Origin of the sequence: Clostridium cibarium, from assembly GCF_014836335.1 — a bacterium.
Taxonomy (GTDB): Bacteria; Bacillota; Clostridia; order Clostridiales; family Clostridiaceae; genus Clostridium; species Clostridium cibarium.
This window is the reverse complement of the sequence record NZ_JACSRA010000001.1, coordinates 1-57,671: the sequence shown is the minus strand read 5'-3', so window position 1 is coordinate 57,671 and position 57,671 is coordinate 1. Positions and strand designations below refer to the sequence as shown.

General features: G+C 30.2%; 55 protein-coding genes, 1 other RNA gene and 1 other annotated feature (1 of these 57 running past the window's edge). Of the genes, 41 read left to right on the top strand and 15 right to left on the bottom strand.

All coding sequences use genetic code 11. The annotated features are described in order from the left end of the window. The 4 genes from recO to ppdK all read left to right on the top strand — a co-directional run. On the top strand, positions 1–721 hold the 3' portion of the coding sequence (gene recO, locus H9661_RS00280; RefSeq protein WP_191767432.1) for a DNA repair protein RecO. 29 nt of this gene lie to the left of the window's left edge; only the last 721 of its 750 coding nucleotides appear in the window; its start codon lies off the left edge, out of view; the stop codon is at positions 719–721. A gap of 5 nt (positions 722–726) precedes the next feature. Then, positions 727–1,353: a DUF4342 domain-containing protein gene (locus tag H9661_RS00275; protein ID WP_143314679.1), complete on the top strand. Its 627-nt coding sequence runs from the start codon at positions 727–729 to the stop codon at positions 1,351–1,353. Positions 1,354–1,524: 171 nt separating this feature from the next. Next, complete coding sequence (gene ccpN / locus H9661_RS00270) at positions 1,525–2,160, top strand: transcriptional regulator CcpN (protein WP_143314678.1); 636 nt, start codon at positions 1,525–1,527, stop codon at positions 2,158–2,160. Between the two features lie 75 nt (positions 2,161–2,235). Further along, positions 2,236–4,863, top strand: coding sequence for a pyruvate, phosphate dikinase (ppdK, locus tag H9661_RS00265; RefSeq protein ID WP_191767430.1), 2,628 nt, complete (start codon positions 2,236–2,238; stop codon positions 4,861–4,863). Between the two features lie 44 nt (positions 4,864–4,907). Here the strand turns inward: ppdK and H9661_RS00260 are convergent, their stop codons facing one another. Next, positions 4,908–5,975 carry a CotS family spore coat protein gene (locus H9661_RS00260; protein WP_191767428.1) on the bottom strand — a complete coding sequence of 356 codons (1,068 nt, stop codon included), beginning with the start codon at positions 5,973–5,975 and terminating at the stop codon, positions 4,908–4,910. 184 nt (positions 5,976–6,159) lie between these two features. On the opposite strand from H9661_RS00260, the gene H9661_RS00255 reads away from it, so the two are divergent. The 5 genes from H9661_RS00255 to H9661_RS00235 all read left to right on the top strand — a co-directional run bounded on the left by H9661_RS00255 (position 6,160) and on the right by H9661_RS00235 (position 11,803). Next, entirely contained in the window at positions 6,160–7,188 is a 1,029-nt protein-coding gene (locus H9661_RS00255) for a deoxyguanosinetriphosphate triphosphohydrolase (protein ID WP_143314675.1), read from the top strand. 142 nt (positions 7,189–7,330) lie between these two features. Further along, positions 7,331–9,127 (top strand): DNA primase, encoded by a 1,797-nt coding sequence (gene dnaG, locus H9661_RS00250; protein WP_191767427.1) that lies wholly within the window; start codon positions 7,331–7,333, stop codon positions 9,125–9,127. 7 nt (positions 9,128–9,134) lie between these two features. Next, positions 9,135–10,247, top strand: coding sequence for an RNA polymerase sigma factor RpoD (rpoD, locus tag H9661_RS00245; protein WP_143314673.1), 1,113 nt, complete (start codon positions 9,135–9,137; stop codon positions 10,245–10,247). Between the two features lie 60 nt (positions 10,248–10,307). Next, on the top strand, positions 10,308–11,009 hold the full coding sequence (locus H9661_RS00240) for a tRNA (adenine(22)-N(1))-methyltransferase (protein WP_143314672.1): 702 nt from the start codon (positions 10,308–10,310) through the stop codon (positions 11,007–11,009). Further along, positions 11,009–11,803 carry a Nif3-like dinuclear metal center hexameric protein gene (locus H9661_RS00235; RefSeq protein WP_143314671.1) on the top strand — a complete coding sequence of 265 codons (795 nt, stop codon included), beginning with the start codon at positions 11,009–11,011 and terminating at the stop codon, positions 11,801–11,803. Before H9661_RS00240 ends, H9661_RS00235 begins: the two co-directional genes overlap by 1 nt. Positions 11,804–11,845: 42 nt before the next feature. Here the strand turns inward: H9661_RS00235 and H9661_RS00230 are convergent, their stop codons facing one another. Next, on the bottom strand, positions 11,846–13,186 hold the full coding sequence (locus H9661_RS00230) for a DUF2334 domain-containing protein (protein ID WP_191767425.1): 1,341 nt from the start codon (positions 13,184–13,186) through the stop codon (positions 11,846–11,848). Between the two features lie 432 nt (positions 13,187–13,618). On the opposite strand from H9661_RS00230, the gene rnpB reads away from it, so the two are divergent. Continuing rightward, positions 13,619–13,964: RNase P RNA component class A (gene rnpB, locus H9661_RS00225), an RNA gene on the top strand. Between the two features lie 130 nt (positions 13,965–14,094). Continuing rightward, on the top strand, positions 14,095–14,442 hold the full coding sequence (locus tag H9661_RS00220) for a hypothetical protein (RefSeq protein WP_191767424.1): 348 nt from the start codon (positions 14,095–14,097) through the stop codon (positions 14,440–14,442). Positions 14,443–14,520: 78 nt separating this feature from the next. Here the strand turns inward: H9661_RS00220 and H9661_RS00215 are convergent, their stop codons facing one another. After that, entirely contained in the window at positions 14,521–15,390 is an 870-nt protein-coding gene (locus H9661_RS00215) for a 50S ribosomal protein L11 methyltransferase (protein ID WP_191767422.1), read from the bottom strand. A gap of 137 nt (positions 15,391–15,527) precedes the next feature. Here H9661_RS00215 and H9661_RS00210 point away from each other — a divergent pair, with 137 nt between their 5' ends. Continuing rightward, positions 15,528–16,487 carry a D-2-hydroxyacid dehydrogenase gene (locus H9661_RS00210; protein WP_143314667.1) on the top strand — a complete coding sequence of 320 codons (960 nt, stop codon included), beginning with the start codon at positions 15,528–15,530 and terminating at the stop codon, positions 16,485–16,487. A gap of 42 nt (positions 16,488–16,529) precedes the next feature. On the opposite strand, the gene H9661_RS00205 is transcribed toward H9661_RS00210, so the two are convergent. After that, positions 16,530–17,321 (bottom strand): HAD family hydrolase, encoded by a 792-nt coding sequence (locus tag H9661_RS00205; RefSeq protein WP_143314666.1) that lies wholly within the window; start codon positions 17,319–17,321, stop codon positions 16,530–16,532. A 177-nt stretch (positions 17,322–17,498) separates the two neighbouring features. Between H9661_RS00205 and H9661_RS00200 the strand changes: the two genes are divergently transcribed. Then, a complete protein-coding gene (locus H9661_RS00200) occupies positions 17,499–17,816 on the top strand; it encodes a nucleotide pyrophosphohydrolase (RefSeq protein WP_143314665.1) in 318 nt (105 codons plus the stop codon). A gap of 102 nt (positions 17,817–17,918) precedes the next feature. Further along, positions 17,919–18,113: a binding site (T-box leader), on the top strand. Between the two features lie 171 nt (positions 18,114–18,284). Next, the gene (gene leuA, locus H9661_RS00195) at positions 18,285–19,955 is read left to right on the top strand and encodes a 2-isopropylmalate synthase (RefSeq protein ID WP_191767420.1); all 1,671 of its coding nucleotides are present in this window, start codon (positions 18,285–18,287) and stop codon (positions 19,953–19,955) included. A gap of 91 nt (positions 19,956–20,046) precedes the next feature. Here the strand turns inward: leuA and H9661_RS00190 are convergent, their stop codons facing one another. From H9661_RS00190 to H9661_RS00180, 3 genes are all read right to left on the bottom strand, one after another. Further along, the gene (locus tag H9661_RS00190) at positions 20,047–20,835 is read right to left on the bottom strand and encodes a TPM domain-containing protein (RefSeq protein WP_143314663.1); all 789 of its coding nucleotides are present in this window, start codon (positions 20,833–20,835) and stop codon (positions 20,047–20,049) included. Further along, positions 20,832–21,407: a LemA family protein gene (locus tag H9661_RS00185; RefSeq protein ID WP_143314662.1), complete on the bottom strand. Its 576-nt coding sequence runs from the start codon at positions 21,405–21,407 to the stop codon at positions 20,832–20,834. The genes H9661_RS00190 and H9661_RS00185 overlap by 4 nt, the downstream gene beginning before the upstream one ends. Before the next feature lie 150 nt (positions 21,408–21,557). Continuing rightward, entirely contained in the window at positions 21,558–21,830 is a 273-nt protein-coding gene (locus tag H9661_RS00180) for an acylphosphatase (protein WP_143314661.1), read from the bottom strand. Between the two features lie 117 nt (positions 21,831–21,947). Here H9661_RS00180 and ndk point away from each other — a divergent pair, with 117 nt between their 5' ends. Continuing rightward, positions 21,948–22,349, top strand: a complete 402-nt coding sequence (ndk, locus tag H9661_RS00175; RefSeq protein WP_143314660.1) for a nucleoside-diphosphate kinase — start codon at positions 21,948–21,950, stop codon at positions 22,347–22,349. 84 nt (positions 22,350–22,433) lie between these two features. Here the strand turns inward: ndk and H9661_RS00170 are convergent, their stop codons facing one another. From H9661_RS00170 to H9661_RS00150, 5 genes are read right to left on the bottom strand one after another with little or no spacing between them, the layout of a single operon-like run. Beyond that, positions 22,434–23,480 (bottom strand): ABC transporter substrate-binding protein, encoded by a 1,047-nt coding sequence (locus H9661_RS00170; RefSeq protein WP_207729600.1) that lies wholly within the window; start codon positions 23,478–23,480, stop codon positions 22,434–22,436. Continuing rightward, positions 23,467–24,267, bottom strand: coding sequence for an ABC transporter permease (locus tag H9661_RS00165; protein WP_191767418.1), 801 nt, complete (start codon positions 24,265–24,267; stop codon positions 23,467–23,469). The genes H9661_RS00170 and H9661_RS00165 overlap by 14 nt, the downstream gene beginning before the upstream one ends. After that, positions 24,261–25,100, bottom strand: coding sequence for an ABC transporter permease (locus tag H9661_RS00160; protein ID WP_191767417.1), 840 nt, complete (start codon positions 25,098–25,100; stop codon positions 24,261–24,263). Before H9661_RS00160 ends, H9661_RS00165 begins: the two co-directional genes overlap by 7 nt. Next, entirely contained in the window at positions 25,093–26,142 is a 1,050-nt protein-coding gene (gene potA, locus H9661_RS00155; protein ID WP_191767503.1) for a spermidine/putrescine ABC transporter ATP-binding protein, read from the bottom strand. The genes H9661_RS00160 and potA overlap by 8 nt, the downstream gene beginning before the upstream one ends. A gap of 24 nt (positions 26,143–26,166) precedes the next feature. Then, on the bottom strand, positions 26,167–26,706 hold the full coding sequence (locus H9661_RS00150; RefSeq protein ID WP_143314655.1) for a helix-turn-helix domain-containing protein: 540 nt from the start codon (positions 26,704–26,706) through the stop codon (positions 26,167–26,169). A gap of 347 nt (positions 26,707–27,053) precedes the next feature. On the opposite strand from H9661_RS00150, the gene H9661_RS00145 reads away from it, so the two are divergent. Both H9661_RS00145 and H9661_RS00140 read left to right on the top strand, forming a co-directional pair. After that, positions 27,054–28,157: a GNAT family N-acetyltransferase gene (locus H9661_RS00145; RefSeq protein WP_143314654.1), complete on the top strand. Its 1,104-nt coding sequence runs from the start codon at positions 27,054–27,056 to the stop codon at positions 28,155–28,157. Between the two features lie 68 nt (positions 28,158–28,225). Continuing rightward, the gene (locus H9661_RS00140) at positions 28,226–29,059 is read left to right on the top strand and encodes a hypothetical protein (protein ID WP_143314653.1); all 834 of its coding nucleotides are present in this window, start codon (positions 28,226–28,228) and stop codon (positions 29,057–29,059) included. Between the two features lie 32 nt (positions 29,060–29,091). Here the strand turns inward: H9661_RS00140 and H9661_RS00135 are convergent, their stop codons facing one another. Next, positions 29,092–31,635, bottom strand: coding sequence for a transglycosylase domain-containing protein (locus tag H9661_RS00135; protein ID WP_143314652.1), 2,544 nt, complete (start codon positions 31,633–31,635; stop codon positions 29,092–29,094). Positions 31,636–31,731: 96 nt separating this feature from the next. On the opposite strand from H9661_RS00135, the gene yunB reads away from it, so the two are divergent. After that, complete coding sequence (gene yunB, locus H9661_RS00130; protein ID WP_143314651.1) at positions 31,732–32,379, top strand: sporulation protein YunB; 648 nt, start codon at positions 31,732–31,734, stop codon at positions 32,377–32,379. Between the two features lie 69 nt (positions 32,380–32,448). On the opposite strand, the gene hpt is transcribed toward yunB, so the two are convergent. Next, entirely contained in the window at positions 32,449–32,973 is a 525-nt protein-coding gene (hpt, locus tag H9661_RS00125) for a hypoxanthine phosphoribosyltransferase (RefSeq protein ID WP_143314650.1), read from the bottom strand. Between the two features lie 199 nt (positions 32,974–33,172). Here hpt and hflX point away from each other — a divergent pair, with 199 nt between their 5' ends. From hflX to H9661_RS00015, 22 genes are all read left to right on the top strand, one after another. After that, entirely contained in the window at positions 33,173–34,960 is a 1,788-nt protein-coding gene (gene hflX, locus H9661_RS00120; RefSeq protein WP_143314649.1) for a GTPase HflX, read from the top strand. A gap of 64 nt (positions 34,961–35,024) precedes the next feature. Next, positions 35,025–35,933, top strand: coding sequence for a nucleotidyltransferase domain-containing protein (locus H9661_RS00115; RefSeq protein ID WP_143314648.1), 909 nt, complete (start codon positions 35,025–35,027; stop codon positions 35,931–35,933). Positions 35,934–35,949: 16 nt separating this feature from the next. Then, entirely contained in the window at positions 35,950–37,365 is a 1,416-nt protein-coding gene (locus H9661_RS00110) for an aminotransferase-like domain-containing protein (protein ID WP_143314647.1), read from the top strand. Then, a complete protein-coding gene (locus H9661_RS00105; RefSeq protein ID WP_143314646.1) occupies positions 37,353–38,006 on the top strand; it encodes a YigZ family protein in 654 nt (217 codons plus the stop codon). Before H9661_RS00110 ends, H9661_RS00105 begins: the two co-directional genes overlap by 13 nt. A gap of 87 nt (positions 38,007–38,093) precedes the next feature. After that, positions 38,094–38,834 carry a YebC/PmpR family DNA-binding transcriptional regulator gene (locus H9661_RS00100; RefSeq protein ID WP_191767415.1) on the top strand — a complete coding sequence of 247 codons (741 nt, stop codon included), beginning with the start codon at positions 38,094–38,096 and terminating at the stop codon, positions 38,832–38,834. A gap of 112 nt (positions 38,835–38,946) precedes the next feature. Then, positions 38,947–39,894: a tyrosine-type recombinase/integrase gene (locus H9661_RS00095; RefSeq protein ID WP_191767413.1), complete on the top strand. Its 948-nt coding sequence runs from the start codon at positions 38,947–38,949 to the stop codon at positions 39,892–39,894. 2,651 nt (positions 39,895–42,545) lie between these two features. Further along, positions 42,546–43,067 carry a hypothetical protein gene (locus H9661_RS00090; protein ID WP_191767411.1) on the top strand — a complete coding sequence of 174 codons (522 nt, stop codon included), beginning with the start codon at positions 42,546–42,548 and terminating at the stop codon, positions 43,065–43,067. A gap of 74 nt (positions 43,068–43,141) precedes the next feature. Next, on the top strand, positions 43,142–43,978 hold the full coding sequence (locus H9661_RS00085) for a phage major capsid protein (protein WP_191767409.1): 837 nt from the start codon (positions 43,142–43,144) through the stop codon (positions 43,976–43,978). Positions 43,979–44,048: 70 nt separating this feature from the next. Continuing rightward, positions 44,049–44,297 (top strand): helix-turn-helix domain-containing protein, encoded by a 249-nt coding sequence (locus H9661_RS00080; RefSeq protein ID WP_191767405.1) that lies wholly within the window; start codon positions 44,049–44,051, stop codon positions 44,295–44,297. A gap of 226 nt (positions 44,298–44,523) precedes the next feature. Next, complete coding sequence (locus H9661_RS00075) at positions 44,524–45,387, top strand: hypothetical protein (protein ID WP_191767403.1); 864 nt, start codon at positions 44,524–44,526, stop codon at positions 45,385–45,387. 15 nt (positions 45,388–45,402) lie between these two features. Beyond that, complete coding sequence (locus tag H9661_RS00070) at positions 45,403–45,552, top strand: hypothetical protein (RefSeq protein ID WP_191767402.1); 150 nt, start codon at positions 45,403–45,405, stop codon at positions 45,550–45,552. Between the two features lies 1 nt (position 45,553). Beyond that, positions 45,554–45,709, top strand: coding sequence for a hypothetical protein (locus H9661_RS00065; RefSeq protein ID WP_191767400.1), 156 nt, complete (start codon positions 45,554–45,556; stop codon positions 45,707–45,709). A gap of 78 nt (positions 45,710–45,787) precedes the next feature. After that, positions 45,788–46,534 (top strand): hypothetical protein, encoded by a 747-nt coding sequence (locus H9661_RS00060; protein ID WP_191767399.1) that lies wholly within the window; start codon positions 45,788–45,790, stop codon positions 46,532–46,534. 372 nt (positions 46,535–46,906) lie between these two features. Further along, positions 46,907–47,155: a hypothetical protein gene (locus H9661_RS00055; RefSeq protein ID WP_191767397.1), complete on the top strand. Its 249-nt coding sequence runs from the start codon at positions 46,907–46,909 to the stop codon at positions 47,153–47,155. 93 nt (positions 47,156–47,248) lie between these two features. Continuing rightward, positions 47,249–47,641, top strand: a complete 393-nt coding sequence (locus H9661_RS00050) for a hypothetical protein (protein WP_341480390.1) — start codon at positions 47,249–47,251, stop codon at positions 47,639–47,641. Positions 47,642–47,652: 11 nt separating this feature from the next. Beyond that, positions 47,653–49,221 carry a phage terminase large subunit family protein gene (locus H9661_RS00045; protein ID WP_191767395.1) on the top strand — a complete coding sequence of 523 codons (1,569 nt, stop codon included), beginning with the start codon at positions 47,653–47,655 and terminating at the stop codon, positions 49,219–49,221. Between the two features lie 391 nt (positions 49,222–49,612). Next, positions 49,613–50,923: a phage portal protein gene (locus H9661_RS00040; protein WP_191767393.1), complete on the top strand. Its 1,311-nt coding sequence runs from the start codon at positions 49,613–49,615 to the stop codon at positions 50,921–50,923. Between the two features lie 1,858 nt (positions 50,924–52,781). After that, positions 52,782–53,021, top strand: coding sequence for a hypothetical protein (locus tag H9661_RS00035; RefSeq protein WP_191767391.1), 240 nt, complete (start codon positions 52,782–52,784; stop codon positions 53,019–53,021). 50 nt (positions 53,022–53,071) lie between these two features. Next, positions 53,072–53,635: a hypothetical protein gene (locus tag H9661_RS00030; RefSeq protein WP_191767390.1), complete on the top strand. Its 564-nt coding sequence runs from the start codon at positions 53,072–53,074 to the stop codon at positions 53,633–53,635. Positions 53,636–53,796: 161 nt separating this feature from the next. Further along, on the top strand, positions 53,797–54,141 hold the full coding sequence (locus H9661_RS00025; protein WP_191767388.1) for a hypothetical protein: 345 nt from the start codon (positions 53,797–53,799) through the stop codon (positions 54,139–54,141). A 10-nt stretch (positions 54,142–54,151) separates the two neighbouring features. Then, positions 54,152–55,396: an Ig-like domain-containing protein gene (locus tag H9661_RS00020; RefSeq protein WP_191767387.1), complete on the top strand. Its 1,245-nt coding sequence runs from the start codon at positions 54,152–54,154 to the stop codon at positions 55,394–55,396. A gap of 12 nt (positions 55,397–55,408) precedes the next feature. After that, a complete protein-coding gene (locus H9661_RS00015) occupies positions 55,409–55,615 on the top strand; it encodes a BhlA/UviB family holin-like peptide (protein WP_191767385.1) in 207 nt (68 codons plus the stop codon). Between the two features lie 430 nt (positions 55,616–56,045). Here the strand turns inward: H9661_RS00015 and H9661_RS00010 are convergent, their stop codons facing one another. Next, positions 56,046–56,558, bottom strand: coding sequence for a peptidoglycan-binding domain-containing protein (locus H9661_RS00010; RefSeq protein WP_191767383.1), 513 nt, complete (start codon positions 56,556–56,558; stop codon positions 56,046–56,048). Positions 56,559–56,940: 382 nt separating this feature from the next. Here H9661_RS00010 and H9661_RS00005 point away from each other — a divergent pair, with 382 nt between their 5' ends. Next, a complete protein-coding gene (locus H9661_RS00005; RefSeq protein ID WP_185966684.1) occupies positions 56,941–57,111 on the top strand; it encodes a hypothetical protein in 171 nt (56 codons plus the stop codon). Positions 57,112–57,671: the final 560 nt, after the last annotated feature.

Genomic DNA, 57,671 nt, shown 5'->3' with positions numbered 1-57,671 from the left:
AGGTGTTATTATAAAAACACAAGATTATAAGGAAAATGACAAATTAGTTTGGATGTATACCGATACTTTGGGAAAAATAACTATCATAGCAAAAGGAGCAAAAAAAAGTAAGAGCAAGCATTTAGCAGCTACTCTTCCTTTATGCTATGGAGAATATTTGGTTTTTAAGGGTAAAAGTTTGTATAACTTGCAAGAAGGTAAAATAATCAATTCTTTTCAAGGGTTATTAGACAATCTTGATAAACTTACATATTCTTCATATATTTGTGAGTTAATTGATATAGCATTGTTAGAAGGAGAAAGTAGTGGATGGCTTTTTAAAGAGTTTATAACCATATTATATTTATTAAATACAGATGCCATAGATTATGAAATGCTTATAAGATGTTTTGAATTAAAACTGTTAAAAGCTACTGGCTATGGATTAACTTTAGATTATTGTACAATATGTAAAAAGAAAATTTCTTCAACTAATTATATTAGTTTATCCTATTATGGTGGAGTATGTGATGCGTGTAATAAAGAACATGGACTATTTATATCAAAGGGAGCCTATAATGCCTTAAGATTTCTATTGAATACTCCTTCAGATAAGATTTATAAATTGAATCTTTCAAAGGATATAAAAAAAGAAATTGAAAAGGTAACAACTCTTATAATTTCTTCTAATTATTCCAAGAAACCAAAAAGTTTAGAAATGTTAAATTATTTAAAGGAGTGATTTATATGGAAAAAATTACGTTGGAAAATGTTGATAAGGTAAAAGAAAGAACTGGAGTTAGCTATGCTAAGGCTAAAGAAGCGTTAGAGTTTAGTGAGGGCGATGTATTAGATGCAATAATATACATCGAAAATGAAAATAAAGCTGATGGTAGTTTTTCAGAAGAAATGGAAGATGATAACGGACAAAGTATAGAAGAATTTAAAGTATGGTTAAAGGAACTTATCAGAAAAGGTAATGTAGCTAGAATAAAAATCAAAAAAGACGACAATGTTTTAGCAGATGTTCCTGTAAATGCAGGAATTGCTGTAAGTGTAATAGCTATAATTATGCCATCTATATTAGCTTTCGGGGTAATAGCTGCAGTTGCTACAAAAATCACTATAGAAATTACAAAAGTTGATGGATCTGTGGAAGTAGTAAATAAATATGTAACTAAAGCTGCAGATGAAGTGAAGGAAAAGGCAAATGAATTTGCAGATGCTATTAAAAATAAGTTCAATGAAGTAAAGGAAGATGTTTCTGCAAAGAAAAATTCAAACGAGGAAAAGGAATATTACGGAAACGAAACTGTCTATAGTTATACAGTTAATTTTGAAGATGACAAAGATAACGAAAATAAAGAAAAATAGGATAAAATGTTATAAATGTGAGTTAATTTAGGAATATTGAAATAATTTGTTTGATTTTTCTGAAAATTAGGTATAGTCAAAAAGGTATAAAGTGGTATAATTATACTGTAGTGAGAAATTAAAACAATTTGGTTTTTATATTCCCAAATTTTCTCTGAAAAGAGGGATTGTATGAAATTGTCAGATAGGCAAGAAGAGATAATAAAGTTAGTTAAGGAAGGACAGCCTGTCACAAGTGAAGCTTTAGCTGAAAAATTGGGGGTTACTAGAGCTGCGCTAAGAGCAGATTTAGCTATTCTTACTATGATAGGAATATTAGATGCAAGGCCCAAAGTAGGATATGTTTATTCTGACAAGCCTAAAAGCAGCATGCTTTTTGATTATATCAATGATATAAAGGTATCTGAAATAATGTCAAAACCATCTATTATCAGCGAAAACACTATGGTTTATGATGCAATCGTATACTTGTTTTTAAATGATGTCGGGACTGTTTTTGTTGAGAATAATGGTTTTTTAGTAGGAGCTGTATCTAGAAAAGATTTTTTGAAAATTTCAATTGGTGGTACTGATATTCATAAAGTTCCAGTAGGAATAATTATGACAAGAATGCCTAATATAATATGTGGAAATTCAGAAGATAGTGCATATGAGATGGCAAAAAAAATTATAGAACATGAGATTGACAGTATACCAATAGTTGAAACCCTGAAGTTAGATGGGGAAAAGGATCAATATAAAATTATAGGGAAGGTTTCAAAAACCAATATCACAAGGTTATTCGTGAAAATGGGTAAGAGCGAGTAACATAAGGTGCAACTACCGGAGCGCAATAGTTCTGTTAGTATATATCTAATTTGTATTGAACGGAGGAGTATTGAGATGGAGAGAAAGTACGTTTACCTTTTTAGTGAAGGAAATGCAAGCATGAGAAATTTACTAGGAGGTAAGGGAGCAAATTTAGCAGAAATGACTAACCTAGGAATTCCAGTTCCAACAGGATTTACTGTTACTACAGAAGCATGTAATAAGTATTATGAAGATGGTAAAAAGATATCATCTGATGTTATGGAACAAATAACAACAAGTGTTAAAGAACTTGAAAAGTTATCAGGAAAGGAATTTGGTAGTACTACAAACCCTTTACTTGTATCAGTAAGATCAGGAGCAAGAGTATCAATGCCAGGTATGATGGATACAATTTTAAATCTAGGGCTAAATGATGAAGCTGTGGAAGCTATGGCTAAACTTACAAACAACCCAAGATTTGCATATGACTCATACAGAAGATTCATTCAAATGTTTTCAGATGTTGTTATGGGCATTGAAAAGAGGTTGTTTGAAAATAGAATAGATGCGATGAAGGAAAATAAAGGGGTAGAATTTGATACTGAACTTACAGCAGAAGATTTAAAGGTGCTAGTAGGTGAGTTTAAGAAGATTTATAAGAATGAAAAGGGAGAAGAATTTCCACAAGATCCAAAGGTTCAATTAGTTGAATCTATTACAGCTGTATTTAGATCATGGGATAATCCAAGAGCAATAGTGTATAGAAGACTTAATGATATACCAGGAGAATGGGGAACAGCTGTAAATGTACAACAGATGGTATTTGGTAATAAGGGTGAAACATCAGGAACAGGAGTTATATTCTCAAGAAATCCAGCAACTGGAGAAAAGAAAATATATGGAGAATATTTAATGAATGCACAAGGAGAAGATGTTGTTGCAGGTATTAGAACTCCACAACCAATTTCACAATTAGAAGAGCAAGATCCAGTTATATATAAACAATTAACTGATATTATAAATACATTAGAGACTCATTATAAAGATATGCAAGACATGGAAATAACTATAGAAGAAGGTAAGCTATATTTCCTTCAAACTAGAAATGGTAAAAGAACAGCTCAGGCTGCTTTAAAAATAGCTGTAGATTTAGTTGATGAAAAAATGCTTTCTAAGGAAGAAGCAATACTAAAGGTTGAACCTAAGCAATTAGACTCATTATTGCATCCTGCTTTTGATCAAGAAGAACTTAAAAAAGCAGTACCAGCAGCAAAAGGACTTCCTGCATCACCAGGAGCTGCTTGTGGTAAAATAGCATTCACAGCAGAGGAGTCTAAAGAAAGAGCTGAAAAAGGTGAACAGGTAGTTTTAGTAAGGCTTGAAACTTCACCTGAAGACATTGAGGGGATGATAGCCGCAGAAGGTATCTTAACTGTAAGAGGTGGGATGACTTCACATGCTGCTGTTGTTGCTAGAGGAATGGGAACTTGCTGTGTTGCAGGTTGCGGAGACCTTAAAGTAGATGAGGTTAAAAGAACATTAACTGTAGGGGGTAAGACTTACGGAGAAAATGATTATATTTCAATTGATGGTTCAACTGGTAACGTGTATGTAGAAAAAGTTAAAACAGTTTCACCTGAAATATCAGGGCACTTTGCTACATTTATGGGGTGGGCAGATGAAATTAGAAAGTTAAAAGTTAGAACAAATGCAGATACTCCAAGAGATACAAAGCAAGCAGTTGAATTTGGAGCTGAAGGTATAGGATTATGTAGAACAGAGCATATGTTCTTTGCTGAAGATAGAATAATGGCTGTTAGGGAAATGATAGTTTCCAAGAATGAAGAGGAAAGAAGAAAAGCGTTAGATAAAATACTTCCAATGCAAAGACAAGACTTTATAGAAATTTATGAAGCTTTAGAAGGAAAACCAGCAACAATTAGATTTTTAGATCCACCTCTACATGAGTTTGTACCTCATAGTGATGAAGATATAGAAGCTTTAGCTAAGGAGATGGGATTGGAATTTGCTGATTTAAAGGCTACAGTTGAAGGATTGCATGAATTTAATCCTATGATGGGTCATAGAGGATGTAGATTGGCTGTATCTTATCCAGAGATAGCTGAAATGCAAACCAGAGCTGTAATAGAAGCTGCCATAGAAGTTAGAAATTCAAAAGGATATAATGTAATTCCTGAAATAATGATTCCATTAGTAGGCGAGATTAAGGAATTAAAATATGTTAAGGATGTTGTAGTTAAAACTGCTGAAGAAGTAATGAAAGAAAAAGGTGCTAATTTAGAATATCATGTTGGTACTATGATTGAAATACCAAGAGCAGCACTTACAGCAGATGAAATTGCTAAGGAAGCTGAGTTCTTCTCATTTGGAACAAATGACTTAACTCAAATGACTTTTGGCTTCTCAAGAGATGATGCGGCTAAATTCTTAGGAGCATATTATGAAAAGAAAATTTATGAACAAGATCCATTTGCTAAGTTAGATCAAACAGGTGTTGGAGAGTTAGTTAAATTAGCAACTGAAAAAGGAAGAGCAACTAGACCTAATATTCATTTAGGAATATGTGGAGAACATGGAGGGGATCCATCATCAGTTGAATTCTGTCATAATGTTGGACTCGATTATGTATCATGCTCACCATTTAGAGTTCCTTTAGCAAGACTTGCAGCAGCTCAAGCACAAGTAAAAAATAAGAGATAAATAAAAAATTCCTGCAATAAATCATATATTGCAGGAATTTTTATTTAATTTCCTAGAGTCCAATTGTTTTTAGACAATCTATTAGTAATATAATTAATAAAATTAAGTTGATTTTCATTTCTAGCACTTGCTTTATTAATTAAGGTTTGGAAAGATGTTTTGCTACATTTATTTATGTTTTTATAATAATCTCTAGATATTTTCCAATACTTTTGTGGAAATGCAATATAAGATATTATATACTTTATATCCGACTTAGTTAATGGTTTATAAGTGTTATATGCTTTAAGAATTGACATAGCTATGTCGATGTTCCAGTTAGTATTTTCTCTTTTTAAAAGTCTTCTCATAAAGTAAGAAAGATCATGAGCACAATAGTCTAATCTGCATTTGTCAAAATCTATTATCCATAATTTTTTATCAGATGAAAAAATGATATTTTTATTTACATAATCACCGTGACATAAAGATATGGATAAATCTTTTGAATTTATATTTGAAGAGAGTTCTAATGATATCTTACATAATTCTAAGTTAACATCAAAATCATCAATAAATTTTTTTGAAAATGAGTCTTGGATTTTAAAAGCCAAATTTGAGATTTGTAGAAGTTGTTCAAAGTGTTTTGAATTTGAAATATATATATTATCAAATCCAGTTCGGATTATGCTACCGTAAATAGGGGTAAAGTTCTGGGAACATTTATGTAGTTTTGCTAGTTCTATTGAAGAAGAAATTACATCGTTGAATTTATCAAAATTACATTTTATACCCTCAATCCAAGGAGTAAGTATGAAAAGCATATCATTATACTCTACAAATCTACCATTATTAGAAGAGGGCAGAAGTTTAGGAACATTCAAGTCATTTCTATAAAGCCATTCTAATGAAGAATAAACGTATAAAAGTTCTTCCTCTGGAAAGTAAACTTTTTTTAGACAGTATGAATGGGAGTTGAAATCTATTCTATAGACTGCTCTTTGCTTATCAGTATCTTTGAATTTTACCATAGAAACATTTGCTTCGAAGATATTAAAGTATGGTAAAATGTTTTTTAAAATATTTTCTTCATAGAAGACTGATTTGTCTGGGTTACACACTATACTACTCATTTGATTCTCCTTAAAGATTACTCATTACTATGATATTAATTTAATTCCTTAAATATACTATAGAGATTTTCAAAATTTTAATATTTTTAGATATAAAATTAATGTTTATGCAAATAATATTTACATGCAATAAATAAAGGATTTAGGAGATAAGTATAGAATAATAAAAAAGAGGTGATGATATATGAACGTAAGGGAAAAAATTGAAAGCTCTGAGAGGTTGACATTAATAAAAGAGGCTGCTTTTTCATCTCAGACTAATGGTAGAGAGATAGATGAAGAAGTGGATAATTTTAGAACCTGTTATATGATTGATAGAGATAGAATAATTCACTCAAAATCCTTCAGAAGGCTTAAACACAAAACACAAGTTTATATAAAAACCTTTGGAGACCATTATAGAACTAGATTAACTCATACGTTAGAAGTTAGCCAAGTAGCAAGAACTATAGCTGTTGGAATTGGATTAAATGAAACACTTGTAGAAGCTATTTCGTTAGGGCATGATTTGGGGCATGTTGCATTTGCACATAATGGAGAAGAAGTTTTAAATGAATTTTTGCCTCAAGGATTTAGACACAATGAACAAAGTGTAAGAGTTGTAACGAAATTAGAGAAGGAAGGTAATGGTCTTAACCTTACTGAAGAAGTAATAGATGGAATACTTAATCACAGCGGTCTTAGTAGTAACAATAAAGGTGCAAGAACATTAGAGGGAAGAATAGTTCAATATAGTGATAAGATTGCATATATTAATCATGATATAGATGATTCTGTAAGGGCTGGTTTGTTAAGTGAAGAAATTTTGCCTAGGGAACTTTGTAATGTGCTTGGTCATTCTCATTCGGATAGAATAAATACTTTAGTATCGGATTTAATAAAAACATCGAAAAAAAATTTAGATAATGGAATTCGTGAAGTTGGTTTAAGTTCAGAAATTGGGGAAGCAATGAGAGAACTTAGAACTTTTATGTTCAAAAATGTCTATTTAAGTGATGAGTTAAAAGAAGAAAGAAAGAAGGCAAAATTTGTTTTAGAACAATTAATAAAATATTTTATGAAATATCCAGAGCAGATGCCTAAACTTTATTTTGATATTGCTAATGTAGAAAGTAGAGAACGTGGAGTATCAGATTACATAGCAGGAATGAGTGATGATTATTGCTTGAATTTATTCAACAAAGTATATGTACCAAAATTGGTAATATATTAAATTATAGAATAATTTACCCTTGAATGTGAGAAAATAATAGAGTAGAAATAAAAATCATTTAATTTGAAGAAGGATTTTAAACTAGCATGTCGAATAATATAAAATTGGTGAAAAATTTTTTTGTAAGGAGGGAGAATACTCCTTGCGTATTTCAGAAGATATTATTGAAAAAGTTAAACAAGAAAATGATATTGTAGATATAGTTTCTGAATCAGTTAAGCTTAAGAGAACAGGAAGAAATTACATGGGACTTTGTCCGTTTCATAATGATAAGTCTCCTTCATTCTCTGTATCGCAGGATAAGCAGATATATAAATGCTTTTCTTGTGGAGAAGCTGGAAATGTCATTACTTTTGTAATGAAACAAAGAAACTTAAACTTTATTGAAGCAATAAAGCTCTTAGCTGAAAGGGTTAATGTTCCTCTAGATTTAGGTAATGGAGAGCCTAGCAATATTTCAAGAAAAAAAGATTTCCTGTTTAAAGTAAATGTTGAAACAGGTAGGTTTTTCTTTAATAATTTAATGGCTAATAAAAAAGCAAAAGAATATTTTTTAAATAGAGGAATTCAGGAATCTACAATAAGAAAATTTGGATTAGGATACGCTAAGGATAGCTGGAGTAATTTAATCTATCATTTAAAACGAATTGGAATCAAGGATGAGTTAATGCTTGAAGCTGGTTTGGTTATAAGAAATGAAAAAAAGAATACAATTTATGATAGGTTTAGGAATAGAGTCATATTTCCCGTCTTTGATATAAAAGGGAGAGTAATTGGGTTTGGCGGAAGAGTTTTAGATGATTCAAAACCTAAATATTTAAATTCACCAGAAACTTTAGTTTTTCGGAAGGGTACTAATTTATATGGATTAAATCTTGCCATTAAAAGTAAAGTGGAAGATAGATATTTTGTAATTGTAGAAGGATATATGGATTGCATATCCCTTCATCAATATGGAATTACAAACGTAGTTGCATCCTTAGGAACTGCTTTAACGGTAAACCAAGCAAGACTGTTAAAAAGATATGCTGATAAGGTTATTATTTCTTATGACGCAGATGTGGCAGGGCAAACAGCAACTCTTAGAGGACTTGAAATTTTGAGAGACGCTGGGTTTGATGTTAGAGTTCTTATTATTCCTAAAGGAAAAGATCCAGATGAATTTATCAGATCCAATGGTAAAGCTGCATTTTTAAAATTAATTGATAATGCTGTTCCTTTAATAAATTATAGGCTAAAGAGGGCGGAAGAAGGAATTAATTTTAAGGATGAACAATCACTTATTATTTATGGGGAGAGAGTTACTGATATTTTAGCTGACTTGAATCCGGTTGAGAAAGACGTATACATAAAAAAAATATCAGAGGATACAGGATTAAAAGAACAATCTTTGTATGATTTGTTAAGAATGGCTAAAAACATAAAAGAAGAGCCTTTTATGAATAAAAAGGAAGAAATTGGAACAAAATTATATGTAGAGCCAGGTTATATAAAAGCAGAGAAATCTTTGATTAAGTTAATGTTTAAGGATGAATATTATGAGGTTATAATTAAAACTCTATCTATAGAAGATTTTAATTTAGAAGCCCATAAAAAGATATTTTCTTTTTTATGTAGAGGAAGAGAAGAAAAAGTTGAAAATCTTTTATCCTATGTCGAAAATAGTTGTGATGATATTGAATCTTCAAAAGAATGGGTAAAAATTAAAGAAATTGAGGTTTTAGAAGCTCAAGATACAGAAAAATTAATAGAAGATTATATTAATAAAGTGAAATCATTTAAGCTACAAGAGAGGATTGAAAGTCTTAAAAAAGAGCAAAAGAAATTGGAACAAAAGGGTATGATTGAAGAATCAATAAAACTTGCTGTTGAACTTAAAAAGTTAACAGAGGAGTTAAAGGTACGGAGGTGTTCTAATGGTCATAGCGAAAGGAGGTAACAATTAAATGGCAGAAGAAACAAAGACAAAGGCATCAAGTAAAGATAATGGTAATAAAGATAAGAATGCAAAGATGTCCGTAGTAAAAAGTTTAATTGAAAAAGGTAAAAAGAGCGGCACTTTAACATATAAAGAAATAATGGATGAAATAGAGAACATAGAACTAGGTACTGAACAAATTGAAAAAATCTACGAGGTGCTAGAATCAATGGGAATAGAGGTCATCGGAGATTTAAATGGAGCAGAAGAGGAAGAAGAAGAAGAAATAGATTTATCTGTTCCAGAAGGAATTGCTATAGATGATCCTGTAAGAATGTACTTAAAGGAAATAGGGAAGGTTCCACTACTAACATCTGAGGAAGAAATAGAACTTGCTGAAAGAATTGAAGATGGAGATTTGAAGGCTAAGAAGAAGTTGGCAGAAGCGAATCTTAGACTTGTGGTAAGTATAGCAAAGAGATATGTGGGTAGAGGAATGCTGTTCCTAGATTTAATACAAGAAGGAAATTTAGGACTTATAAAAGCAGTAGAGAAGTTTGATTATAGAAAAGGGTTTAAATTTTCAACATATGCTACTTGGTGGATTAGGCAAGCGATAACAAGGGCTATTGCTGACCAAGCGAGAACTATTAGAATTCCAGTTCATATGGTTGAAACAATAAATAAGCTTATTAGAGTGCAAAGACAGTTACTACAGGAGTTAGGAAGAGATCCTTTCCCAGAAGAAATATCAAAGGTTATGGATTTACCAGTTGAAAAGGTTAGAGAAATACAAAAAATTGCTCAAGAGCCTGTATCATTAGAAACTCCAATAGGGGAAGAAGAAGACAGCCATTTAGGAGATTTTATTCCTGATGATGAAGCACCAGCACCAGCTGAAGCAGCGGCCTTTACTATGCTTAAGGAACAATTAATTAATGTATTGGATACATTAACTCCAAGAGAAGAAAAAGTTTTAAGGCTTAGATTTGGGCTTGATGATGGAAGAGCAAGAACTCTAGAAGAAGTAGGTAAAGAGTTTAATGTTACTAGGGAAAGAATAAGACAGATTGAAGCTAAAGCTTTAAGAAAACTTAGACATCCATCAAGAAGTAAAAAACTTAAAGATTATTTAGATTAATATATAAAAACATCTGTTTTATGACAGATGTTTTTTAATACTAAGGGGAGTTATGTGTTTATGGAATTAAGTAAGAGACTTATGTTTATAGCTGATTATATAGATAAGTGCAATAGTATTATAGATGTTGGGACTGATCATGGATATATTCCTATTTATGCAGTTAAAAAGGGGCTATGTGAGAGGGCAATAGCATCAGATATAAATAAGGATCCGGTAAAAAAAGCTAAGCTTAATGTAGTTTTAGAGAATGTAGAAGATAAAGTAGAGGTTAGATTTGGTGGAGGATTAGAGACTGTTAAAAAAGGAGAAGTAGATTCTGTGGTTATTGCAGGAATGGGTGGAAATTTAATTAGAGATATACTTGAAAAAGATAAAAACAAGCTATTATCTTATAAATTTATGATACTTCAACCAGCTCAAAACCCAGAAGTTCTTAGAGAATATTTGTATACTAATGGATATGAAATATTGGCAGAAGATTTGTGCTTAGATGAAGGGATATATTATGAGTTGTTTAAGGTTAAAAAATCTAATTCAGTAGGGCTTACAGAATTAAATCCTATTTTTTATGAGATTTCTCCAATTTTATTAAGGGAGAAACATAAACTAATGAATTCTTATTTAGAGAGTAAGAAAGAAAAGTATGAAAAGATACTAAGATTTATCAAAGATGATAGTGAGTCAGCTAAAAAGAGAAAAGATGAGATAAGTGATAAATTAGATTATATTCAAAGATTTAAGTTGGAGGTTTCAGAATAATGACTACAAAAGTTAGAGATATAATTAAAGAGATGGAAATTATAGCTCCTCCATTTTTAAAAGAAAGTTATGATAATATAGGACTTATGGTTGGGGAAGAAGAAAAATTAGTTAAAAAAGTGCTTTTGGCTTTGGATTGTACAAAAGAAGTCATTAATGAGGCTAAAGAAAATCAGATAGATTTAATCATTACTCACCATCCATTATTCTTTAAGAAACCGAATAGAATTGTGAGGGAAGACCTACAAGGATGGAAGGTAATAGAGTTGATTAAAAGTGATATTTCACTATATTCAAGTCATACAAATTTAGATTCTGCAAAAGGTGGAATAAATGAAAAGATAGTGAAGATGTTAGGGTTTAGCCATAGCACGTTAATTGAAAAGAGTTCAATAAAGGGATATGAGGATTCAGGAATAGGAAGATTTATAGAATTAAATGAAGAGCTTTCAGTAGAAGTTTTTATTAAAAAGATTAAAGAATCCTTAAATATCGAAAATATGAGAGGTGTAATAGCAAATAAAAGTATTAAAAGAATAGCTATAATAAATGGAAGTGGGCAAGATTTCTTTGGTAAAGCTCTAGCGTTGGGAGCTGATTGTATAGTTACAGGAGATACTTCTTATCATTTTGCTTTAGATTACAAAGAACTTGGTGTTACTATATTAGATCCGGGACATTTTTCAACAGAATGGATTGTTTTTTTAGATGTTATGAAAAAGTTAAAAAGTAAATTTAATGATGTTAAATTTATATCTTCTAAAGTTAGTAAAGATCCATATAGTTTTCTATAAAAAATAAGCCATAAAGATATTTTTTATCTTTATGGCTTATTTTTATTTTATATCTGTTACTTTGGACATCTTAAATCCCTTGTTTTCTAAAGCTGTTATAACTCTTTTCAAGACTGAATCATCTTTGTAAGTATAGCTTGGAATTCCATTGTCATTAGATAAAGTTATATATGAAAAATCTAATCGAGGATGGAAGAAAAGGCTTCCCATTTTCTTTATATCTGCATTTTTTATAACATTAATGGAATTTTCAATTTTATTATCATGAATATAATCAAGTGGTGTTGATATATAATATGAAGATTTATTGTAAGGACTTAGTTGTGGTTTAGTAAGATCTATTCCGTTACGGCCTTTATCTTCAAAAGGATAATATAAAATTTTAAAGTACTCTTCAGCTATTTTGTTTTGTTCTGGTGTAATTTGATAGTGTGGTGTCTCAAAGAAATCTATTGGAATATCTAAATGCTTTGCAGTATCTATTGCCTTTTTTATTTTCTCTCTAAAGTTATCTGTTGAAGGTTGTTTGTGGCCAAATTCAACACCTAAGGCAGATTCTTCATTTCCTGCTTGATGAGTATATCCATGCAATCCTATTAATCCATTATGCATTGTAAAATAATCTAAAGTAAATATCATTTCTGCATTTTGAAAGTCATTTCTTGTCATTGGGTCGATATCAATATGGTTAGGAGGAGAAACGAACCTCGGAATCCATGCTATATGATACGGAATATTTTTCTTATAGAGATAGTTTCCTATAATTCTTATTTTATCTAGAAAATCTTTGTCATAAGGAAGAGTTGTTAAATCTATATCTTCTAACCTTAAAAATCCAACTTGGTCTATTTTGCTTTTGTATGGAATTATATTATCTTCAGTATATCCATCAGTTTTGCAGAATATAGTTTTGCTTTGGATATCCCATCTTGTATACATATTTAATATATTTGAGATATCAGAAAAGCAAATGTAATAGAATTTGTCTTGAGAAATTAATTCTTTTTTTAGTTTATAGTTATTTGAATTTAATGAAAGGGTGTTTTGTGACAAGTTTATATTAAAGGATTTATCAAGAAGATTAATTTTTAATTCTTTTTCTTCTCTTTCTAAGCTTCCAGAAAGTTTGTCGACTAAATCATTTAGACAAAAATAATATCTGTTTTTATCTAAATAAATTGGAGTGGATAATTCTATAGTTTTTCCATTAATATTTAATTTGATGTCATCTTTTTGCAAACCTAGATCTTGTAGTTTGCTGAAATCTAGTTTTGCGCTATCATCCACTTGAGGATAAGTTGGTTCCGATTTATTACCAAATAAATTACATCCAAATAATGAAAAGGTTAAAATTAGTGTTAGTAGTAGTAAAATTTTTTTCATGAAAATCCCCCCTGTTTACTGCTGTATAACTATTTTAAGTATATATGTAAAGTAAACATAAAGCAATAATATATGGCAAATATTAGCAATTTTATAAAAGCTATGAATATTATAGTAGTATGAAATTAATAAGCGATATAAATGGGGGGATTAATATTAGTAAGAGGTATAGAAATCCTTTTAGTAATTTAAGAGATAATTGTGAGAATTCATTTAATAAAGGATTTAAAAAATTCTTAAGATGGCCTATTTTTGCCATAATAAGTCCGTTCAAATGTATAATTTTAGCTGCTTTGTTGGCAACATTGCTACTATGTGGGGTGGGTTTATATGGGTTAATTGTTATAGTTTTACTGGTTCTATTATTTATATTTGTACCTTAACAAAATTTGTTGTTGTAATGTATTTGGTTATGTGTTATCATAAGTCTTGCGAGTAAGACAGGCAATCGCTGCTAGCCTTTGAGCTAGGAGAGGAAAGTCGGGGCTCCACAGGGCAGGGTGCTGGATAACGTCCAGTCAAGGCGACTTGAAGGATAGTGCAACAGAGATATACCGCCTACTTAATGTAGGTAAGGGTGGAAAGGCGAGGTAAGAGCTCACCAGCGTGATGGCGACTTCACGGCTATGTAAACCCCACTTGGAGCAAGACCGAATAGAGAGGCATTTAAGGAGTTGCCCGCTCCGCCTCTGGGTGTGTCGCTTGAGTCTATTGGTAACGATAGACCTAGATAGATGATTGCTTAATACAGGACCCCGCTTACGGCTTATCTCGTATAATTTGTTTTGAACACTAGGTTAATTCCTGGTGTTTTTTTATTTGCCAAATGGTATATAAGTAATTGTTGTATTTGGAATAAAATGCTATAATAAATATTATGTATAAGTTTTCAAAGGGGAGAATGGAATATGATTAAATTAATAGATAAGTATATAAATGCCGTTAGGGTGAGTAAATTAAATGGAGTCGTTTTTAGTATTATATTTGCTTTTCTTGTATTTTCAACTTCACATACTTACAATGTAACATATAAAGGCATTCCTAATAAAGAAAGTTTTATAACTTCAGCTGTAGCTGCTGTCATATTAGGAGTTGTTTGGTTTTTTTCATCTCTTGCTCTTGTAAAAATTTCTGATAGGATAGAAAAAAGAAAGTTAGAAGAACGTGAAAGGGAAATAGCAAAAAGAAGGGCAAAGGCTGAGAGTAGAAGTAGTGGGAAAAAAGTTAATAATAAAAAGAAGAAAAGAATGTCTTAGAAATTTTAAGACATTCTTTTATGGAAACATAAGCTACTTAAAAATTAAAGAGTTTTCTTAAATGTGAAACTTCTTTTATTATCTGTTAAATATAGCTGTAATCCACTCATTGCTTTGATGTTTTTCAATCATAGAAAAGCCATAACCTTCAACCATAGATTTTATTTTGTCAAAACTCCATTCAACTAAGCCTGAAACAAGTAGATGTCCATCTTCTTTTAGGTGTTTCTTTATAAAATTCATAAACATATGTGTTTCTTCACCACCTATATTTATATATATCCAATCAAATTCACCGTTTATTTCAACTTCATCAGATAAGGCGTCTCCAATTAAAACCTTTATGTTAGTTAAATTATTTAGAGAGGCATTAAATTCTACTTCTTCTTTGACGTCTCTTATGTCAAGGGCAACTACTTCTGTAGCACTTTTTATAGCAGTAGCTAGTGAAAGTATACCAGACCCTGTTCCTACATCTAAAACTCTCATATTTGAAAAATCCTTTGATAATATTACCTTTAAAAGATCTTGAGTTGTTTCATGAAGTCCTGTTCCAAAGGCACCTTGAGATATAAAATTGATTTTTTTCTTGCCTTCAAATTCTTCATCAGGAGAAGCGATGACATAGGTATCATCAATATGTATTGCTGGCATACTGAAATCATCATAATTTGAAGCTTCCTCAAAGACGTCAAAAGGTTTTTGATTAAGTATTGAGTTAACTTTATTCATAAAGACTTCTAAGTCCTCTAAATCTTCTACATGGCTTTCGAAAGTTACTTTAAGTGTAACTTCTTCTGATTCAACTTCTTCATAACCATAGCCGTTTTCATCAGTAGTTATTTTTAAAAGACTTTCATAGAATACATCGTATATATCATTAATTTGTAAAGCTTCTACAGCTTCATCTACTTTTGAATAAGGCATTTTATAGCAAATAATAAACATGTTAATACTCCTTTCAAAATGAAACTAATACCATATTATTATATATATATATTTATGTAAAGTAACTATAGCTTACATTTACAAAAATATGTCTCTGGGGTATCATATAAATAACAGTTAGGAAAGGATGAGATGTTTTGAAGAATATAGTTGTTTTAGATGGAAAAACACTTGGTGATGTTGATTTTAAAAAGTTAGAAGAGTTTGGGAAAGTTAGTTATTATGATAAAACTGAGCCTAAGGATGTTGTTAGCAGAGTTAAAGATGCAGCAATTATTCTGACAAATAAAGTTGCACTTAATGAAGATAATTTAAAAGAAGCTAAAAATCTTGAACTTATTTGCGAAACTGCAACAGGATTTAATAATATAGATTTGAATTATGCAAAGTCCAGAAAAATAGCAGTAACTAATGTGGCTGGATATTCAACGCCAACAGTAGCACAACATACATTTGCTACACTTTTGCATTTATATGATAAGATAGCTTATTATGATAACTTTGTTAAGAGTGGAAAGTATTCTGAGTCAGATATGTTCACAAATCTAGATATACCTTACAATGACATTGAAGGAAAGATATGGGGAATAGTAGGTTTTGGCGCTATAGGTAAAAAGGTGGCCAAGATAGCAGATGCCTTTGGAGCAAAAGTCGTTTATTATTCTACATCGGGAAAAAATAACAATGCAGATTATAAGAAAGTAGATCTAGAAGAACTTTTAAAAGAAAGTGATATTATATCTATTCATGCTCCTTTAAATGATGCTACGCAAGGGTTATTTAATTATAAAAATTTAAGCCAAATGAAGAAAAATTCAGTTTTGATAAACATGGGAAGAGGTCCAATAGTAGTAGATGAAGACTTAGCTAAGGCTTTAGATGAAGAGCTTATATCAGGAGCTGCTTTAGATGTATTTTCGGTTGAGCCAACTCCATCAAATAATCCATTACTACATATAAAAAATAAAGATAGATTAGTATTAACTCCGCATATTGCATGGGCAAGTGTTGAGGCTAGAAATAGATTATTTGCAGATTTAATTGAGAATATACATGCCTTTTATAGAGGAGAAGAAAGAAATAGAGTAGAACTATAAAAATAAGGTATTGATGAGAATATTCATCGATACCTTGTTTTTTTAATGGTTCAATATGTATTTTTCAATGGTTTTAATAACTCCATTTTCAGTGTTTTTCGGAGCTATAAAGTTCCCGTATTGTTTCATATCATCATTGGCGTTTTCCATTACAAAACTGTAATGTGCCTTTTTCAACATTTCAACATCATTATAGAAGTCTCCAAATACCATAGTTTCATCATAGGATATATTTTGATCTTCTTGAATTTTTCTCAAAGCTGCCCCTTTGTTAACTCCCTCATTCATAATATCAATCCAAACTTCACCAGAAACAACTATCATAAAATCTGAAGAAAATTTATGTTTTATAGTTTCATATGTGTTGTTAGTAGTTGATGTTAAGTTACAAATAGTTATTTTAAATATTTCGTCATTAACTTTAGTGAGATCATCTACTATATGTTTTTTTATGTAGTATTTATCTATTTCAGTAGTAAATTCATCAGAACATGGTCTGTGATAAGCTCCATTCTTACCGCATAATATTATTTCTGCATTTGGAATAAATTCTACACACTTTATTAATTCGTTAACTTTATCTTTATCTATAATGCTTATACTAACAATTTCTCCGTTTTCTACAACAAATGCTCCGTTATCACAAATATAATAAAGCTTATCAGAAAGTGGCGTGAAGTTTTCATAGAGTGTATAGTATGGGCGTCCACTAGCTACTACAAATTTAATATTTCTATTTTCAAGTTTCTCAAGAGTGTTAGCAAATTCCTGTGGAATCTGACCTTTTTCATCTAATAAAGTTCCATCCATATCTGTTGCAATTAATCTTATCATTTTTTCACCTATTTCCCATTTTCATTTGTATAACTTTATTATACATTATAAAATAATTTATTAAAATAAATATATAAGTAATAGGTTAAAAGAGTATTTATAAATATGTATTTAGTGTTATAGTAAATGATGGTAGAATTTTTATTATAGTAAGTTAAAGAATTGGAGGACGAGATAATGAAAGATACAATTGATAGAATAAAAAAATTTAGAGATGATAGGGAGTGGAAGCAATTTCATACTCCTGGTAACTTAGCAAAGGCTATATCAATTGAAGCTAGTGAGTTATTAGAAAATTTTTTGTGGGATGATAAAAGTTATGATCAGGAACATGTTGAAGAGGAGTTAGCTGATGTAATGGTGTATTGTTTACATTTAGCAGATGCATTAGGGGTAGATATAGAAGAAATAATAAATAGAAAAATGGATAAAAACGAAGAAAAGTATCCTGTCGAAAAGGCGAGAGGTAATAGTAAGAAATATACACAATTATAGAAAAGTTAGTAGAGATGCATAAAATTTGATAGATGTTTAAATATGCTGGTGATATGTTGACAAATAATCTAATGTGCGTTAAAATTGTTAATAAGTTAATATTGACAAGCAAAGAATGAGAGTAGTAGAAAGTAGTAAGTTTTTTAGAGAGTGGGGTATGGTGAGAGCCCGCAGATTTTGCCTTTTGAACTCGCTCATGAGCTATAAAGTTGAACTAATAGTAGGCTTTATCGGTTTATAGCCGTTATTACAATTAAGATAAGATTTTTTGGATGGTACCGCGTAATTGCTCCAAGTTGGAGTGGTTACGCTTTTTTTATTAATATTATAGAGAGGTGAAAAAAATGGGGTTAAGGCAGTAGATAAAAAGATAATAGTTATAGTGAAACTCTATGGGGTATTAGAACAATTATGATGTAAAAAAGAGTGATAATATAACTATAAAATATCTAAGGGGGCAGAGATACGATGTTAAATAGTAAAAAATATAAGAGATTTAAAACAATTAATTTTGAAGAAAGAACTTGGCCAAATAAACTAATTAGTAAGGCACCAATTTGGTGCTCTGTAGATTTAAGAGATGGAAATCAAGCTCTCATAAATCCGATGACAGTGGATGAGAAGAAAGAAATGTTTAGGCTTTTAGTTGAACTTGGATTTAAAGAAATAGAAATAGGATTCCCATCAGCATCACAAATAGAATTTGATTTTTTAAGAACATTGGTTAATGAAAATTTGATTCCAGATGATGTTGCAGTACAAGTGTTAACTCAAGCAAGACCACATCTTATTAAAAGGACATTTGAATCGCTAAAAGGTGTTAAAAAAGCAGTGCTTCACATTTATAATTCAACATCTATCCTTCAAAGAGATGTGGTGTTTAATATGAGTAAAAATGAAATAAAAAATATAGCTGTAGAAGGAACTGCACTTGTAAAAGAGTATGCAAAAGATTTTGAGGGAGAACTTTCTCTTGAGTACTCTCCAGAAAGTTTTACGGGGACAGAGGTAGAATATGCACTAGAAATTTGTGAAGCTGTTTTAGATACATGGGGAGCTACAAAAGAGAATAAAGTTATTATAAATCTTCCAGCTACAGTGGAAATGGACACTCCAAATATTTTTGCTGATCAAATTGAATGGATGAGTAGTAAATTTAAGAATAGGGAAAGAATTATTTTAAGTGTGCATCCCCATAACGATAGGGGAACAGGGGTTGCAGCAGCTGAGATGGCTCTTCTTGCAGGGGCTGATAGGGTTGAAGGAACACTATTTGGTAATGGAGAGAGAACTGGTAATGTAGATATATTAAATATTGCTTACAATATGTTTTCACAAGGAGTGAATCCAGAGCTCAATCTTGAAGATATACAAAAAATTATTGATGTTTATGAAAGGTGTTGTAAAATTCCAGTTCATATAAGGCATCCATATGCAGGTAAGTTAGTATTTACGGCTTTCTCTGGTTCGCATCAAGATGCTATTAATAAGGGTATGAGTAAATATAGAGAAAGAGCTGGACAGTATTGGGAAGTTCCATATTTGCCAATAGACCCAAGTGATTTGGGAAGGGAATATGAAGCATTAGTTAGAATTAATAGTCAATCTGGTAAAGGTGGAATAGCTTTTGTGATGGATAGATATTACGGTTATAAGATGCCTAAAGCTATGCATAAGGAATTTGCAGATGTTATTCAAAAGATTTCAGAGGTAAAAGGTGAAGTTGCACCACAAGTTATCATGAATAAATTCGAAGAGGAGTACCTAGCAAAAGAAGAACCTTTTAAGTTAATTAGATTTAGAATCAAAGATTTACATGACGATAATGATTTAGATGTTGATACAGAAGTAGCAGTTAGATTTTCATATAGAGGGGAAGAAAAGGTTATAGAGGGGTATGGAAATGGGCCTATTGATTCTTTGAGAAGGGCTTTACTAGATGCTAAAATAGCCAATATTCATATAATTGATTATGTTGAGCATGCTCTTGGAAAAGGAGCGGAAGCAAAGGCCGCTGCTTATGTAAATATGAATTTAGATAATAGGGAGCCTTCGACTTTTGGAGTTGGTGTAGATAGTAATATAACAGTTGCATCTATTAAAGCTGTATTTAGTGCATTAAATAGATTATATAAGTAGAATAAATTTAAATTAAGAGTATGGTTGAATAGAGTGGACAATTTGCTTGTTTTATTGGATCCATTTTATTCAAGACATACTTTTTTGTTTGTTACCAGTTACCAGAGGAGCCACCACCACTAGAAGAGCCTCCACCAAAGCCACCAAAACCTCCTCCGCCAGAAGAATCACCAGGACCATGTCTATTTGAAAAAGCATTAATAAACAAAAGTTGTAGTAGAAAGTAAGAAATTCTTCCTCTATTAAATAGAAGGTCCATAAAAAATAATCCGAGCATAACTATGAAAGTTATTCCGTAAGTTTTTGTTTTTGATTCTAAATTATTATCAGTAGGTAAAGTTATATTAAGAGATTTATCTAAGGTTACTCCATATTCTTTTGCTATATAATCACAAAGGGTACTATAACTATCAAGAAGACCTTTTCCATAATTACCTTCTATAAATTTAGGTTTAGCCAGAGAATCCATTACTCTGCTGGTAAGCACATCTGGGAGTGCTCCTTCAAGTCCTCTGCCAACTTCAACTCGCCAAGTACGATCCCTTAACGCTACTAGAATTAATAACCCGTTATCCTTTTCTTTTTGACCGATTTGCCAAGTCCTAAAAAGATTATTAGCATAGGATTCTATGGGAATATTATTTGTTGAATCTAATATTACTATAGTTGCTTCAGATCCTGTTTTATCTTCAAGTTCCTTTCCTATGGAAATAATACTTCTTTTTTCTTCATCAGTTATTGTATTAGTATAATCGTTTATATATTTATAACTTGTTGGGATAGGAAAAGAATCAGCAGCAAGGGGGTGATCGTAAAAAAGTGAAGTAATTATTAAAAGAGAAGATATAAATATCTGTATAAATCTATTATTTACATTCATTTTTGACTAGAAAAATCTACAGAAGGAACTTCATTTGCTCCTTCACTAGCCTTATAAAGTGGTTTTTCTTCAAACCCAAATAGTGAAGCTATTATGTTGCTAGGAAATCTTCTTCTCTTAGTGTTATAATTTGTTACGGCAGTATTATAGTCTTGTCTAGATATAGTTATTCTATTTTCTGTTCCTTCTAATTCAACAGTTAAATCTCTAAAGTTTTGGTTAGATTTTAATTCAGGATAATTTTCGACTACAACCAACAATCTAGAGAGGGCTCCTGATAGCTGACTATCAGCATTAGCTTGATCTGAGACATTTGTTGCACCAGCTAATCTACTTCTTGCATTGGCTATATCAGTAAAGATATCTTTTTCCTGTGAAGCATATCCTTTTACTGTATTGACTAGGTTAGGAATTAAATCGGATCTTCTTTGAAGCTGAGTATCTATGTTAGACTCAGATGTAGATACTTGTTGCTCTAATGTGACTAAGCTATTATATGCACTTATAGTAGGAATAACTAATAAAAAAATAATTATAGCAACTATTATTAAAGGTTTTAAATTTTTTTTCATATATAAATACCTCCTTTATAAACTTATATTAGTATACGTAGAAATATAAAGATTATTAGTGAAACTTTACAGCTTTGTATAGAATTTAAATGATTGAAAAAAATGTATGCAACATAAAAAGGTTCTGTCTATCGACAGAACCTCTTTAGTCTAATATATTACTCTAAATTTTTTTTCATCTTGAATTAAAGAAACTTCTTTTTTGGAAAAGTCAGTAACATTAATAAATCTATTTCCTTCTCTAATTACAGATATAAATTTCTGTAAATTATTTTCAGTACCTTGAACTTCTAATTCTACCGTTCCATTTGGCATGTTTCTTACAAAGCCTGTTAGTGAATATTTGAGTGCATTGCTTTGAGCGTAAAATCTAAACCCTACTCCTTGTACTCTACCCTCTAAAATTAAAAAATATCTTACCATTGTATTTTCCTCCGATAAAAATATAACTTTATTATAGCATAAATCAAATAATATTTTAAATATTCAGAATATTGTGATATAATTATATGGAAAAATATGTAATAGGAGGATTGTGATATGGAAAGAACCTTGGTATTAATAAAACCAGATGGTGTTGAACAAAATATAATTGGGAAGATAATTAATTTTTATGAGGAAGCTGGGCTTAAAATAGTAGCTTTAAGAATGGAAAAAGCAAATGAAGAAGTTGCTATGAGGCATTATGAACAACATAATGATAAGTTTTTTTATCAAGATTTGATTAAATATATTACACGAAGTCCTCTATGCTCTCTAATTATAGAAGGTGAAGGAGCTATAGAAAAAGTAAGAAAGATTAATGGATCTACTAATCCAATAAAAGCTGAAAAAGGTACAATAAGAAATTTATTCGCAAAGAGTGTTACAGAAAATTGTGTGCATGCATCAGATTCACTTGAAAGTGCGGAGAGGGAAATTGCAATTTGGTTTCCTAATTAATTGCATTAAAGAGACATCTCAATAGCAGTTGAGATGTCTCTTTATATCATTAAGTGCATTTTTTATTATAGTATTAAGAGTATATTAATAGCTTCCAATTTTAACCCATTCATCATTATAAAGTTTTAGGGCATTATTAGGTAAATTTCTATAAACTTCACAATTGTCTAAAGTTTCATCATCTGGATAAGTTTCCTTAACATCATCATCTAGCATCTTATAAGTTTCGCGGTTAGGAGTGTAGTATTCTATGTAGTCTACATTTTGCTTTGAATTATCTGGGTCTGTTAAGAAGTTTATGAATGCTTCTGCACCTTCCTTATTTCTGCTTCCTTTTGGTATTATCATTCCGTCGAACCATTTATTTGATCCTTCTTTTGGAACAACATATTTGAGTTTTGGGTTTTCACTAATTATTTTATTTGCATCACCAGACCATACGGCAGCTAAAGAAGCTTCATCTTCAATCATGCAATCTTTTACTTGATCAACAAACCAAGCTTTAACGATAGGTTTTTGCTCAATTAGAAGGTTAGCAGCTTCATCTAGTTCTTTTGGATCTGTTGAGTTCATAGAATAACCAAGATGTTTTAAAGCTATGGAAATAGTTTCTCTAACAGAATCAAACATAACTATATCTTTGCTGTATTTTTTGTCCCATAGGATGTCCCAAGAAGTAACAGGTTCTGTAACTACTTCGGGATTATAAATAATACCTATAGTTCCCCACATATAAGGAACAGAGTATTTATTATCAGGATCAAAATCTAAGTTTTTAAATTTATCATCAATATACTGATAGTTTTGGATATTATCAAAATTAAGTTCTTCAACCATATTCTCAGAAATCATTTTTTCAATCATATAATCAGAAGGGAAAACTAAATCGTAACTATTACTACCAGATTTTATTTTAGAATACATTTTTTCGTTAGTATCATAAGTAGAATATTGAATCTTATAACCAGTTTCGTCCTCAAACTTATTTATTAAGTTTTCATCTATATAATCACCACAGTTAAATATATTAATAACTTTATTATCATTATCTTTAACATTACATCCAATAAGTAAGGAGGAAGCTAGAAATATACTAAGTAATAAAGCTATAATTTTATTAAAAATTTTCAATTTTATTACCTCCTGATGATTGTTTCCTATTTACTATAAGTAGCAATATTAATACAACTAAAAACATTATAGTTGAGAGAGCGTTTATTTCAGGTTTTATTCCACGTTTGGCCATTGAATATATCTCAATTGATAAATTAGTTACCCCAGCTCCTGTAGTAAAGAATGATATAACAAAGTCATCTATAGACATGGTAAATGCCATTAAAAATCCAGAGAATATCCCAGATTTTATTTGTGGGATAATAATCTTTCTTAGCGCGTAGAAAGGTGTTGCTCCAAGATCTAATGCTGCCTCAGTAGTGTTTTGAGGAAGCTGTTTAAGCTTAGGCAAAACAGATAATATAACATATGGCAAACTAAAAGTTATATGTGAAAGTAGCATGGTAATAAAGCCGAAATCCATCTTAATAAAAATAAATAATGACATTAGAGCTATACCAGTAACAATATCAGGATTCAAAACTGGTAAATAATTTATATTAAGTAGAAGTTTTTTTTGTGCACCTTTTTTCATATTATGAATTCCTATTGCGGTTATAGTACCGACAATAGTAGATATAATTGAGGCCAAAATAGCAATAAATAGAGTATTGTATAAAGCTCTCATTATGGTATCATCTTGGAATAATTGACCATACCATTTAAAAGTGAATCCATTCCATTTAGCCATAGATTTAGAATCATTAAAAGAAAAAATCATTAGTGTAATTATAGGAGTATATAGGAATATGAAAATAACAATTAGATAAAATCTTTTTATGAAGCTTTCTAATTTATTTACCAAAGGCCAACACTCCCTTCTTTATCAGCATGGTCAAATTTATTCATTAAAGCCATAGATATTAATATTACAATCATCATAAGTATTGATATTGCAGATCCCAAATTCCAATCACTTAAAGTTGTAAATTGTTGTTCAATTAAGTTACCAAGTAACATATATTGTCCGCCTCCAAGTAAGCTTGAAATAACAAATGTAGATACAGCAGGCATAAATACCATTGTAACTCCAGAAATTACCCCAGGAAAACTTAAGGGGAAAATAATTTTTCTAAATATAATATTTTTATTTGCTCCAAGGTCACTTGCAGCATTAATTAAGCTTTGATCCATTTTAATCAATACTGTATATATAGGCAGTATCATAAATGGTATAAAGTTATAAATCATTCCAAGAAGTACAGCTCCATCATTATACAAAAATGTTATAGGAGCAATATTTAAATTTCCTAATATATTATTAATTAATCCGTTTTTACCTAAGATAGGAAGCCAAGCATAAGTTCTTAATAAAAAGTTTATCCACATGGGTACTATAAAAAGCATTATTAAAAGATTTCTTCTTGAGGCTTTCATCTTTGAAATAATATATGCTACAGGATAGCCCAAAATTAGACAAGCTAAAGTTGAAATTAAGGCTAATTTTATTGAGCGATAAAATATTTTTCCATATTGAGGATTTAATAGTCTTGAGTAGTTATCAAGGGAAAATGTATAGCTATCTCCTGATTTTTCAGTTAAGCTAAAAAATAATACAATTAATAAAGGAATAATGATAAATAAAGAACACCAAAACATAAATGGATAAGTAGCTTTTGAGCTATTTTTCCTATTCATAGTATCTAATCTTTCTCATTATATGAATATCTTCAGGATAAATATCTAATCCAATTTCTGAATCTACATCATAAAATTTTGTATTATGAATAATAAATTCTCTTTCACTTTCCTTTACTACCATTTCATAGTGAACTCCTTTAAAGTTAACAGACTTAACTATACCGTTAAGCATTCCGTTGTCCTTTGCAACTATTTTAATGTCCTCAGGTCTAATAACTACATCAATATTTTCATTAGGGTTAAACCCTTTATCTACGCATTCAAATTCTTTATTACAGAAGATAACTTTAAAGTCTTCAACTATAACACCATCTATAATGTTACTTTCGCCTATAAAGTCAGCAACAAATGCATTGGCTGGTTCGTTATATATATCTTCTGGAGATCCTTTTTGTTGAATAACACCTTTATTCATAACCACAATAGTATCAGACATAGTTAAAGCTTCTTCTTGATCATGAGTCACGAAGATAAAAGTAATTCCAAGTCTTTGCTGAATTTTCTTTAGTTCAAGTTGCATTTCTTTTCTTAATTTTAAATCCAAAGCTCCAAGTGGTTCATCTAAAAGAAGAACTTCTGGCTCATTAACTAGTGCTCTAGCTATAGCGACCCTTTGTTGTTGTCCTCCACTTAGAGATTCGATGTTTCTTTTTTCAAAATCAGATAGAGAAACTAGGTTAAGTATTTCTTTTACTTTTTTATCTATATCTTCTTTAGTAAGTTTTTTAATTTTTAGCCCAAAAGCAATATTCTCATAAACATTCATATGAGGAAATAGAGCATACTTCTGGAAAACGGTGTTTACAGGTCGCTTATTAGGGGGCAGATTTGATATACTTTCTCCATGAAATAAGATATCTCCAGAATCAGAATTTTCAAATCCAGCTATTATTCTAAGAGTGGTTGTTTTACCACAACCTGATGGACCTAATAAGGTCAAAAATTCATTACTTTTAATACTTAAAGATAGATTATCAAGTACAGTGTTATCACTATATGCTTTTGTGATATTCTTTAACTCAATTATATTTTTATCCATCATAAACACCTCTTTCTATACTAATTAAAATGATGGGGGAGTACTGATCCAAATTACTTTTGCTAAAGTCTTTCCGGAGTTAGAAATATAGTGACTTTCTCTTGGTTTGAAGTAGAAACTTTCCCCTTTTTTTACTTTATATTTTTTATTACCTAAGTGCAAAAATATACTTCCAGATAGGACATAGCCAAATTCTTCACCCTCATGTGGCTCTTCTAATGTATATCTTCCATCAGGGGCTAAAGTGATCATAATTGGTTCCATTATATTTTTCTGAGCATTTGGAACTAGCCACATAAGATTATATTTTAAATCATTATCTTCAGTTTGAAACATATCTTCGTTACTGAAGGTGACACGTTCTTCCTCGGTTTCGCTAAAGAACTCTTTTAGGTTTGTGCCTAAAATTTCTAATATATCAACTAAGGTTGCAATAGATGGGGATGTTAAATCATTTTCAAGTTGAGATATAAATCCTTTTGAGAGCTCGCATCTATTTGCAAGTTCTTCTTGGGTGAGTTGTATTTCAATTCTTAGTCTACGAATTTTTGCTCCAATTTGCATATTTTCACCTACCAATAAAAATAACTTTTACTAAACTATATGTTTAAAATTACTAAACAAACAAAAATATTATATAAATTTTATTAAATAAAATCAAGATTTTTTTGTAAAAATAAGAAAAAATTTCACTGTAGTTAAAGTAAGGATATGTAAGAAGTTAAATAGAGAAAAGTGGAAATAGGTTTAGTTATTAAAATCAGTATGTTTACTAATACTAAGATGAAAACTATATTCGACTAGAAGATGATTTTTTTGTGAATATTTATATACTTAATTTTCTAAACTATTGATAATACTACATAAATATGAGATATTTAATAATATAAATAAAGAATTAGGTGGTAATTATGGTAGAGAATAAAGATAGTTATAGAAGAAATGGTAAAAAAATATATATTAAACAGCCTGATTTTAAGGAGTTTACTTTTATTTCAAGGTTATGGTCAGATGAAGAAACAATGAAAGAAATAGGAGGCGTATTTAATTTTCCAGAGGATAAATGGGAGATGTTTTATAAGAAGATGGTTTATCCAACTGATGGCAAGAATTTTTATTGTTTAGTTTACACTATTAGAGATAAGGCAATAGGTGAAGTTAGTTTTCATGGATATGATTCTGCTACAAAAATAGCAAGATTTAATTTAAAGATACACCATAGATATAGAAATAAGGGATATGGAGAAGAGGCGCTTAGACTTTTATTTGAATATTATTTTTTAGAATTTGGTGGAGAAATGATAATTGATAGCATTCCAACAGAAACTGGTGTTAGAATAGCTAAAAAATTAGGATTCCAAGAAGTTGGACAATATAAAGATGGAATTAAGATGAAAATAACAAAGGAGGAATTTTTAGATAATAGAATAGATAGCACAAATAGCATAGGCATACTCATGTATGATGGAATGAGTATAATGGATTATGGTATAATTTGTGAAAGTTTAGAGATGGCTAATGAAATTAAAGGAAAAAAGTTATTTAGTATTGTTGATGTAGCATTAAAGAATACCATAAAATTTAGAAATGGTACTACAATTAATGTTGATATAATAGATTTTGAAAATTATAAACCTGATGTGCTAATAATACCAGGAGGAGAATTTGTGGATAGTCATGTTAAAGATAAAGAAATCATAAAGTATATTATGATGAATTTAAATCATTGTGATTATATTTGCACACAGGGGGAGGGGATTAAATTCCTTATAAGATGTAGAGCTTTAGAAGGAATTCGAATTCCAAAGCTTGAAACTGAGCTTGAAGGGCTAGAGGAAGATAGGATAGTCGATAAGAATTTTGTTGACAATGGCAAAGTAATTCTTAGTGCAAATACTATTGGAAGTTTGGAAATGATTTTGTCGCTAGTAGAGAAAATTGGTGGAAGGAAGCTTTCAGAAGAGTTAGAAAGTAGATTAGGGCTAGTAGAAAAAAACTTTATAAAAGAGATGTAATATTGTAAAATATTTATATGGATATAAACTATTAAGTAAAGTTTTATACTATTTTATGGAGGTAACTAATGAATTATAAAAAGACAAGTATAGTAGTATTTACTATACTGGCGATTCTAACACTTTGCGCAGTATTTACAGTATATATGTTTATTGGTTCTGGGGCTAAGGAAAAGAAGTCTGCAAAGGCATTCTTACAATTACTTTCTTCAAATAATATTATCACCATGAATAAAGAGAATGACAAATACAAATCTACTAAAAAGAGTGATCCATCTAAAAATGAAGAATATTATAGTGTGGTTTCAGGTGAATATGCTATTGATGTAGATGCAAAGTATAACGTCATTGGATTTACTAATAAAAATAGCATGGCTGATAAGAGCAAAATTACAGCTGATGAAGCTAAGAGCATTGGTGAGAAATACTTAGGCATTATCTATAAAGGTGAATGCAGGTTTAAAGAGGTTGTAAAGGAAGAAGAAACTCAAGTGATGCCATATTATTCTCTATTGTTTACAAAGTATAAGGATGGATATCCGTTTTATAATTACAATTTATCTTTAAAAGTAAATAAAGAAACAGGAAAACTTGATGGTTTTTCTAATTCATCTATAGATAAAGAGCCTAAAAATGTAAAAATAAATATAGATGAATTAAATGCTTCAGAAATATCCAAAGGTGAGTTCCTAAAATTATATAAATCAGCTGAATTTAATGAGAAAACTTATAAGGCATATAGTGAAAATAAAGATAAAACAGAATTAGAACTATGTTATGTAGTCTCATTAAAGGGGTTAGGTGAAAATAATAAAGAAATAAAAATGAAATATTTTGTATCGACTGAAACTGGTGATATCATAAATTCAGAAAAGAGTAATGTTACAGGCACAAGTGCTTAAAAAAATAGCTGTCTCAATTGAGACAGCTATTTTTAATGTGGATTAATTATTTTTTGTTTAGTTGAATCTGTTGTAGTATCCTTTTTATCGGCATCAGTATCAGCGTTAGTTTTTGTATTGGTATTAGTGTTTGTATTAGTATTAGTGCTATCGTTACTGTTAGTAGATGTTTTTGAATTATCCGTTGTTGTAGATGGAGTTTCTGGAAGAGCTACAGCAGCAGTATCATCTACAACAGTTGGCAATAGGTACGGAAAATCAGCAGTAACTGAGTTTGGATTTATTTTCTTAACGAATATTCTGTCACCTAGAAGCCAAGCTGGTGTATTTGCTGATGCCAATTTGCTATTAGCTGTATTTATTTTTGAAGATACATGTGCATCACAATATGAGGTCGGTTGTGTACCTTCAATAAAATATTCTTCATAAACTCTATCTCTAGGATCACTATGACAAAGTGCAGTTGGCAATTTGCCAGAGTCTTTACATACAGCTACCTTTACTAGTCCGCTTGGAGCATCTATATCTTTAATTTCTTTTCCCTTATGAGCTTTTGCCATTATTTGTCCCCAAAGACTAGCAGAAGTATCAGAATAGGTATTAAGTTTTTTTGGTTTATCATAACCGATCCAAACAGAACCAGAAAGATAAGGAGTAACTCCTGTAAACCAAAGATCTTTACTATCTGTAGTAGTACCAGTTTTTCCTGCGACAGCCATATCGCCCCACTTAGCGGATGGACCAGTAGTTTCGAGGGAACCTTTTAAAATATCATAAAGTATATAAGCTGTTTGTGGTGAAAAAATTTCTTTTGTTTTAATATTTGCTTCAGAATCTAAAAGAGTATTTCCGGAAGCATCTAAAACTTTTGAGTATAATTTTGGTGTTGTATAAACACCTCCATTTCCAAAAACACCGAATGCAGATGCAGTAATAAATGTATTACCTCCATCTTGATTACCGTTAAATTGACCAAGGGCTAAAGTTGCAATAGAGGATTTAGATTCTTGATTATAAACTAATCCAAACTTTTCGCCATATGACAATCCGGTTTTTAAACCAATTGTATTTTCAACTATTACTGAAGCTACGTTTTTAGACTTTGTCAAACCGTCTCTTAAAGTTATGTTACCATCGAATTTAAAATCATCATTTCTTACAGCATATGGTTTTCCATTATCAAGATTTTTTCCGATATTATCTTCAATAGGTGAATCATCTATCGTAGAACCAGCAGTTAATATTTTTTCATTTATAGCTGGACCATATACCGTTAATGGTTTTGTAGTAGATCCAATTGGTCTTAAGTAAGTATAAGCTCTATTGGCAGATTGTGCTCCGTGCTCACCTCTACCACCTATCATAACTAGAACCTTACCAGTCTTATAATCCACTATAGTAGCTGAAGCTTGAAACTCTGGGGTTTTAGTTCCTTCAACATAAGTTTCTTTATAACCAACATTTTGAGCTGTGAAATTATTTAATAAATTTTGAGTATAATCTTGAAGTGCTCTATCCATGTTAGTTGTTATTTTTAAGCCACCATTAGCTAGAAGTCTAGAAACTTCTTCATCCGAATATTTGTATTTAGCCTTTAAATCTTCTTTAACTTGTGATACAGCTGGATTTAGATACCACTCATATTGAAGAGTATAGCTATTTTTCTTAGAAGAAAAAACTAATTTCCCTGCATCTATATCAGCAATAGCTTGATTAAATTCAGCATCTGTTATTTTGCCTAATTCATGCATTTTAGATAACACAGTTTTTGTTCTGTTAATATAAGGACTAGGATTCTTTTTGTTATTTTCATTGTATGCGCTATAATATGTTGGCGCTTGAGCAATTCCACTAATATAAGCACATTCAATAAGATTAAGATCTTTAACAGATTTAGCAAAGTAAAGATTTGCTGCTGCTTCAACACCATAAGCAGTTCCTCCAAGAGGTATTGTGTTTAGATATTGATTCAAAATTTCATCTTTTGATAATTTTTTCTCTAGACTAAGTGCTAGCCAGATTTCTTTTATCTTTCTTTCAACAATAAAATCCTCATCTGTAAGTACAGTGTTTTTTAATAATTGCTGAGTTAAAGTAGAACCTCCATGCATACCACTTTGACGTTTAAAGATTTTAGTAATATCAGTAACAAAAGATCCAGCAATTCTAATAGGGTCAATTCCTTTATGTGATTCAAATCTTTGGTCTTCAATTGAAATAAAACCGTCTTTTAAATGTTGAGGTATTTTATCAAAGGTTACAACCGTTCTATCGACTTCAGAATGTAAGTTATCCATAAATACACCATCTTTATCATATACAGATGTAGGCTGACTTAAGTTAAGGACAGCATCCACATCAAGAGGGGGTGTACTTTTAATAACAGCAAAAATGTAACCAGCACCTATAACCATTACAGTTAACATTAAAAATAGTAATGTAAAGAAAATTCTTCTGAAAATAATTCTTACTCTACTCTTTTTCTTTTTCTTTTTGCGTCCTTTTTGAGGAGCACCTTTTTTTGCTGGAGACTTAGTGGCGTTATTTCTTTTATTTGAATTTTTATCTATAGCCATTTGTTCCTCCCAAATTTTTTATATTTAATTATATTATATTATACTATAGCATAATTATAATATGATTAAATCAATAACTCAACAATAAGGTGTTATATGAAATACTATGTAAAACCAAGAAAGCGGAAAATAAAACCGCATTTTTTGATTACTATTACAATTTTTACCATATTAATTACTCTTTTATATATTTTTGATGTCAGGGTTTTACCGTCAGCGCTAGTCAAATCGGAAAGTGCAGTTAGAGCAAAGACTGTTGATACAATAAGCTCGACTAGTTTAGAGCTGTTTAATGATGAATTTAAGTATGATGAAATGATAATAATTGATAGGGATAAGGATAATAATATTAATCTTATAAGGGCAAATACTGTAAAGTTAAATTACTTAGCTTCAGAGCTTGCCATAAAGTGTAATGAAAGATTGCAGAAGATGGGGGAGGTAGGAGTAAAAGTTCCAATTGGATGGATAACTGAGCAAAGTGCATTTTATAATTTAGGCCCTGAAATTACAGTAAAAATTGAACCTATTGGAAATATGAAGGTAAACTACGAATCAAAATTTGAAAGTGCAGGAATAAATCAAACAAGACATAAAATTTATTTAAATGTAGAGGCAACAGTAAAAATAATTATACCTCTTCATAGTAAGGAAATGGATATAACCTGTGAAATACCTGTAGCAGAAACTATTATAGTAGGAAAGATACCAAATACTGCAATAGATTTTTCTAAGGGACAATAAAATAAAATGTACAATTAATTAAAAACAAATTTAAGTTTATAATTAATTGTACATTTTATTAAAATTCATTTAATCTTGCCAGTTGAATACATAAGGAATATTTCTATAGTAGTTACCATAATCTAAACCATAACCAACAACAAAGACATCATCTATTTCAAAACATCTATAATCAGGGTGAACATTAGTTTTTCTTCTAGATGGCTTATCAAGTAGTACACAGCTCTTTACTGATGCAGCGCCAAGCTTTTTTACATGGTTTATTATAAATTCCATGGTATATCCAGTATCTACTATATCATCAACTATTAAAACATCAAAACCTTCTATATTATCAGGGATATCATTTACTATCTTTACTTCCCCTGAACTAGTCTCACTATGACCATAACTTGAAGTAGTCATAAATCCTACCATTACCTTAGTGTCAAGAGCTCTTACAAGATCAGCAGTAAACATAAAGCTACCTCTTAAAAGAGATAATACATAAAGATTTTTCCCTTCGTAGTCTTTTGTTATCTCAGCTCCAAGTTCTTCTATTCTAGTATCTATAGTCTCTTTTGATAATAGAATATTACGTTTCTTATCTTCCATTGGTATCCTCCGTTTCAAAACAGTTAAAGTATTTATTAAATTTATATTATTTCTCTTAATTCATATTACAGATTTTTAATTAATCTTGCAACTTTATTTTATCTAGTTTTAATCAATTTATGTAATGTTTACAACTGTAAACATATAGTATAAAATTAATTGAAAGTTGCAAACATATGTATATATAAGAGGTGATACTATGATAAATGGAAATATAGATGGAGTCAAGAAAAGTTTTTTAGATCAATTAGAAGATATATATAGAATTAAAATTTTGAAAGATGAAGTTGTTAGTGAGGAAATAATAAATGTAATGAGTAGGGTTTCAACTAACATAGAAAGAGAGATTAGCGTTGCTATAGATAGGAAAGGAAAAGTTCAGTCGGTAGCAATTGGAGATTCTTCATCAGTTGAGCTTCCCCTGCTAGACATAAAGGAAGGAAGACTTTCGGGAGTTAAAGTTATACATACTCATCCAAATGGAATTTCTAATTTATCAGCTTTAGATTTGTCTGCATTAATAAAATTAAAGCTTGATGCAATAGTAGCAGTTGGAATTTATGAAGGAAAGATAATAGATTATTCTATTGGTATGCTTTCGGTATTTAATAATACATTAATGTTTGAAGAAACCAGAAATCTTTCTCTAGAAGAGTTATTATCAATAAATATTTTAGATAAGGCAAGATATATTGAAAGTTTAATTAAAGAAAATGAAGTGGTTGAAAATGATGAAGAAAAAGCAATTTTAGTAGGCTCTGATACTACAGAAAGTTTGGAAGAATTAGTTGAACTTACTGAGGCATGTGATATACCGGTGTTAAAAACTGTATTTCAAAGTAGAAGTAAGATTGATCCAGCTTTTTTTATAGGGAGAGGAAAGGTTTTAGAAATTGCATCATTAAGACAAACTGAAAGGGCAAATTTGATCATATTTGATGATGAATTATCTGGATCTCAAGTTAGAAACTTAGAAAATGCATTAGGTGCAAAGGTAATTGATAGAACTACTCTTATTTTAGAAATATTCGCAAGAAGAGCAAAGAGTAAGGAAGCTAAAATTCAAGTAGAACTTGCACAACTTAAATACAGAAAGAGTAGGCTTCAAGGATTAGGTACAGTTTTATCAAGAACAGGAGGAGGAATAGGTACTAGAGGGCCTGGAGAAAAGAAACTTGAAACTGATAGAAGGCATATTAATGAAAGTATATACGACTTAAATAATGAATTAAAAAAGATAAAGAGAACGAGAGAAATTCAAAGAGAGAAAAGAAATAAGGAAAGTATTCCTAAGGTTTCTCTAGTTGGTTATACTAATGCAGGAAAATCTACCTTAAGAAATGCTCTTTGCGATATAGCTGCAACTAATGAAGGAAAGTCAAAAGAAAAAGTTTTTGAAGCTGATATGTTATTTGCTACACTAGATATAACTACTAGAGCTATAACATTAAAAAATAAGGGGTTAATAACTTTAACTGACACTGTAGGGTTTGTAAGAAAATTACCTCATGAACTTGTTGAAGCATTTAAGTCAACTTTAGAGGAAGTAATTTATTCAGATTTACTTTGTCATGTTGTAGATGCTTCTGTACCTGGAGCATTAGAGCAAATTAGAGCAGTAGAAGAAGTCTTAGGTGAACTTGGAGCTAGAGATAAGGAAACTATTTTAGTTTTAAATAAAGTAGATATGGTAGATGAAGAAAAATTAAATGACTTAAAAAGTCAGTTGAATTATGAGGAAGTAATAGAAGTATCTGCTAAAGAAAATATTAATTTAGAAAGTCTTTTAGAGAAGATAGAAGAAAAATTACCATATAACTTCAAAAAGGTGGAATATCTAATCCCTTATGATAAGGGGGATATGGTATCATTTCTTCATAGAAACGGAAGAATTTTTGAAGAAGAATATAGGGATGAAGGAACTTTTATGGTGGTTGAAGTTGATGATGAAATTTATAATAAAAGTAAGGAATATGCAATAGGATAAATATTAATATATTTTATGTTATAATGTAAAAAAGCAGAAAATACTATAGGAAGGGAGAGGGATGATGGCAAAAACCGTTATTGAGTTACAAAATGCTTTTCAATCTATAGTAAATACATTAAAGAAGAATAAAAAGGTCCTAGCGATTTTTACTTTTGGAAGTATAGTTACAGGTGATGTTTGGGAAGAATCAGATATAGATTTATTTGTTGTGTATTCTAATGAGTACGAAAAAATAAGGGATGTATATTCAGAAATTCTAGGAGTTCCTGTACATACTAAATTACTTCATAGGAAAAGTTTTTTTGAGTTATATGAAAATCAAGGACAAAAAGGCTTTATAAGAAATTTATTAATAGAATCTAGGATTGTGTTTTCCAGAGATGAAGATATAGAAGAAATATATAAAAAGGCTAGATATTCAACTGATGATCAAATAGAAATATGGAATTTAGTTTACCTTGGAAATCTTATTAAAGATTTAGGTGTATGTAGAAAATACTTTTCAAATGGTGGCTTTAGGACTTCTTATGAAATCTTAATAAGGGTATTAGATAGTTTGGCAAGGTTATTTATAAATCTAAATGGATATGTTGTGTCTAAAGATTCGTTAACTATGGCTGCTAATTTGAATAATGAGTTTAAAGAGGTAGTTGATAGATTGTTTTATGTTGAAACTAAAAAAGAATCAATAATTTATATTATCGATTATGTCAATAGGTTTCTTGATGAAAATATAGTGATCTCATGCAAACTATTATTGGATTACTTAGAGGAAAAAAATGATTTTCTAAGCTCAAATGAAATTAAAAAGGATGAGAAGTTTAAAAATTTTGATATAAAAATAGAGAATATATTAAAGGAACTTGAAAAGCGTAAGATAATTGTTAAGAAAAAAAGAGGTTTAAAGGATTCGGAAGAAATAAAGGTTTTGGATGAAATTGTATATGCTATGAAGAATAGAAAAAAGTAGGAATGGAGTTTGTATAGTGAAGGAGTATTTAAAAATTGATTTTAAGGAAGAAATACCTAAATATGTACAAATAGCCGTGCATTTAAAAAAGTTAATAGAAACAAAAGTTATAGAAGATGGAGAGAAACTTCCTACCATTAGAGAATATACTGAGTTTCTAAGGGTAAATAAAGTTACAATAGTAAATGCTTATAAAAAACTCCAAAATGATGGCTTTGCTTATCAAAAAGTTGGCAGTGGCACATATGCTAAGAGAAAAGAAAATGTTTCTATATTTATGAAAGAATATTCTAAAACCTTTAAAAAGCTGATGTCAGAAAATATGGAAGATGCTATAGATTTTGCAGGAGAAACTACAGGTGAAGTATTATTCCCAATAGAAGATTTTAAAGATATTATAAATAGGGTATTAGACAGGGATGGAGTTGAAGCTTTAATTTCGCAGAATGCTCTTGGATATGAGAAGCTTAGAGGAACTATTAATAAAGCCTTTTGGAATAATACTCTTCAAGATGAAGATATACTAATAGTTTCAGGTGCTCAGCAAGGAATCGACATTGCATCAAAAGCCATGTTAAATATTAATGATAATGTTATAGTAGAAAAACCAACTTATGGTGGAGCACTATCTGTATTTAGATGGAGAAGAGCAAATATCTTTGAAGTTGATATGGAAAGTGATGGAGTTGATCTAGATAAGTTTGAAGAGATTCTAAAGAAAAATAAAATAAGATGTTTTTATACTATGAGTTATTTCCAAAATCCTACTGGCATAAGTTATTCTTTGGAAAAAAAGAAGAAGTTAATAGAACTTGCTGAGAAGTATGATTTTTATATTATAGAAGATGATTATCTTTCGGAATTAATTTATGACCAATCTGTAGAATACACACCTTTTAAATGGTTAGATAGAGAAGAAAGAGTGATTTACATAAAAAGCTTTTCTAAGATATTTTTACCGGGAATTAGAATTGGTTACATGGTTATGCCAACTATTTTTAAGGAAAGCATGCAAAATTCTAAATTTAATACTGATATAGCGACCTCGAGTCTTATGCAAAGGGCGTTGGAAATGTATATAGTGGAAAATAAGTGGAAAGAAAATATAGCTTTACTAAATAAAGAATATCAAAAAAGATATAAGTTAATGACGGGGATTTTAGATGAAAAACTAAGTGAATATGTTACTTATAATAAGCCTGGTGGTGGATTAACATTTTATTTAGTTCTTAAGGAATCTTTTGTTACCTCAAGAGAACTGTTTTTAAGGCTTAGAAAAAAAGGAGTATATATAACTCCAGGAGTTTTATTTTTTAGAGATATGAAGGATGGGGATAAAACTTTTAGAATAGGATTTTCTCAAACAAATGAAGAGAAAATATTAAAAGGATTAGAGACTATTAGAGAGGAACTAGACTTATGCCATATATAACTATCAGAAATTTAGGCGAAGATTCATTTGAAGAAAAGAAGTCTGAGTTTATTGGATATTCAAAAAGAGTTGAGTCAGAAGAAGAGGCTAAGAAATTTATTAATGAAATAAAGTCAAAACATAAGCAAGCAAGACATAATTGTTGGGCGTATGTAATAGGAAAGAATATGGGGATTCAGAGGTATTCAGATGATGGAGAACCTCAAGGGACAGCAGGAATTCCAATACTCGAAGTTATGAAAAAAAGCGGAATAACAGATTGTGCTATTGTAGTTACAAGGTATTTTGGAGGCATACTTCTAGGTGCTGGTGGACTTACTAGGGCTTATACTAAAGGTGCATCCATTGCAATTAAGGCAGCTGGTATAGTAGAAAAGGTTAATGGTTTGAAATTTACTATTACCCTGGATTATGATCTTTTAGGAAAGGTTCAATATGTATGTTCTCAAAATCTTTGGCATATTGAGGACACGCTATATGAAGAAAAAGTCAAGTTATATATTCTAGCAGAAATTGAACAAGCAGCTACTATAGAAAAAGAATTAATGAATTCTACAAATGGGAAGGCTTTTATTGAGAAAAGTGAAGAAGGTATATATTTTAAAGAAGAAAATAGACTTTATAAAGATGTGTCTATTTAGGAGCAACAAAGATAGATGTCTTTTATTTCCTTTCAATATATGATATAATTTTATAGGTTTTATGAAATTAAGATAGGAGGAATAAGCATGTCAGGACACTCAAAATGGCATAACATTCAAGCTAAAAAAGGTAAAGTTGATGCTAAAAGAGGAAAGATATTCACTAAAATAGGTAAAGAATTAGCTATAGCTATAAAAAATGGTGGAGCTAATCCAGATATCAATGCAAGGCTTAGAGATGTTATAGCAAAAGCTAAGGCGGCTAATATGCCTAATGATAATATTGCTAGAGCAATTAAAAAAGCTGAAGGAGATATGAATTCAGTAAGTTATGAAACAATTGTATATGAAGGTTATGGACCAAGTGGAGTAGCTGTAATTGTTGAAACTCTTACTGACAATAAAAATAGATCTGCAGGAAATGTTAGAAGTGCCTTCACAAAAGGTGGAGGAAATATGGGATCTACTGGTTGTGTGGGATTCATGTTCCAAGAAAAAGGTGAAATTGTTATAGAAAAAGCTGATAGAGATGAAGATGAAATGATGATGTTAGCTCTTGATGCTGGAGCAGAAGACTTTAATGCTGATGAAGAAGAAGTATTTGTAGTAACTACTACACCTGAAGACTTTAGTGAAGTTAGAGAAGCTTTAGAAGCAAAGGGAATAGAATTCTTAGAAGCAGCAGTTAAGATGATTCCAGATACATATACTGCAATAGATGAAGCTGATGCTAAGAAGTTCCAAAAGATGTTAGATTTACTTGAAGATGATGATGACGTTCAAGAAGTTTACCACAATGCTGAATTCCCTGAAGGATGGGATGAATAGGGGATATAAGGTTTTTGAAGTTCTATATTGAGTGGTAAAAACCATTCGATTATGGTATATCTTTAATTTTGCATACACTTTCTTTGATAAAAAAAAGAGGGTGTATTTTTTTATGAAATTAGAACAATTATTAAAGGAATTTATACTAGAATTACAAATTAAAGACTACTCTAAAAGAACAATAAAAAGTTATAACAATAATAATTTGTTGTTGTTCACATTTCTATTTAAAGAGTTTGACATTACACAAGTAGAAGATGTTAAACCACCTCATATTAAAGCGTATATAAAATACCTACAACACAACAAAAGAAAAACTAGTTATATAAATGGATTAATTAGAGTTTTCAGAGCCTATTTTAAATATGCTACAGAAGAAGAGATAATTAATATAAATCCTATGTTAAGAGTAGGTTGGGTTAAAGGAGAGAAAATTTTAATTAATACATTTACAAATCAAGAAGTATCAAAGATGATGGAAGTATATAAAGGTTCAGACTATATGAATATTAGGAATAAAACCATTATGGCAACTCTATTTGATACAGGTATTAGAAACTTTGAATTGTGCAATATAAAGAATTGTGATGTTAAAAATAATTATATAAATGTAATTCAAGGAAAAGGTAGAAAAGATAGAAGAGTATCATTAAGTCCATATTTAAGAAAGCTATTAATAAGATACGAAAGGTGTAGAGATAGTTATTTTCAAAATAGAATCATTGATACTGATACTTCATATTTTTTAAGTTATAGATTTAAACCACTTACAATAGAAGCTGTGGAAAGAATAGTTAAACTCTGTGGAGAAGGTGCAAAGATCAGAAAGGAAATAAGGTGTAGCCCTCATACATGTAGACATTATTTTGCACAAGCTCAATTAAGGAATGGATTAGATGTTTATTCTTTAAGTAGGCTGTTGGGACATGAGGATATTTCTATAACTAAAAAGTATCTTCAAGGTATTAATGACGAAGATATTATTGAAATGAGTGTAAAAACATCACCATTGATGAATTTGAAGAAAAATATACAAAACTCAAAAACAGAGAGGGTATAGAAATTCTGTCCCCATTCAGAAAATCACCTCAAACACGCATGGTTATCACATTTGTGGGTATTTATATGATATATTCCTTTATATGAATATGCAATTAAGGAAAACGTAAAATTGTGTTTAGCACGCATGGCTATCACGTTAGTAAGGATTTTACTGTTATATTCCCTTATATGAGTAGAAAATTCCACAAACCAAAAACCTATGTAAACACGCATGGTTATCACGTTTATAGTACTTCATACATTAAATAATTTTATAACATATACCTCCTAAACCGTTACTATAACTGGTCTAAGAGGTATTTTTTGATTTTTGTATTTATGATAGGAATTATCAATTTTTTCTTGTCAGCCACGTCTTTTATTACTTAAATTTCCTACTATAATTCTCATGACCTCAATTTGTATTTCTTATTTGAAAAATGAAAGGGCTTTATCACTAGTTTTAGAGCATGTTTTTTACCCGCCTACATGGATGGTAAATAAGATAGGTTACAATGATATTATAAAATGATAAAAGTTGAAAATGGAATAAAACGTAAACCTACTCAAAGCTAGATGTAGTAATGGATATAAGAATCATGAGTTCATCCCAATAGGGAGAACAAACAAATTTATATAAAAGTAAAAAATGTGGACAATTAGAACATGGCTGTAAGCTAGTTATATCAACACTTCCCAAGGTTGGTATTTCGTCCCAATAGGGAGATAGAGGGACGAGTAAAGTCATAAATCTATTTTGATTATCAAATAATTCTCGCAAATAGAAAAATGATTTTTTAAACGTGAAAACCCTTATGAACCCTACGTTTTACTGGGGCTAAAGTAGAAAAAAACAATTTTTAGGTTTATAGTCTACATGGTTCAAACCATTGATATAACTGTGGTTGAAGGTGATTTGTAGTAAAAGCCTTATAGGAAGTAAAACAAATCTATTTTGATTATCAAAGAATGTTAAGTTTCTTCCGTATTTAGAAAAACTACTTCAAACACTTATGAACACTACGTTTGTGGGTGGTCAAAAGTGAATTTTTCAACTAAAATTTTCGCTAAAAAAGCCCTGCAAATGGCTTGGTTACTAGCTTGAGAGATGAAATTCCACTTTTTACTATATGGAAACATAAAAATTTTGAGAGGTGTTTCAATACTATAATAATCAACAGACATTTACATCAAATACTCGAATAAAAATATAAAAATAAAGCTCTATTAGACGTTCTACAGATGAAGTAATATAAGTTGTCATTAAAAAATTGGAAGGCTAGAATGGACGTATTTTAATCTAAAAGTACATATAGACATAGACGACTATAAGTATAAAAAATTCGATTTTGAGGGGGTTGAAGATTTTTTGAAAATCCCAACGAAGATAGATATACCAACGGTTTCATCACATGGTCATAATTAGGGATTATGGTAGAGAACAAAAATTCCACACCTATAACTAAAAATACCTATTAATGTATTGATATAACTAGCTTTCCCCAAATATAAACTTCGGGATTATAGGGAGAAAGAAAGTTGAAAAAAGTGACGGTAGCATACACACTTCAAACATAGATATAGTGCTTGTTGCGAGGTTTAGTATTTCACCCCAATAGGGAGAAGGTGAAAGTGAAATTACTAGAAAAAGTAAATAATTCCATATAACCTAACAAATTTTAACATGCTACAAACGTAGCGTTTTCAATGGTTAGGAGGTATGTGTAACTTTTTGTATTTCGTCCCAATAGGGAGAAGAACAATAGCATATACCAAAATATGTTTGAAAAAGTACACTATTCTAGACTAGTAATTTCAACGTTTCCCAAAGATGTACTTTCCACCAATAGGGAGATAGTGAGTAGAAAACAAAATGTAACGATAGCACAAAAACCCTACACATTTGATGTCTACTGGGTTTAAGTGGTGTAAAAGGACAAAGGTACATTACTCTTAATATGAGAAGAGAATTTAAAAAAATAACAATTTTTCAATATGTCTAGTAACCAAACAATCCCTACACATTAGATACTGTCTAGCTTTGAGGGGTGTTGAGTGCATAATTTGGATTACTCTTAATATGGTATAAGTATTTATATTTTTTAAAAATGGAGAAAAAGCGAACAATCTCTACACATTAGATGCAGTCTACGTTTGAAGGGTATATAATTTAAAAACTCCCTATTTCTAATATGTAGTAGAAAAATACAAAAACTAGGAATTTTTAACGGAAGCATAAAACTCTTGTACATGTTGGTATTACTACGTTACAAGATTCTTGAAAATAAAAAGTCTCTATTTCTATTATATAGTAGAAAAATAACATTTTTTAATTTTGATAATATAGGTATTCGTATTTAGTACGAGTGCCTTTTATTATATATTTTTGTAAACTTGTTTTCATATTATAAGTTGATATTTACTTATCAGTAGCCAATCTGATCTCCTCAAAGGGATAAGCTTAAATATCTGACATCAATCCAATTAAGGTATAAGAATAAACAATATTATTCTGTTGCATATGCAATCGGTGTTCCAATGAGGTTTATGGTTATCCTTGCCCTATAAAACCATATTGAATTGATTATAAGGGTGTGACATTTTGTCATGCTCTTTATATATATCCAAAATAAAGGACTAGCGTGTAAAAACTCAATGAGGGGTTATGTGTTGGGACTAAATGAAAGGAATGGTATAGATATGAATATTGAAGAATTAGGACTTGAAGGCGATGTATTAGAAAATGTTAAAAAGTTATTACAAGGTGAAGGTGACAGGGTTAGAACTGAATACTCTAAGAAAATCAAGGAATTAGAGGGCAAAGTTCCAAAGGAAAAGTCACAAGAAGAATTGACTATTGAAGCTAGATTAAAGGCTATAGAAGACAAAGAAAAGGAATTGACTAAGAGAGAAAGGCTCAATAAGGTATCATCTAAGTTAAAGGAGAAAGGGCTAAATGAAGGACTTTCAAAGTATCTACATATAGGTGATGATATTGATGATGAAGGCTTAAACAATTATTTAGATGGTATTGCAAGTATTTTAGGCTCAAATGAAAATGGTTATAAGGCTAAAGGACATGAAGGAAAAACAAATGCAATAACTAAAGAACAATTCAATCAAATGTCCTATCAAGAAAGAGCTGATTTATATTCAACAAATAAAACTTTATTTGACCAATTAAGTAAATAAGATAATTCAGGGGTTCGACTTTAAGTTGAGCCTTTTTATTATATCAATTTTTAAAAAGAGAAAGGAATGATTTTATGTCAATTATAATTCCAGAGGTTTATACTCAAATGTTAACAGAAAAGGTGAAAGGAAAAATCAAAATAAGTACATATGCAAATGATTTAGGAGACTTAGATAACTTTGCAAGTGAAGGAGATTCAGTTACATTTCCTCAATTTTGTGCTTTAAGTGAAGCTGAATTAGTTCAAAAAGGTGTAGCTATTCCAACTGAAACATTAAATCAAACTAGCACTAAGAAAACTATCGTTCACTATGGTAAAGGTGTTGAAATATTTGATATTGATGCACTTGTTGGTAAAGGTGACTTCATGCAAAATGCTGTAGAACAACAAGCTAGAATATTTGCAAGTGCTATTGATAAAGAAATGGTAAAGGATATTGATACTAATGCTCTATTAAAGAAAGCTACTTTAGGTGCTACTGCAATTACAGAGGACGAATTACATGGAGCATTCGGTTTATTTGGTGATGCTCAAGACACAGATGAATTTGATGCAATAGTAATAAATAGTTTAGTGTTACCTTCATTTTATAAGATGGAAGGCTTCGTAAATGCTGATAAAACTTATACTACTAATGGTAATGGTATCGTTAGAAATGGTGTAGTAGGTTACTTCAGAGGTGTACCAGTAGTTATGGCTGATGTAGGAACTTATGATTCTGTTAAAGCTGAATGTAAGTCTTATATATTAAAGAAAGGTGCTTTAGGTATCAAGAAGAAAAGAGGACTTTTAGTTGAAGTTGAACGACAAGCTAGTCTAAAGAAGAACAATGTTTATGCTGATGAAATATTTGTTGTTGGATTAGTAAACAAAGATTCAGTAGTAATAATGAGAAAAACTATAGCTTAGTTAATCAAGGGTGGTGAAATATCCACTCTTTTTTTATTTGTGCAAAAGGTAATAGAAAGGAGTGTCAACGATGACTTCAAGAGAAAGAATTTTATATTTAAGAGCCTTATATGGACTTAATCAAACTGATGTTGGAGTGGCTTGTGGATTTACAAGAAACTATATATCTCAACTAGAAAATGGACATTTCAATATGTCACAAGAACAGGAAATAAGAATAGTAAACGCCATATACAAGATTGGTGAAGCTAAGAAACAAGGTAGACTTCAAGACGTTTTGAACGACCTGAAAAAACAAAACAAAAAGAATATTGAATAAGAAAGGTAGGTGAAAAGATGATTAATATTTTACTAACTTCTATTTAATATTTAATTAACAGTTTTATTTTAGAAAATTTATTTACGTGATAGATGAGCGATGAGTGAGAGGTAAAAATCAATAAATAAAATTATTTTAGAAAAGGATGATATGAATATGAAAAATTTAATTAAATCAATCAGAAAGTTAATGAAAAATAATAGTGGAATATTAATTATCAACAAGTATGAAAAAAGAAATAAGAGAAATGTTCCCATCGTGGTGTGAGGATAGAGAAACAAAATTTGAATTAGTATTAAGTGACGATATAGATAGTTTAATGTGCTACACATATCAAAGAGAGAAATTTGATAGAGAAGTTAAAAGGTTCTTTGATGCTGGAGCATATACAGATTATCAAATAATGTATAGGCTAGAAGATTATAAGAATGAAAATTCAAGTATAGGGCTTGATATAGCTTTAGAAGGTGAGATTAAATGTTGGGATAATCATGTTGTTAAATATTCAAAAGATGATTATGTTAATCCTAATTCAGCTAATATGAACAAAAACATATGTAATTATAACTATTACAGTAAATACATAGTGAGTAGCTTTATAACAATGTTGAGTTACTATGATGAAGATTTAACTACATGGAGTAAAGACCAATTGGCAGTATTGTGTGCAATAGATGGTTTATATACTCCATTTTTATCTAAGTATGGTGGTAGATTTGTTTCAACTGCAAGAAAGAATTTAGATGACTTAGGTTATGGTTATTTAGCTGATTTTATGATAGAAAACTTGAAATACATAGAACAGATCAAAAGAGAATTAAAACTTGATGCAAAAATCAAGATGGTTAATGGTCATTTAGAAACAGGTATGGATTTAGAAAAACTAAGTGAAATATTCTGTTGCAACATAGAGTTACCAAGTAAGAAATTTAAAAAAATAAAATCAATTAAGAGAGTTGCAAAACCTATAGCATTTTCAAAGGATTCAATAGATAAAGGATTATTCAATTTTTCTTTAACTAATAAGGGTTATTGTTGTTTCTCATATACCGAATATGCTTCTAGCATGTTAAACAGAAATAAAAAATAGGAAGGAATGGTGTTTATGTTATTTAGAAAAAGAAAAGAAAATAAAGTTGAGGTATTATGTAATGATATTATTGCAAATTGTGATGAAATCATGGAGTTATGCAATCACATGAGTAAAATTATTAATGATTATTTAGATAGTGTTGGATATAAGGAGGACAAATAATATGTATGTTTGCAAAACAATAAGATTAATGAATTATTTAGCTAAGAAATATGATGTGTTGAAGGTTGTTCGAGATAAGGACAACCCCAGCTATTCAGTATTTTTGTTCAATGACAATGAAGAATTTAGAAATTATCTAAGTGAATATAGAAAATAATTAGGACTCGGCATTTTTGTCGGGTCTTTTTTAATGCAACAAATAAGAATTTTAAATATGAAATGGAGCGATGTAATTATGAAAATCAATAGAAAAGAATTAATGACAATATTAGGTGTAAAAACTGATGCAATGAAAAAGATAGTTAGGTTAGGACAACTTGAAGAAAGGCTAGAAAATAAAGGATATAAGCTAATATCAAATAAGAAAGAGGGTAGAACAACTATGTATGAAATAGAGCTATTAAATGACAGTAAGGAAATATTATCTAATATATGCCAATATATGTTTGGAACAAAGAAGGTTGAAGAGTTTTCTGAATACTTTTTATATAGAGTGATGAATTTGGACAAACCACTTACAAAAGAATTCATAGCTAAGAAGGTTGGAGTTTATAGAGATACTATATCTAGGTGGGATGAGTATATGCTACAAAACAATATATTATCTAAAGATGGTTATTTTTATGTAGCTATTGATTACATACAAGATAAAAAGGAATTAGCTACACCTGAACATAGCTTAACTTGTATTGATGAATATGAAAGTTACAATAATTGTATTCATCAGATTAAAAGATTTGCAGAGATGAAAAAGAAATACATTGATGGAGAAAATGTATTTGAGGAATGTATTCGTAGAGTTAGTGCTTATATGTATGGACAAATTAAAGAATATAGAAGTATAGCTGAAAGTAAATTCGTATACAAAATGAAGAAATATGATAAAAAATATGGATGTAAATTATATAAGGATATATTCAAATTGATTAAAGAGAATTATCCTGAAAAACAACTAAATGATTATTGGGAAACTTGGTTATAAAAAATAGGGGTACTTCATACCGCCTATATATATATATATAATATAGGCGGTATGAAGTACCCCTATTAAAATTTTAATTATAACATAAATAAAAATAAAAGTAAATAAATAATTTATCCCCTTGAGGGGAAGGCGAATAGTGAGGAACGAACTGTTTGCCCTAGGGGTGAGTGTATCTAACAAGGGAAGGAATTCTCTCGTTAAAGTGTGTTCCTTAAAGCTAACGCCCTATCGGTTGTTCTCGTTCATTGCCACGAGGGGCTAGTCATTTTCTTACTTTTTGATAATGGAAGTTTCGGTAAACCTCAACTAATCCATTCTAAAAAACTAATAAAATGAGAAATGATTTTTATTTTACATAGAGGTGATATGGTGAATAAATTTTTAAATGAATTAGTAAATAGATTAAATAATAAATTATCAGATGCAATAACTAATGGTTGTGAAACTGACCAATGGATTGAAAATCAGTTAAAGTTCAATAAATACATTACTTATAGTGATGGTAAGTTTAGAGTTAAATTAGAATACTATACCAACTCAATAGAAAAACTCTACCAAGTTAATACCAACTCAATACCATTTTGGTATCAAGATAGTGCTAAGGTAGTGTATAGCTAGTGTATAGGTAGTACCAATGTAGTGTATAGATAGTGTTCAGTTAATGTACAAGTAGTGTATGAATAAGGATAAATAGTGAAAGGGTGATGATAAGTGGCAGAGAAAAGAATAACAACTAATGACTTCAATAAGCATATAGAGGATATGTTGCAGAATAAAAAACTAAGGCACTTTGTTAGGTGGTATGCAGATGGTCAAGATGAAGCTGATTATGAACGCATAAGGAGTTACTACAATGATTTTGATATGCAAAAGGCTTTAGATACATACTTGGAGCGTGATGATGTAAAACAGGCTATCCAATACGTTACCAAGAGCCAAAAGGATATGAACTTAATAAAGATATATAACACAATGGTTAAGAAAGCACTAGAAGGAGATACAAATAGTGCTAATTGGGTAGTTAAGTTTAGTGAAAGTGACTTCTTTATTGATAGAAAATCAGCTATAGATGACATTATCAGTGGATTAGATATGAATGAGTAGGGGGTGGCAATATGACTAATGAAGAAAAGTTCATGAAAATGTGGAAAAATCCTATCTTATTTATTAAGAATCTATTGAAAATAACAAATAAAAAAGGTGATGTAGTTCCTTTTGCATTGAATAAACCACAAAAAGCCTTCATTAAGGATATGAAAAGGTTCAATATCATCTTGAAGAGTAGACAAATGGGTTTATCCGTGTCCATATGTGGATTGGCAATCTATTACTGTATTACTGAAAAGAACTGTTCATGTATGTTATTGAGTATGTCAGACGCTTCAACAAGGGCAATATTCAATAAGTTAAAGATTATATATAACTCATTACCAAGTGCTATTAAACCGAAGCTGATAAGAAATAATAGGCAAGAATTACAGTTTGCAAATGGTTCGATTATCTCATGCTCCACAATGGGAAGAAGTGACCAAGGAAGGGGAAGTACGTGTAAGTTAGTGCATTTATCAGAGTTTGCGTTTGTTGATTCTGAAATAGCTAGTAAACAGTTATTGAGCCTTGAACAGACTTTAAGACCAGATGGTGCGTTAATCATAGAAACTACAGCTAATGGACTTAATTTCTTTCACAATATGTATCAGAAATCTAAAAAAAAGGAGAATAGCTATAAACCATTTTTCTTCAATTACTTAGATGGTAAAGAAATGTTCCTTGATGAATACAAAGAAATGCAAGAAAGTTTCAAGAGCATTAATGGTCATAGCTTTGGAATAGATGATTTGACAGAGGAAGAGAGCGTTTTGTTTAAAGAATACGCTCAATATGGTATGGACTTAGATGTTTTGTGTTGGAGGAGAATGAAGATAGGTAATAGTGATATAGACCAGTTCAATCAAGAATATCCAATTACAGATGAATTAGCCTTTATCAGCACAGGTGCGTCTGTATTTGATAATCAACGTGTATCAGATGTAATTAAGGCTCTAAGCCTACAGAAAACTAAATATCTACCTAAAAGTAAAGTCGGTGATTTACCAAGTGAGTTGATGAAATTCTATGGTAAGTCATTTTTTATGTATTCAAAGCCTGGTACTGGTGCTAGATACTTCATAGGAGTAGATTCAAGTGAAGGTGTAGGAAAAGACTACAGTACGTGTGTAGTGCTTAATAAAGATGGTGAAGAAGTTGCAATGTTCAAGAATAACAAGATAAAGCCCTACGAATTTAGCGACTTTGTTAATGCTCTAGGAAGATTCTACAACAAAGCACATCTAGTAGTTGAGAAGGCAAGTGGTGGTCATGCAGTTATTCAAAGACTTAGACATGACCATAAGTATATGAATATGCACAAATACAAGTCATATGACCAGTTCAATAAGATTCAATGGCAAATAGGATTCGATACCAATGCAAAGACTAAGGGATTGATAATCAATGATTTAAGAGAAATGTTTGATAAAGGTCAAATATTAATCAATTCAATAGATACAGTTGAGGAGATGAAGGTATTTGAAATTAAGGAAAATGGTTCAATGGGAGCGATGGGGGGATACCATGACGATTTAGTTATGGGAACAGCTCTTGCAATAGTTGGAGTTAAAGCTGGTACATATTACAAGTGGTAACTTCTTGTTCAAATGGACAAAAGGTGTGGAAATATTTCCACCGCTTCCGCCTTCAGACATATTTTCTCTAGCCAATCTTCCATATTCTTTTTTTAACTCTTCCGCCCATTTCATCTTTTCACTAAAACTAAAGTCTTTTTCGTTTTTGAAATCGCCTTGGCTGACCATTAAATCGTGGTGAGAGAAGGGGAATGTCCCCTTGGTTAATCACTTTAAAGAGAAAAACCACGTCACCTTTAAAGAATACGTGGAATCAAACAATGTTGGTAAGCGTTTGGGATTCCCAAAACGTCAATTCTGACAGAAAACAGGTTTCAAGTTAAATTCAAACAGGTAAATAGAAGGGTAGGCAAACAATGCCAATCCTTAATAAATATAGAGGAGTGATAACATGAGTAAAATAGATGATTATATATCAAGAAATTACATGAACAATCCATTTTGGTGGGATGAGGAAGTAAAGAAAGGTATCAATGCAACAAGAATAAGTAAGGTGTTCAACTTGAAACAGTATCTAGGTGGTCAGCATGATGTATTGCATAGGGAAGATATGAAGTTCAAGGATAAAGAGTTTAAGGTAAAGAAATTAATCATTCAAAATGCTAAGACTATATTGAACTTTCACAGTACATATTTATTAGGTAATCCAGTTTCATTAGTTGGTTCAGAGAATATGGTTGATACATTTGAGGAAGTGTATAGAAAAGGTGGCTATCAAGATATAGACTTCAAGTTGTTAGATAAGATATGTAAGTTTGGAGATGGATTTGAGTACATATACAAAGATGGTGATACGATCACAAGTAAAGTTATTGCAAATGAAGACGCATATCCAGTATTTGCAGATGATATGAGTTATATTGCATTTATAGAGCATTGGACAAATATTGAGGGTATTAGTTACTGGAATGTCTACTATGAGGATAGAGTTGAGGAATGGACAAATGAAGGTAGTGTAATGACAATGTTAGGAAGATATAAGAACATAAGTGGACTACCAATACATTTACATGGAATATCAGATGTTGATGATAGATTCGGTGAAGGATTACTTGAAAATATCAAGCCAATATTAGATGAAATAGAAGACTTGTTGAGTAAAATGGGTGACGCTATATATACATTAAGCCTTAATCCTTTATTGTTCACTACAGGTCAAGCTATAGAAGGTAATGGTGTAAGTAATGACGCTGTTGGTTACAATGTATCCATGGAGAATGGCTGTACTATGAATTATGTGTCAGCTACAATGGATTATTCAAGCATTAAATATTATCTTGATTCATTACAGAATGAGTTAAATATGGTTGGATATATGCCTTCAATACTAGGTGGTAGTGGAAATATAGCCAATGTATCAGAGGTTAGTTTAAAGTTGTTATATCAATTAGCTGATGTGTTTGCAATGATGAATGAGAAGGTTATGAGGTATGGAATAAATAAGAGATTTGAGGTTATAGCTAAGTTGTTAGGAGTTGAGTTCACTAAGGAAGAGTATGTTAATGTAAGCTTCAATTATTCAAGACCACAAAATGCTAGTGAATTACTTGATAATATGTCTAAACAGTTCGATATGGGTGCTATTTCAAAGAGAACTATTATTGAGAAATCACCATTAACAAGTGATGTAGGACAGGAGTTAAATAGAATAGACGAAGAAGGACTAAATAGTGTAGCTAATAACCAAAATGATAATGAGTAATGGATATGTAATGGTGTGTAAATGATATGTCCTATAGTTAAAAAGCATAGTATTTATCTAGTGTATGGTGTGATTTAATATACTGTATATGGTGGGTGGGTAATAAGTAATGTACTATATATGGTAGAATTATAGGGGGTTTTTACACACTAATTACACGCACGTACCTATAAATTATTAAATTAATAAAAAAATAAATATTAATCGTAAAAAATTAAAAAATATCTATCTAAAATTATTAAATTAAAAAACAACAAATTTAAAAAATAAACGACACGAAGTAACATAATGAGCGGATAGTTAACATTCAATATAATTCAACCCCTTCCTTTAAAAGAAACGCTATCATAAAATTCCACAAAGCCGACCGAAAATCCACTTAGCTTAAAAAATAAGCTGGTTAAAATGAGCATCGTCAAATTTGAATACGCTACATTAATAATAATAATTAAGTGCTAAGTTAGTTGAGGGGCGACTGGAATTTGCCCTTTGGGTATATATGCTAAATTACTGTATATAGGAATAACAGGTATAGGGATATAAGATATATATAATTATTAATGTGATAGGTAATGAGTGATAAGGTTAATAGTAGTAGTGACTATAGGAGCATTAGAAGTAATGGTTATAGTGGTGACGCACAATCCGTACAATTAGTATAGGGTGAGGTTGGCTATAAATGGATTATCAGTATAACTCAATGGGAATGGATATGAGTGGTCGAGGGAGGAGCGTCTATATAGAATGACAATGAAGAGGGACGTATATATTAATTAAGATTGAAGAGGAGTTTAATCAATAGTGAAATCCATTATCATCTTTAAGGTATTATAATTATATATTATAGTACCTTAACTAGTAGATAGGTTAATAATGGATATAGATTAATATAAGACCATATAAGAGGTTCAAAATGAAGATGAATAAGTTATAGAGTAAGTTTATAGAAGGGCTGATATGAACGTATTTTTATCTATAAAGCTATTAAATCATATATTTGTTTCATTCATAATGAGGGTATCAATAGTTAAATAAAAATGAAGAGGAGTTATTAAGTGGGACTAGTTATGACTATGCATTATATATTTTAATTTGTTGAATCTAATATATCATTTTTAGTTAGTAGTTTGATATGTATTATTATATATCCATGAATCATGGAAATAAATATGGCTGAAACATAGTAATAGATAGGGATGAAAAATCCAATAAATAATAGAAAGGACGGAGTGATTGAAATAGAAGTAATAAAATAAGTAATAGATGCGTGGTCGTGGTTGATTAGAGGTGTGTATTAATGAGTACAATTAGTTAGCATTAGTTACAATTGAGTAGTAATAGTTAGTAATGATGACAATTGAGTAGTAATGAGTAGTATTTATTATTTGTTTTTATTTATTTGATTGATCTATTAATTGATTACTCCAATTTATTTGAGTTAATTTTAACTAATATCTTCACCACCCCCAGAAAAAAATCAGACTTAGGACAGCTTAAAATTAAGCCGAGCATTAGGATGGCAAAATATTCTGCCCACCTCAAAAAAAGACTAACTGAGGTTCATAATGAACCTGCCAAGCTAAAATATAGTAGTTTGACAATTCTAGTATTAATTCGATATCAATTTATCTATTTTAGGGCAAAAAAATAAGCATATCCTCAAATTCAATGAAGAATATCCTTGTCCACTTAATTTTTATTTATTTTATTGATTTCAAAATGTCATTAGATAATATCTTATTATAGCATAAGTGTACATGACTAACAAATTTTTTATAAAAGTGTATACTAAGATTGTTATAACAAACAAATGATAAATGGTACGTACTGAATCTGAAATACAGAGGAGGAATTATCAATGAGAAAAGAACCTGTAAAAATAAATGTAAAAATATATAAAAGTGATAATGATGAATGTATAATTAATGAACTTTATAAATTTGAAAATGCGATAACTATGCTAACTAGTGGAAGGTTAGCTATCCCGCGGTTAAATAGAACTGAAGGATTTATAATATACAAAATAAAAGAAAGTTATTACCATATAACAAATGATATTTTATGTCTACATGTTGATGAAGAAATTACAGTAAAATAAAGGAATTCACCCCTTTTTGTAGAAATGTATCTATGAAAGGGGTTGAGTGAATGAGAAAAGAAGAGATTGATTTAGACGAATATATGAAAATTCATGATTACGAATTTGAAGATGATGGAACAGTTCATAGAAGGTATATAATAGATGAGTCTATTATGAAAAAAAGGGAAATGGATATTGATAATACATCAAATTTAGATGAAAAAGTATTTCCTATTATGTTCGTTGTATTACCTTCAAATAGTAAAGGAATTATAATAGAAAATGAAACAACAAATGAAACAATAAGATTAGATGGTGGAACTGAACGTAAAGAATATCTAATTGATTGTGGTGAAAAGAGAATACTTGATTGTACAGAAAAAACAATAGCTACTATATTCAACTATAAAAAGTCTTTTCAACCAAGCGAAACAATTAAAGAATATGACGTTACTGATTTATACAATGGTGAATTTATATCTTGCATTAAAGGAAGGAATAAACTAACTGTTACAAACTTAGCTGAAAAGAGAGCCCATATAGTTATATACTTTTTAATAAGATATGATAAAAAAGGGTTTGTTGAAAGATTGAGAACGAAGGGAATTAATATAAAACCAATTAAGGACTAGGGTTTACCTAGTCCCTTTCTTTTATATTCAAGACTTTAACACTTCACCTCGCTAAAGTGCTAGGCGTGGGTGAACATTCGACAAAATACTTCGATTAGGAGACGACTTCGATTAGGAGACGACTTCGAGTCTATCAAAAAATAGATAGGAGAGTGATATTAATGGACAATTTATCAAGACTAAAACTAGAGTTATCAAACAAAGAGTATTACACAAATGAGGAGTATTCAGTATTTTTGGGAGAGAACAATCTTGTACCTTCTGATACATATTCAAAGGCTACAAATGAAATAAATCTACTCAATACAGTCATAGCTATTCTTGAAACATTAGCTAATGATACTGACATGATGAGAAAGATTGATAGTAAGGATGTAATGACCATAGACCAAGCTTCAAAATACTTAGAAAGTAGAATCTCAAACATTAATGCTAAGATAATTGATATTCAAGAAAGTAAAAATCAATCTACAGGAAATATAAATCCTATATTCTTCACTAGATAGGAGGGAAAACATGAATACAGTAAAAAATATCTATGATTTAGCTATCAAAAGAGATGGATTAAATGGAGTGATTGACTACAAGCCAAGTACATTTTTAATCAAGAATGAAACGTTAATTTCAGCTACTCCATTTTATTTAGGCTCTATAGTCAACTACAACAACAAAAATTACATGGTCATTGATACAGTAAATGAGTTCAATCAGTCGGTTTACTGGAAAGGCACTATAGATGTAGCACAAGATATTAAGATTAATGGTGTGAGGTCATTAGGTGTAGTTAAGTTAGCTAATCAAATAACCGTATCAGAAACAGTTCAAGTCTTAGATGATAAATACTCTTTCAAAACTCCAACTATGACATATGTAGACGCTATGATCGAGTACAAAAAGAAACTATATAAGGTGAGTTCGATTGATGATACCAAGGATGGTTTATATACAATCTATGCTAAGTATAATGGTTTAGCTAAGTCATATTCAATAACATTATCTGAAACAAGCACAAGTTTGAACATAGGCAAGACATATCAATTATCGCCTACTTGTAAGGTGGATAATGTGGCAGATAGTTCACCAGTAATCACCTACACATCTTTAAATCCTTCAATAGCTACAGTAAATTCAAGTGGATTGATTACTACAGTAGGAGAAGGCACAACAAGGATAGAAGTTGATTATCAAGGAGAAGTAGCTTTATTTGAAGTGAATGTGTTAGCTAATGTTTATGCTATATCAATCACCAATAAACCAACTAGTCTTAATACTGGAACTACATATAGCCTTATAGCTTCATGTACGCTTAATGGTGAGGTTGTATCTAATCCAACTATAACTTATTCATCTGATAATCCAAGCGTTGCCACAGTATCAAATAGTGGAGTTATAACTGGTGTAATGAGTGGAAATGTGAATATTAAAGCCACTTATGAAGGAGCTAGCACATCATTTAGTTTAGTTATTGAAGCTGTTTCACTACCTACATATACCATTGAGAGTGATAGTGGAGCATTTGCAGTCGGTAGAATGAGGACAAGGATATTTACAGCACATAGGTTATTAGGTTCTACAGAAGACACAAGTGCTACATTTACTTTTAGCTTTACATCACCTAACGCAAGTATAACTGTAAATGCAACTACAGGTAACTCAATAACTATCTATAATGGTATAGGTTATGTATCAGGATCTACAAATTTAATCGTCAAATACAATGGTGAAGTTGTAATAACTCAACCAATAACATTTTCAAAATAGGAGGGATGATAGATGGACTTTAATCCAGAATTTATAAAATTGTTTTTAACACAAGGGGCATTTTGTGTTCTTTTTGTTTGGCTCTTGAATAGAACTGAAAAGAAAAATGATGAGAGAGAAATAAGGTATCAAACAACTATTGACAATTTAACAGGTACATTAGGGGTTGTTAATAATATTCAAAATGATGTGAAAGAAATTAAAGATAAGTTAAAATAAGGAACTTGAATAAAAGCCTATTTAAAAGCTATAATATGATTATGATATATACATCTTAGATTATGGAAAATCATATGTTTTTGTTTGAGGTATATATTATAATTTTAAATTGAAGAAAATGTGTGCAAAGATAGATATAGCCTTGTTTTAGGGTCTCTTTGATGATGACGTTCAAGAAGTTTACCACAATGCTGAATTCCCTGAAGGATGGGAAGAATAAGGCTTTTTATAAACAACTAATGTAATTATATATTGAACTTAGAATATACTTCCTTTGAAATAAAAAAGGGAGTGTATTTTTTTGTGATTTTGCCGAATATTAATAGAATTTATGTTAAAATTAGAGATTAACTAACATTAGCAGGTAAAGAAAAAAATGACCCACTAGGGTCAATTTTTTTTTCTTTATAATGTTTATTATATATTAGTATTAGAAGTTATTAACAAGAGTTTTCCAAGTTTTCTCGCCACAAACTCCATTAATGGCACCACAATCAGGATGTTTGCTTTGGAAGTCTGATAATGCGTTAAATGTGTTGGTATCCAATATTCCGGTAACATGTAAGTTGTATCCATAATGATTTAATAATATTTGTAATGAGGCTATAGGAATGTAATCGTTTTTGTGATTATAATCAACCAAAGACTCTACAAATGTACCAACATGTGAATTGTCACTCATAGTAATGCTTATAGCCGTATATGATTTTCCGTTATAAGTAACTGGATTTTCTAAATGTACGTTTGTTGCATATACAGTGCCATCATAGTATTGACGATACATGAATGAAGGATCATACATATATTTAGTTGTTGCACTAGCAGCAGTTTTAGTAGTTGTACTAGTATCATTAGCAGCAAAGGCAGATGTTGAAGAAAGAAGTACAGTTGCTAGTACTCCAGCACATAATGTTTTGATTTTGGTTTTGTTCATTTTTTTCATAATTTTTAGCTCCTTATTGATTTATTTTACACTTATATAATGTTATATAAATATTTCCAAAAACAGAAGAATTATTGCCGAGTTATTAACAAAAATATATATTATGTTTCACTAAAAAATAAAAAGGTTTAAAAATCAGTTGGATTTTTTGCATGATGATATATGTTTAGTTTTTATACACTTTTGATATAGAATTAATATCTGTATTGAAGGTGTTTTTTTACAACGATAGTAATAAAGGTGGGATAAATTTATTTTCTTGTGAATAAGTTAGAGTGAAAGAATATTTAAAATTGATTTAACATAATTGAGTATTTCAAGAAGAAAAGAGACATGAATGAAAAAGATAAGTTGGGAATAATTTAAATTGTTAGAGGTGTTTATGTTTAGGTTAGATTTGTTAGTATATAATTTCATATTTAATAATTGCCAGGCATTAGGAAATGTATTTGGTTTTGGGGCATTTGAAGGATTCATAATATATGCCGGTGTAATTACAGTAGCTGTTATGAAAATTTTTAATGATAACATTAAAAAGGATGTAAAAAAATAATTACAGAGTTAGTTAGTCATTTTGAGTGTTTTTCATTATATAATAAAAAATTTTAATAATATTGTATATTTAATTTAACATTGCACATAATAATATCGAAAGAGGTGATTCTCATGGAAGCTGATTTTAACAATAATATTTTAGGTTTGTTCCGAAAATAATTTTAAAGTCCCCATAAGTACACTTATTTCAAAAGAAAGCTAGGGATTAGAAATAATCCCTAGTTTTTTTATGTGTGCCCAGCATGGGCACGTACTAGTCGGTGAAAGTCCGATATGGGGGTTGATAGTGCCAACCATTAGCTTAAGACAAGGGTGTCCATTGTGAGGTGGAATCTGAAGGAAGTCGGCGGCAAAGCCTTGGTCTGAGGTACACGAATCGTATTTGAGGCTTAACTCTATGGGTAAACTTGCATATCAAAGTAAAGCCCTAAACTATCCGAAATAGAGAAAGTAAATGCGGCAGATATATGAGGCGAAAGTACGTGTTCTTACCTGGGGAGGTCTGATAGATACATCTTAATATAGATTAAATTCTAGAAGATAACTTATATAGTGATA

Coding starts and splice junctions, on each gene's coding strand:
- H9661_RS00100 (WP_191767415.1), top strand. CDS start 38,094: ATGTCAGGACACTCAAAATGGCATAACATTCAAGCTAAAAAAGGTAAA.
- H9661_RS00060 (WP_191767399.1), top strand. CDS start 45,788: ATGAAAATCAATAGAAAAGAATTAATGACAATATTAGGTGTAAAAACT.
- H9661_RS00230 (WP_191767425.1), bottom strand. CDS start 13,186: ATGAAAAAAATTTTACTACTACTAACACTAATTTTAACCTTTTCATTA.
- H9661_RS00070 (WP_191767402.1), top strand. CDS start 45,403: ATGTTATTTAGAAAAAGAAAAGAAAATAAAGTTGAGGTATTATGTAAT.
- ppdK (WP_191767430.1), top strand. CDS start 2,236: ATGGAGAGAAAGTACGTTTACCTTTTTAGTGAAGGAAATGCAAGCATG.
- H9661_RS00105 (WP_143314646.1), top strand. CDS start 37,353: ATGCCATATATAACTATCAGAAATTTAGGCGAAGATTCATTTGAAGAA.
- H9661_RS00150 (WP_143314655.1), bottom strand. CDS start 26,706: ATGCAAATTGGAGCAAAAATTCGTAGACTAAGAATTGAAATACAACTC.
- H9661_RS00215 (WP_191767422.1), bottom strand. CDS start 15,390: ATGTTTATTATTTGCTATAAAATGCCTTATTCAAAAGTAGATGAAGCT.
- ndk (WP_143314660.1), top strand. CDS start 21,948: ATGGAAAGAACCTTGGTATTAATAAAACCAGATGGTGTTGAACAAAAT.
- H9661_RS00190 (WP_143314663.1), bottom strand. CDS start 20,835: ATGAATGTAAATAATAGATTTATACAGATATTTATATCTTCTCTTTTA.
- H9661_RS00010 (WP_191767383.1), bottom strand. CDS start 56,558: ATGAAAAAAATGAACAAAACCAAAATCAAAACATTATGTGCTGGAGTA.
- H9661_RS00145 (WP_143314654.1), top strand. CDS start 27,054: ATGGTAGAGAATAAAGATAGTTATAGAAGAAATGGTAAAAAAATATAT.
- H9661_RS00180 (WP_143314661.1), bottom strand. CDS start 21,830: ATGGTAAGATATTTTTTAATTTTAGAGGGTAGAGTACAAGGAGTAGGG.
- H9661_RS00255 (WP_143314675.1), top strand. CDS start 6,160: ATGAACGTAAGGGAAAAAATTGAAAGCTCTGAGAGGTTGACATTAATA.
- H9661_RS00075 (WP_191767403.1), top strand. CDS start 44,524: ATGAAAAAAGAAATAAGAGAAATGTTCCCATCGTGGTGTGAGGATAGA.
- H9661_RS00085 (WP_191767409.1), top strand. CDS start 43,142: ATGTCAATTATAATTCCAGAGGTTTATACTCAAATGTTAACAGAAAAG.
- H9661_RS00095 (WP_191767413.1), top strand. CDS start 38,947: ATGAAATTAGAACAATTATTAAAGGAATTTATACTAGAATTACAAATT.
- ccpN (WP_143314678.1), top strand. CDS start 1,525: ATGAAATTGTCAGATAGGCAAGAAGAGATAATAAAGTTAGTTAAGGAA.
- yunB (WP_143314651.1), top strand. CDS start 31,732: ATGAAATACTATGTAAAACCAAGAAAGCGGAAAATAAAACCGCATTTT.
- potA (WP_191767503.1), bottom strand. CDS start 26,142: ATGGATAAAAATATAATTGAGTTAAAGAATATCACAAAAGCATATAGT.
- H9661_RS00240 (WP_143314672.1), top strand. CDS start 10,308: ATGGAATTAAGTAAGAGACTTATGTTTATAGCTGATTATATAGATAAG.
- hflX (WP_143314649.1), top strand. CDS start 33,173: ATGATAAATGGAAATATAGATGGAGTCAAGAAAAGTTTTTTAGATCAA.
- H9661_RS00040 (WP_191767393.1), top strand. CDS start 49,613: ATGAGTAAAATAGATGATTATATATCAAGAAATTACATGAACAATCCA.
- H9661_RS00220 (WP_191767424.1), top strand. CDS start 14,095: ATGATTAAATTAATAGATAAGTATATAAATGCCGTTAGGGTGAGTAAA.
- H9661_RS00140 (WP_143314653.1), top strand. CDS start 28,226: ATGAATTATAAAAAGACAAGTATAGTAGTATTTACTATACTGGCGATT.
- hpt (WP_143314650.1), bottom strand. CDS start 32,973: ATGGAAGATAAGAAACGTAATATTCTATTATCAAAAGAGACTATAGAT.
- H9661_RS00205 (WP_143314666.1), bottom strand. CDS start 17,321: ATGATAAGATTAATTGCAACAGATATGGATGGAACTTTATTAGATGAA.
- H9661_RS00065 (WP_191767400.1), top strand. CDS start 45,554: ATGTATGTTTGCAAAACAATAAGATTAATGAATTATTTAGCTAAGAAA.
- leuA (WP_191767420.1), top strand. CDS start 18,285: ATGTTAAATAGTAAAAAATATAAGAGATTTAAAACAATTAATTTTGAA.
- H9661_RS00235 (WP_143314671.1), top strand. CDS start 11,009: ATGACTACAAAAGTTAGAGATATAATTAAAGAGATGGAAATTATAGCT.
- H9661_RS00275 (WP_143314679.1), top strand. CDS start 727: ATGGAAAAAATTACGTTGGAAAATGTTGATAAGGTAAAAGAAAGAACT.
- H9661_RS00160 (WP_191767417.1), bottom strand. CDS start 25,100: ATGAATAGGAAAAATAGCTCAAAAGCTACTTATCCATTTATGTTTTGG.
- H9661_RS00020 (WP_191767387.1), top strand. CDS start 54,152: ATGAATACAGTAAAAAATATCTATGATTTAGCTATCAAAAGAGATGGA.
- H9661_RS00080 (WP_191767405.1), top strand. CDS start 44,049: ATGACTTCAAGAGAAAGAATTTTATATTTAAGAGCCTTATATGGACTT.
- H9661_RS00185 (WP_143314662.1), bottom strand. CDS start 21,407: ATGAAAAAAAATTTAAAACCTTTAATAATAGTTGCTATAATTATTTTT.
- H9661_RS00115 (WP_143314648.1), top strand. CDS start 35,025: ATGGCAAAAACCGTTATTGAGTTACAAAATGCTTTTCAATCTATAGTA.
- H9661_RS00025 (WP_191767388.1), top strand. CDS start 53,797: ATGGACAATTTATCAAGACTAAAACTAGAGTTATCAAACAAAGAGTAT.
- H9661_RS00135 (WP_143314652.1), bottom strand. CDS start 31,635: ATGGCTATAGATAAAAATTCAAATAAAAGAAATAACGCCACTAAGTCT.
- H9661_RS00015 (WP_191767385.1), top strand. CDS start 55,409: ATGGACTTTAATCCAGAATTTATAAAATTGTTTTTAACACAAGGGGCA.
- H9661_RS00005 (WP_185966684.1), top strand. CDS start 56,941: ATGTTTAGGTTAGATTTGTTAGTATATAATTTCATATTTAATAATTGC.
- H9661_RS00045 (WP_191767395.1), top strand. CDS start 47,653: ATGACTAATGAAGAAAAGTTCATGAAAATGTGGAAAAATCCTATCTTA.
- H9661_RS00035 (WP_191767391.1), top strand. CDS start 52,782: ATGAGAAAAGAACCTGTAAAAATAAATGTAAAAATATATAAAAGTGAT.
- H9661_RS00200 (WP_143314665.1), top strand. CDS start 17,499: ATGAAAGATACAATTGATAGAATAAAAAAATTTAGAGATGATAGGGAG.
- H9661_RS00030 (WP_191767390.1), top strand. CDS start 53,072: ATGAGAAAAGAAGAGATTGATTTAGACGAATATATGAAAATTCATGAT.
- H9661_RS00260 (WP_191767428.1), bottom strand. CDS start 5,975: ATGAGTAGTATAGTGTGTAACCCAGACAAATCAGTCTTCTATGAAGAA.
- rpoD (WP_143314673.1), top strand. CDS start 9,135: ATGGCAGAAGAAACAAAGACAAAGGCATCAAGTAAAGATAATGGTAAT.